48 protein-coding genes and 3 pseudogenes (1 of these 51 running past the window's edge) are annotated in these 57671 nt (G+C 63.5%); 23 read left to right on the top strand and 28 right to left on the bottom strand.

The features are described from left to right. Positions 1–245, bottom strand: partial view of a metal ABC transporter substrate-binding protein gene (locus G7044_RS10320; protein ID WP_166328616.1) — the start only. 670 nt of this gene lie to the left of the window's left edge; the window shows 245 of its 915 coding nt (coding positions 1–245); it begins with the start codon at positions 243–245; its stop codon lies beyond the left edge, outside the window. Between the two features lie 131 nt (positions 246–376). Between G7044_RS10320 and G7044_RS10315 the strand changes: the two genes are divergently transcribed. After that, positions 377–796 (top strand): Fur family transcriptional regulator, encoded by a 420-nt coding sequence (locus tag G7044_RS10315; RefSeq protein ID WP_166328614.1) that lies wholly within the window; start codon positions 377–379, stop codon positions 794–796. 57 nt (positions 797–853) lie between these two features. Here the strand turns inward: G7044_RS10315 and xylB are convergent, their stop codons facing one another. The 6 genes from xylB to G7044_RS10285 form a co-directional block, all read right to left on the bottom strand. After that, the gene (gene xylB, locus G7044_RS10310; protein ID WP_166328612.1) at positions 854–2284 is read right to left on the bottom strand and encodes a xylulokinase; all 1431 of its coding nucleotides are present in this window, start codon (positions 2282–2284) and stop codon (positions 854–856) included. A gap of 159 nt (positions 2285–2443) precedes the next feature. Beyond that, positions 2444–3901 (bottom strand): mannitol dehydrogenase family protein, encoded by a 1458-nt coding sequence (locus G7044_RS10305; RefSeq protein ID WP_166328610.1) that lies wholly within the window; start codon positions 3899–3901, stop codon positions 2444–2446. Between the two features lie 86 nt (positions 3902–3987). Then, entirely contained in the window at positions 3988–4986 is a 999-nt protein-coding gene (locus tag G7044_RS10300) for an ABC transporter ATP-binding protein (protein ID WP_166328608.1), read from the bottom strand. A gap of 13 nt (positions 4987–4999) precedes the next feature. Beyond that, positions 5000–5824 (bottom strand): carbohydrate ABC transporter permease, encoded by an 825-nt coding sequence (locus tag G7044_RS10295; protein ID WP_166328606.1) that lies wholly within the window; start codon positions 5822–5824, stop codon positions 5000–5002. 10 nt (positions 5825–5834) lie between these two features. After that, positions 5835–6704 (bottom strand): carbohydrate ABC transporter permease, encoded by an 870-nt coding sequence (locus G7044_RS10290; protein ID WP_166328604.1) that lies wholly within the window; start codon positions 6702–6704, stop codon positions 5835–5837. A 101-nt stretch (positions 6705–6805) separates the two neighbouring features. Next, positions 6806–8122 (bottom strand): ABC transporter substrate-binding protein, encoded by a 1317-nt coding sequence (locus G7044_RS10285; RefSeq protein WP_166328602.1) that lies wholly within the window; start codon positions 8120–8122, stop codon positions 6806–6808. Positions 8123–8250: 128 nt separating this feature from the next. Here G7044_RS10285 and G7044_RS10280 point away from each other — a divergent pair, with 128 nt between their 5' ends. The 7 genes from G7044_RS10280 to G7044_RS10250 all read left to right on the top strand — a co-directional run bounded on the left by G7044_RS10280 (position 8251) and on the right by G7044_RS10250 (position 14715). Next, positions 8251–9222, top strand: coding sequence for a sugar-binding transcriptional regulator (locus G7044_RS10280; protein WP_166328600.1), 972 nt, complete (start codon positions 8251–8253; stop codon positions 9220–9222). A gap of 111 nt (positions 9223–9333) precedes the next feature. Beyond that, a complete protein-coding gene (locus G7044_RS10275) occupies positions 9334–10482 on the top strand; it encodes an ABC transporter substrate-binding protein (protein ID WP_166328598.1) in 1149 nt (382 codons plus the stop codon). 4 nt (positions 10483–10486) lie between these two features. Further along, a complete protein-coding gene (locus G7044_RS10270) occupies positions 10487–11347 on the top strand; it encodes a branched-chain amino acid ABC transporter permease (protein WP_166328596.1) in 861 nt (286 codons plus the stop codon). Then, positions 11347–12276 carry a branched-chain amino acid ABC transporter permease gene (locus G7044_RS10265; RefSeq protein ID WP_166328594.1) on the top strand — a complete coding sequence of 310 codons (930 nt, stop codon included), beginning with the start codon at positions 11347–11349 and terminating at the stop codon, positions 12274–12276. The genes G7044_RS10270 and G7044_RS10265 overlap by 1 nt, the downstream gene beginning before the upstream one ends. Continuing rightward, complete coding sequence (locus G7044_RS10260; protein WP_166328592.1) at positions 12269–12937, top strand: ABC transporter ATP-binding protein; 669 nt, start codon at positions 12269–12271, stop codon at positions 12935–12937. The genes G7044_RS10265 and G7044_RS10260 overlap by 8 nt, the downstream gene beginning before the upstream one ends. Then, positions 12927–13622, top strand: coding sequence for an ABC transporter ATP-binding protein (locus G7044_RS10255; protein WP_166328590.1), 696 nt, complete (start codon positions 12927–12929; stop codon positions 13620–13622). The genes G7044_RS10260 and G7044_RS10255 overlap by 11 nt, the downstream gene beginning before the upstream one ends. A 70-nt stretch (positions 13623–13692) precedes the next feature. Continuing rightward, the gene (locus G7044_RS10250; protein WP_166328588.1) at positions 13693–14715 is read left to right on the top strand and encodes an aspartate-semialdehyde dehydrogenase; all 1023 of its coding nucleotides are present in this window, start codon (positions 13693–13695) and stop codon (positions 14713–14715) included. Positions 14716–14782: 67 nt separating this feature from the next. On the opposite strand, the gene G7044_RS10245 is transcribed toward G7044_RS10250, so the two are convergent. From G7044_RS10245 to G7044_RS10225, 5 genes are all read right to left on the bottom strand, one after another. After that, positions 14783–15496, bottom strand: a complete 714-nt coding sequence (locus tag G7044_RS10245; protein ID WP_166328586.1) for a DUF2268 domain-containing putative Zn-dependent protease — start codon at positions 15494–15496, stop codon at positions 14783–14785. A 105-nt stretch (positions 15497–15601) separates the two neighbouring features. Then, a complete protein-coding gene (locus tag G7044_RS10240; RefSeq protein WP_166328584.1) occupies positions 15602–15901 on the bottom strand; it encodes a hypothetical protein in 300 nt (99 codons plus the stop codon). Between the two features lie 7 nt (positions 15902–15908). Beyond that, positions 15909–18527 (bottom strand): DNA translocase FtsK, encoded by a 2619-nt coding sequence (locus G7044_RS10235; RefSeq protein ID WP_166328582.1) that lies wholly within the window; start codon positions 18525–18527, stop codon positions 15909–15911. A 12-nt stretch (positions 18528–18539) separates the two neighbouring features. Then, positions 18540–19712 (bottom strand): aminotransferase class I/II-fold pyridoxal phosphate-dependent enzyme, encoded by a 1173-nt coding sequence (locus G7044_RS10230; protein WP_166328580.1) that lies wholly within the window; start codon positions 19710–19712, stop codon positions 18540–18542. 73 nt (positions 19713–19785) lie between these two features. Further along, the gene (locus G7044_RS10225) at positions 19786–21126 is read right to left on the bottom strand and encodes an amidase (RefSeq protein ID WP_166328578.1); all 1341 of its coding nucleotides are present in this window, start codon (positions 21124–21126) and stop codon (positions 19786–19788) included. A 105-nt stretch (positions 21127–21231) separates the two neighbouring features. Between G7044_RS10225 and G7044_RS10220 the strand changes: the two genes are divergently transcribed. Next, positions 21232–22455: a UbiH/UbiF/VisC/COQ6 family ubiquinone biosynthesis hydroxylase gene (locus G7044_RS10220; RefSeq protein ID WP_166328576.1), complete on the top strand. Its 1224-nt coding sequence runs from the start codon at positions 21232–21234 to the stop codon at positions 22453–22455. A gap of 62 nt (positions 22456–22517) precedes the next feature. On the opposite strand, the gene G7044_RS10215 is transcribed toward G7044_RS10220, so the two are convergent. The 4 genes from G7044_RS10215 to G7044_RS10200 all read right to left on the bottom strand — a co-directional run bounded on the left by G7044_RS10215 (position 22518) and on the right by G7044_RS10200 (position 25113). Next, a complete protein-coding gene (locus G7044_RS10215) occupies positions 22518–22724 on the bottom strand; it encodes a Trm112 family protein (protein WP_166328574.1) in 207 nt (68 codons plus the stop codon). Beyond that, complete coding sequence (locus G7044_RS10210) at positions 22721–23359, bottom strand: LON peptidase substrate-binding domain-containing protein (protein ID WP_166328572.1); 639 nt, start codon at positions 23357–23359, stop codon at positions 22721–22723. Before G7044_RS10210 ends, G7044_RS10215 begins: the two co-directional genes overlap by 4 nt. Continuing rightward, complete coding sequence (gene trxA / locus G7044_RS10205; RefSeq protein WP_166328570.1) at positions 23356–24264, bottom strand: thioredoxin; 909 nt, start codon at positions 24262–24264, stop codon at positions 23356–23358. Before trxA ends, G7044_RS10210 begins: the two co-directional genes overlap by 4 nt. 63 nt (positions 24265–24327) lie before the next feature. After that, a complete protein-coding gene (locus G7044_RS10200) occupies positions 24328–25113 on the bottom strand; it encodes an exodeoxyribonuclease III (RefSeq protein ID WP_166328568.1) in 786 nt (261 codons plus the stop codon). Between G7044_RS10200 and G7044_RS10195 the strand changes: the two genes are divergently transcribed. Together G7044_RS10195 and G7044_RS10190 are read left to right on the top strand one after the other, a co-directional pair. Next, positions 25088–26554 carry an MFS transporter gene (locus G7044_RS10195; RefSeq protein WP_235931247.1) on the top strand — a complete coding sequence of 489 codons (1467 nt, stop codon included), beginning with the start codon at positions 25088–25090 and terminating at the stop codon, positions 26552–26554. The genes G7044_RS10200 and G7044_RS10195 overlap by 26 nt on opposite strands. A 190-nt stretch (positions 26555–26744) precedes the next feature. Then, the gene (locus tag G7044_RS10190) at positions 26745–27386 is read left to right on the top strand and encodes a LysE family translocator (RefSeq protein WP_166328566.1); all 642 of its coding nucleotides are present in this window, start codon (positions 26745–26747) and stop codon (positions 27384–27386) included. Positions 27387–27518: 132 nt separating this feature from the next. Here G7044_RS10190 and G7044_RS10185 read toward each other — a convergent pair whose 3' ends face one another. Beyond that, positions 27519–28205: a response regulator transcription factor gene (locus G7044_RS10185; RefSeq protein ID WP_166328564.1), complete on the bottom strand. Its 687-nt coding sequence runs from the start codon at positions 28203–28205 to the stop codon at positions 27519–27521. A 123-nt stretch (positions 28206–28328) separates the two neighbouring features. Between G7044_RS10185 and ribA the strand changes: the two genes are divergently transcribed. Both ribA and G7044_RS10175 read left to right on the top strand, forming a co-directional pair. Continuing rightward, positions 28329–29387, top strand: coding sequence for a GTP cyclohydrolase II (ribA, locus tag G7044_RS10180; RefSeq protein ID WP_166328562.1), 1059 nt, complete (start codon positions 28329–28331; stop codon positions 29385–29387). Continuing rightward, the gene (locus G7044_RS10175) at positions 29384–29926 is read left to right on the top strand and encodes a L,D-transpeptidase family protein (protein WP_328803836.1); all 543 of its coding nucleotides are present in this window, start codon (positions 29384–29386) and stop codon (positions 29924–29926) included. Before ribA ends, G7044_RS10175 begins: the two co-directional genes overlap by 4 nt. Positions 29927–29940: 14 nt before the next feature. Here the strand turns inward: G7044_RS10175 and G7044_RS10170 are convergent, their stop codons facing one another. The 4 genes from G7044_RS10170 to G7044_RS10155 form a co-directional block, all read right to left on the bottom strand. Then, positions 29941–30330, bottom strand: coding sequence for a hypothetical protein (locus G7044_RS10170; protein WP_166328560.1), 390 nt, complete (start codon positions 30328–30330; stop codon positions 29941–29943). Positions 30331–30395: 65 nt separating this feature from the next. Further along, a complete protein-coding gene (locus G7044_RS10165) occupies positions 30396–33734 on the bottom strand; it encodes a M10 family metallopeptidase C-terminal domain-containing protein (RefSeq protein WP_166328558.1) in 3339 nt (1112 codons plus the stop codon). 442 nt (positions 33735–34176) lie between these two features. Beyond that, the gene (locus G7044_RS10160; protein WP_166328556.1) at positions 34177–34461 is read right to left on the bottom strand and encodes a GNAT family N-acetyltransferase; all 285 of its coding nucleotides are present in this window, start codon (positions 34459–34461) and stop codon (positions 34177–34179) included. 9 nt (positions 34462–34470) lie between these two features. Next, entirely contained in the window at positions 34471–35568 is a 1098-nt protein-coding gene (locus G7044_RS10155; protein ID WP_207630266.1) for an NAD(P)-binding domain-containing protein, read from the bottom strand. Between the two features lie 428 nt (positions 35569–35996). On the opposite strand from G7044_RS10155, the gene G7044_RS10150 reads away from it, so the two are divergent. Genes G7044_RS10150 through G7044_RS10140 form a run of 3 tightly spaced genes read left to right on the top strand, consistent with a single transcriptional unit; the run spans position 35997 to position 38747 of the window. Next, positions 35997–36962 carry a SpvB/TcaC N-terminal domain-containing protein gene (locus tag G7044_RS10150; protein ID WP_166328552.1) on the top strand — a complete coding sequence of 322 codons (966 nt, stop codon included), beginning with the start codon at positions 35997–35999 and terminating at the stop codon, positions 36960–36962. Between the two features lie 40 nt (positions 36963–37002). Beyond that, positions 37003–37467 (top strand): FG-GAP repeat domain-containing protein, encoded by a 465-nt coding sequence (locus G7044_RS10145; protein WP_166328550.1) that lies wholly within the window; start codon positions 37003–37005, stop codon positions 37465–37467. After that, complete coding sequence (locus G7044_RS10140) at positions 37464–38747, top strand: toxin TcdB middle/C-terminal domain-containing protein (RefSeq protein WP_166328548.1); 1284 nt, start codon at positions 37464–37466, stop codon at positions 38745–38747. The genes G7044_RS10145 and G7044_RS10140 overlap by 4 nt, the downstream gene beginning before the upstream one ends. Positions 38748–38918: 171 nt before the next feature. Here the strand turns inward: G7044_RS10140 and nadC are convergent, their stop codons facing one another. The 4 genes from nadC to G7044_RS10120 form a co-directional block, all read right to left on the bottom strand. Then, a complete protein-coding gene (gene nadC, locus G7044_RS10135) occupies positions 38919–39821 on the bottom strand; it encodes a carboxylating nicotinate-nucleotide diphosphorylase (RefSeq protein WP_235931246.1) in 903 nt (300 codons plus the stop codon). Between the two features lies 1 nt (position 39822). Further along, positions 39823–41367 (bottom strand): L-aspartate oxidase, encoded by a 1545-nt coding sequence (locus G7044_RS10130; protein WP_166328546.1) that lies wholly within the window; start codon positions 41365–41367, stop codon positions 39823–39825. Next, positions 41364–42335, bottom strand: a complete 972-nt coding sequence (gene nadA / locus G7044_RS10125) for a quinolinate synthase NadA (RefSeq protein WP_166328543.1) — start codon at positions 42333–42335, stop codon at positions 41364–41366. Before nadA ends, G7044_RS10130 begins: the two co-directional genes overlap by 4 nt. A gap of 62 nt (positions 42336–42397) precedes the next feature. Next, positions 42398–43303 carry an NUDIX hydrolase gene (locus G7044_RS10120; protein ID WP_166328541.1) on the bottom strand — a complete coding sequence of 302 codons (906 nt, stop codon included), beginning with the start codon at positions 43301–43303 and terminating at the stop codon, positions 42398–42400. Between the two features lie 611 nt (positions 43304–43914). Here G7044_RS10120 and G7044_RS10115 point away from each other — a divergent pair. The 7 genes and pseudogenes from G7044_RS10115 to G7044_RS10070 all read left to right on the top strand — a co-directional run bounded on the left by G7044_RS10115 (position 43915) and on the right by G7044_RS10070 (position 52917). Beyond that, positions 43915–44769, top strand: coding sequence for a calcium-binding protein (locus G7044_RS10115; protein WP_166328539.1), 855 nt, complete (start codon positions 43915–43917; stop codon positions 44767–44769). A 12-nt stretch (positions 44770–44781) separates the two neighbouring features. Beyond that, a pseudogene (locus tag G7044_RS18235) lies at positions 44782–44946 on the top strand (calcium-binding protein); the annotation flags it as partial. 252 nt (positions 44947–45198) lie between these two features. Then, on the top strand, positions 45199–48042 hold the full coding sequence (locus G7044_RS17880) for a Hint domain-containing protein (protein ID WP_407947401.1): 2844 nt from the start codon (positions 45199–45201) through the stop codon (positions 48040–48042). A gap of 408 nt (positions 48043–48450) precedes the next feature. After that, positions 48451–49199 (top strand): annotated as a pseudogene (locus G7044_RS10085) (IS3 family transposase); the annotation flags it as partial. 82 nt (positions 49200–49281) lie between these two features. Then, positions 49282–50418 (top strand): annotated as a pseudogene (locus tag G7044_RS10080) (IS3 family transposase). Positions 50419–51283: 865 nt separating this feature from the next. Continuing rightward, positions 51284–51610, top strand: coding sequence for a hypothetical protein (locus G7044_RS10075; RefSeq protein WP_166328537.1), 327 nt, complete (start codon positions 51284–51286; stop codon positions 51608–51610). Positions 51611–51732: 122 nt separating this feature from the next. Next, positions 51733–52917, top strand: a complete 1185-nt coding sequence (locus tag G7044_RS10070; RefSeq protein ID WP_166328535.1) for a helix-turn-helix domain-containing protein — start codon at positions 51733–51735, stop codon at positions 52915–52917. 546 nt (positions 52918–53463) lie between these two features. Here the strand turns inward: G7044_RS10070 and G7044_RS10065 are convergent. The 3 genes from G7044_RS10065 to G7044_RS10055 all read right to left on the bottom strand — a co-directional run bounded on the left by G7044_RS10065 (position 53464) and on the right by G7044_RS10055 (position 57379). Beyond that, positions 53464–54696: an NAD(P)/FAD-dependent oxidoreductase gene (locus G7044_RS10065; protein ID WP_166328533.1), complete on the bottom strand. Its 1233-nt coding sequence runs from the start codon at positions 54694–54696 to the stop codon at positions 53464–53466. A 55-nt stretch (positions 54697–54751) separates the two neighbouring features. After that, positions 54752–56812, bottom strand: coding sequence for a catalase (locus G7044_RS10060; protein WP_166328531.1), 2061 nt, complete (start codon positions 56810–56812; stop codon positions 54752–54754). A gap of 159 nt (positions 56813–56971) precedes the next feature. Continuing rightward, positions 56972–57379: a pyridoxamine 5'-phosphate oxidase family protein gene (locus tag G7044_RS10055; RefSeq protein WP_166328529.1), complete on the bottom strand. Its 408-nt coding sequence runs from the start codon at positions 57377–57379 to the stop codon at positions 56972–56974. Between the last annotated feature and the right edge of the window lie 292 nt (positions 57380–57671).

The following is a 57671-nucleotide window of genomic DNA, read 5'->3' as shown; positions in this document are numbered from 1 at the left end:
CGCAGGATCAGGTCGGCGTCCTGCGCGCGGACAAAGTCGCGCGGCGTTGGTTCATAGCCGTGGATATCTGCCCCGGCCTTGGTGATCGAGACCACATCCGCCGCATCCCCCGCCACCTGCCGCGCCATGTCGGCCAGCACGGTGAAGGTCGTGACCACCTTCAGGCGTTCCGGGTCGGTGTCAGCAACGACCGGGCCGGCCGTCAAGGCCAGGATCAAAGCCGCAATTGCTCTTCGGATCAGCATGATGTGCCTCCTGTCGCTTCTGTAAATGCAATTCATTCGCAATAGTCAAGCCTAATTGCGAACCGCTCTCATTTACTTGCCTTCATGGGTGCAAGCGGCTAGACCGGACGGAAAGCAGCAAGGACCAGCGGATGAGCGCCGAGACCACCGACTTCGCCCGCGCCCTGCGAGAGGCCGGGCTGCGCGTCACCCAGCAGCGTTTGGCACTGCTGTCGATCCTGATGGACGCCGCCGATCACCCCAATGCCGACGAATTGCTGGCCCGGGCGCGGGGTCTGGACGATTCCATGTCGCTTGCGACGGTCTACCGGACGCTGTCGGCGCTGGAAGAAGCCGGGCTGATCCGCAAGCTGTCGCTGGAAGGCGAGCCGGCGCGCTATGAGATCGCGCCTGTGGCCGAACATGACCATCTGGTCGATGTGGAAACCGGCGAGGTGATCGAGCTTGAAAGCGACGAAATTAACCGGCTGCGGGCGGAACTGGCGGCGAAGCTGGGTTATGAGATCGTGAGCCAGCATACGCTGATCCGGGCGCGGAAGCTGCGGGGTTGAGGGCTGCCGAAAGAACTGTCGCCCGCGCAGATTGCATTGGCCGGATCGAGCACCTTTCTACCCCCGATACAGCCCCCTGAACCGCGCCAGAACGGCGTCAAACTCTGGCCGCAGCGCCTCATCCGGCAGGATCTCGGCGGCGATCTTTGGCGGTGTGCAGACCTGAACCGGATCGGCACCCGTCGCGGCCATCAGACCCAGACGGGCGGCGCCGAAGGCCGCGCCGAAATCGCCGCTTTCGGGGACCAGAACGGGCAGGTTCAGGGCCGTGGCGATAACCTTCAGCCAGTAATCGGAACGCGCGCCGCCACCCAAAGCCAGCAGCGCCTTTGGGTCGGAACCGGCATCACGCAGGGCGGCAAGGTTATCTGCGAAGGCAAAGGCCACGCCTTCCAGCACGGCCTGCGTCATCGCCGCGCGGTCGGTGCGGGCCGACAATCCGGTGAAGCTGGCGCGCGCGGCGGCGTCATTATGCGGCGTTCGCTCGCCCGACAGATAGGGCAGGAAAGTGACCTCGCCCGGTGCGCGCAGGTCGGGGCCGAGTTCCGCCGTCAACTCGGCGGGTTTGGCGCCGGTGATGGTCGCCAACCACTCCATCGCCGCTGACGCCGACAGGATCACCCCCATCTGGTGCCACATGCCGGGCAGCGCGTGGCAGAAGGCGTGAACGGCGCTTTCGGGGCGCGGCAGATAGCGGTCGGTCGCGGCGAAAATCACGCCAGAGGTACCGAGCGAGACAAAGCCCTGCCCTTCCGTCACCGTGCCCGCGCCGATGGCGGTGGCGGCATTGTCCCCTGCCCCGCCCGCGACCGGCGTGCCGGGCTGCATGCCGAATTCGGCGGCGATTTCGGGAAGCAGGCCGCCCGAGTTCTCGCTGCCCTCGATCAGCCGGGGCATCTGATCGCGGCGCATGCCGGATGCGGCCAGCAGCTTGTCGGACCATGCCCGCGCGCCGGTATCCAGCCAGCTTGTGCCGGCGGCGTCGGACATTTCGGCCACGCGTTCGCCGTTCAGCCACAGGCGCAGATAGTCCTTGGGCAGCAGCACACAATCGACGCGGGCGAAGGCCTCGGGTTCGTTTTCGGCCATCCAGACCAGCTTGGGCGCGGTGAAGCCGGGGAAGACGATATTGCCGGTAATGGCGCGGAAATCCGGGTCGGCATCCAGACGCGCGGCCTGTTCATGGCTGCGGGTGTCGTTCCACAGGATCGCCGGACGGATGACGTTATTTTCGCGGTCGAGCGTCACCGCCCCATGCATCTGCCCGGACAGGCCGATGCCCTGAACGCCGGACAGTTCATGCGCGCCGCGCAGTTCGTTCAGGGCCTTGCGGGTCGCCTGGATCCAGTCAGAGGGCGCTTGTTCCGACCAGCCTGCATGCGGGCGCTGCACCGTCAGTGCGCCTGTCGCGGACCCCAGCACCTTTTGGTCCGCGTCCATCAGCAACACCTTCACGCCCGAGGTGCCCAAGTCGATCCCTAGAAACATCGTCCCCCCTCGGCTTCAGACCGAAGCCCTTATCCTCGGGGAAGTTTCGAGCAAATCTTTGGGCTTCGCAATGTCCGCTGCGGGGAAATCGCGAAGCCTTTGACGTCTGCGTGCTGCGCCGGAATTGGCGGCGCAGCGCAAAGGCGGACGAAAAGCCCGTCAGCCGTCGATATAGCGGCGCAGCGTGGCCGCCGTGCCGTCCTGCCACAGCGCCGCCAGCCATTTCGCAAAGGCGGCGGCGAATTGCGGATTCTTGCCGGTGTCACCATAGATTTCGGACATGGCAAGCCACGCGTCCGGGTTGTCCTTGGCGTCCTGCGCCACCTTTGTCAGGTGATCCCAGTTCGGATCGTTCGGTTCGATCACCGCACCCGAATCGGTCTTTCCCGCGCAATAGCGGCACCACAGCGCGGATTCGAGCGCCAGCCCGTCCACTGCCTGCCCAGCCTTCAGCCGGTCGGCGATGGTCGGAATGATGAATTTTGGCTGCCGGTTCGACCCGTCAAGGCACAGACGGCGCACGGTGTCCCCGATCTTGGGGTTGGCGCAGCGTTCTTCGACCTTGGCGAAATAGGCTTGCAGGTCGGTGTTGGGGACGGGCGGGACGGCGGGAATGATCTCTTCATTCTCGATCTTGCGAAGGAAGCCGCGAACAAGGTCGTTTTCCATCGCCTCATGCACAAAATGGATGTCCATCAGCCCGGCCGGATAGGCGATGACGGCGTGGCCGCCGTTCAGGATGCGGATCTTCATAAGCTCCCACGGCGTCACGTCATCGACGAATTCGACGCCGACCTTTTCCAGCGCCGGGCGGCCTGCAGGAAAATTGTCTTCCAGCACCCATTGGATGAAATCCTCGCAGAAGACGGGGCTGTCGTCGTCGATGCCCATGTCGCGGATCATGGCGCGTTCGCGGTCGCTGGTGGCGGGGGTGATGCGGTCGACCATGCCGTTCGGGAAGGCCACGTTCGCGGCGATCCAGTCGGCAAGGGCGGGGTCGGACAGCCGCGCGGTTTCCACAACGGCTTCCTTGGTGATGACGCCGTTATGGGGGATGTTGTCACAGCACATGACAGTAAACGACTGCTCGCCCGCATCGCGGCGGGCCTTCAACCCCGCGACCAGCATCCCGAAGACGGTTTTCGGCGCTGCAGGGTTCGCGCCATCGGCAGCGATGGCGGGGTGGGTCTTGTCGAAATGCCCGGTTGCGGCGTCGATGAAATAGCCGCCTTCGGTGATGGTCAGGCTGGCGATTTTGGTCGCCGGATCGGCCAGCTTCGCGATCACCGCCGCCGGATCGCCCGGCGCGAGATAGTCGATCATCGCCCCCACGACGCGCGGGTCCGAGGCATCCGCCGACTGTTCGACAACGGTGTAAAGGAAATCCTGCCCGGCCAGCACGTCGCGCGCCTTGGCATCGGCGGGCATCACGCCTGCGCCGATAATGGCGAAATCATGGCCTTCGCCGGTGTTCATCAGCCGGTCCAGATAGACCGCCTGATGGGCGCGGTGGAAGTTGCCCAGACCGAAATGGACGATCCCGCCCGTCAGCCCGGATCGGTCATAGCCGGGCACCGCTGCGGGCAGGCTGGACAGATTGGCGTTATTGAGTTTCATGGCGTTTCATCCCGTTGCGTCGGACCAAAAAGACGGCGGCAGTCATTCAGCGCCGCCCGGCCACGCGGACCGGGCGGCGATACAGGTCAGATCGCCAGACCGTTTTCGGCAAACCTGTAAATGCGGCCATCCTGCGGTGTCAGGAAGATCTTGTCACCGTGGTGGATGTCACGCTCGCCCTCGGCCCGCGCGATGATGGGGGTGCCGTCATCCAGATGGATATGCAGGAAAGTGTCAGACCCCAGATGCTCGGCCACGCCGACGGTGCCGGAAAACTCGCCGCCCTCGGTCGAAAGCTGCCAGTGTTCGGGGCGCACGCCGATGGTATGGGCGGCGTGTTTGGCGGCACCTTCGCCCACGATGAAGTTCATGTTCGGGCTGCCGATGAAACCACCGACGAACTTGTTGGCAGGCTTCGAATACAGCTCCATGGGCGAGCCGACCTGTTCGACGTTGCCGGCACGCAGCACGACGATCTTGTCGGCCATGGTCATCGCCTCGACCTGATCGTGGGTGACATAGATCATCGTGGTTTTCAGGCTGTTATGCAGTTCGCTGATTTCAACCCGCATGTTCACCCGCAGTGCGGCATCAAGGTTCGACAGCGGTTCGTCGAACAGGAAGGCCGAGGGCTCTCGCACGATGGCGCGGCCGATGGCCACGCGCTGACGCTGACCGCCCGACAGCTGGCCCGGCTTGCGGTCCAGGTAATTGTCCAGGTTCAGGATGCGGGCGGCATGGGCCACGCGCTTTTCCTGCTCGGCTTCGGACATCTTGGCCATCTTCAGCGGGAAGGCGATGTTCTTGCGAACCGACATATGCGGATAAAGCGCATAGGACTGGAACACCATCGCCAGCCCGCGCTTGGCCGGGCCGGCATCGGTCACGTCCTGCCCGTCGATATTGATCTGGCCAGAGGTCACGTCCTCCAGCCCCGCGATCAGGCGCAGCAGCGTGGATTTGCCGCAACCCGAGGGGCCGACGAAGACGACGAACTCGCCGTCTTCGATGTTCAGGTCGACGCCGGGGATCACCTCGACATCGCCGAAGGCCTTGCGCACGTTTTTCAGCGTAATGGAACCCATATCAATGTCCCCCTTATTTCACCGCGCCGAAGGTCAGGCCGCGGACAAGTTGTTTCTGGCTGAACCAGCCCATGATCAGGATCGGCGCAATCGCCATGACGGACGCCGCCGACAGCTTCGCCCAGAACAGACCTTGCGGGCTGGAGAACGAGGCGATGAAGGCCGAAAGCGGGGCCGCGTTGGTGGTGGTCAACTGGATGGTCCAGAAGGCTTCGTTCCACGCAAGGATGACGTTCAGAAGCATGGTCGAGGCGATGCCCGGCACCGCCATCGGCGTCAGCACATGCACGATTTCCTGCGACAGCGTGGCGCCGTCCATCCGCGCGGCTTCCAGGATCTCGCCCGGAATCTCGCGGAAATAGGTGTAAAGCATCCACACAACGATCGGCAGGTTCATCAGCATCAGCACGATGACCAGCCCGGTGCGGGTGTCCATCAGCCCGGTGCGCAGGAAGATGAGGTAGATCGGCACCAGCACGGCGACCGCCGGCATCATCTTGGTGGACAGCATCCACATCAGGATGTCCTTGGTCCGCTTGGTGGGCGAGAACGCCATCGCCCAGGCGGCCGGCACCGCCACGATCAGCGCCAAGACGGTCGAGCCCACCGCGATGATGACCGAGTTCATGAACGGCCGAATATAGTTATATTGCGACTGCACCTCTCGGTAGCTGTCAAGCGTGAAGGAAGGGATCAGGTCGAAACCGGCAATCGCCTCATTCTCGGTCTTGAAGCTGGTGATGATCGCATAAAGGATCGGGAAGAAGATCAGCAGGGCCACGAACCATGCCGCGATGGTCCAGCCGATCTTGGTTTTTGTCGAAACTGCGCGTGCCATGTTTCGCTCCTCAATCCAGGTTCTTGCCGACGGCGCGCATCAGGAAGATGGCGACGATATTGGCCAGAACGACCGCGATGATGCCGCCTGCCGCCGCACCGCCCACGTCGAAATTCAGACGTGCCGCGCGATAGATCAGGAAGGTCAGGTTGGTGGACGCGTTGCCCGGACCGCCATTGGTGGTCACAAGGATTTCCGCATAAACGCCCAGCAGAAAGATCGTCTGGATCAGGATCACCACGGTGATCGCGCGGGCCATATGCGGCAGCGTCAGATAGATGAAGCGCTGAAGCGCGGGCGCGCCGTCCATTTCGGCGGCCTCCATCTGTTCGCCGTCCAGCGATTGCAGCGCCGTCAGCAGGATCAGCGTGGCGAAGGGCAGCCATTGCCAGGCGACGATCAGGATGATCGAAAACAGCGGATATTGCGCGAACCAGTCCACGGGTTGCATGCCGAAGAACTTGGCAATGTCCGCAAAGACGCCGTAACTCGGGTGCATGATCATGTTCTTCCAGATCAGCGCGGCCACCGGCGGCATGACGAAGAAGGGCGAGATCACCAGGATCCGCACGATCCCCTGCCCGAAGATCGGCTTGTCGATCAGCATTGCGATGGCGATGCCACCCACCACGGTAATCAGCAGCACACCCAGCACAAGGATCAGCGTGTTCCAGATGGATTCCCAGAAAGCGGGGTCGGTGTAGAAATACTGATAGTTGAACCAGCCGGCGAAACTGGTGCCGGTCGGGTTCAGCAAATTATAGTTCATGAATGAATAGTAGAGCGTCATCGCCAGCGGCACGACCATCCAGATCAGAAGCAGGATGATTGCCGGCGCGCGCATGAGCTTGGCGAGGCTCTGAGTCTGGCGTGTGGCCATTGCGGCTTCCTCCGACGGGTGGGGCGTTGGGCGCCGCCCCGGTTGCGCGGCGCTGCCCGGGCTAATGGCCGGACAGCGCAAGGGTCAAAGCCTGTGCGGGCTTACTTGGGATAGCCCGCGCGGGCCATTTCGCGGGTGGTGGTCGCCTGCGCGGCGGCAAGCGCATCCGCACCCGACATCTGCCCGGCAAGGGCTGCCGCGAATTGCTGGCCAACCGCTGTGCCGATACCCTGGAATTCAGGGATCGCGACGAACTGGCCGCCCGTATACGGAATGTCCTGAACCGAGGACTTCTGCGTATTCGCGCTTTCGATTGCGGTCAGCGTCATCGCCGCGAAAGGCGCAGCCCCCTGATATTCCGCGTTGTCATACAGCGATTTGCGCGTGCCCGGAGGCGCTGCGCGCCAGCCATTCGCGGCTGCAACTTCGTTGGTATAGTCCTTGCTGGTTGCCCAGGCGACGAATTTCTTGGCCGCATCCGGTGCATCCGAGGTGGCCGGAATGGCCAGCGACCACGCCCACAGCCAGTTCCCGTGATTGTCGACGCCTTCCTTGTTCGGGAACTGCGCAAAGCCAACCTTGTCGGCCACGGTCGAATTTTCCGGGTCGGTCACAAAGCTGGCGGCGACGGTGGCGTCGATCCAGATGCCGCATTTGCCCTGCTGGAACAGCGACAGGTTTTCGTTGAACCCGTTGGACGAGGCACCGGGCGGACCGTAATTGGTCATCAGCGCCAGATAGTCGGTCAGCGCCTCGTTCCATTCCGCACTGTCGAATTGCGGCTTCCATTCGGGATCGAACCAGCGCGCGCCATAGCTGTTGGCCATGGCCGTCAGGAAGGCCATGTTTTCGCCCCAGCCCGGCTTGCCGCGCAGGCAGATGCCGTAAACCTCGCCGTCCTTGTTGGTCATCTTTTCGGCGGCGGTCTTGATGTCGGTCCAGGTCGGGCTGTCAGGGATGGTCACGCCCGCCGCCTCGGCCAGATCCGTGCGATACATCACCATCGCCGATTCGGCATAGAAGGGCACCGCGTACAGCGTGCCATCGACCGACAGCGCGTCGCGCACCGGGGGCAGCAGGTCGTCGGCGTCATATTCCGCCGGCAGGTCGCCAAGCGGCAGCAGCCATTCCTGCGCCGCCCACAGCGGCACTTCGTAGGTGCCGATGGTCATGACGTCATATTGCCCGCCGCTGGTGGCGATATCGGTCGTCACCCGCTCGCGCAGGATGTTTTCTTCCAGCTGAACCCATTCCAGCTGAATATCGGGATTGGCGTCGGTAAACGGCTTGGTCAGCTTCTGCATCGTGATCATGTCACCGTTGTTCACGGTGGCGATGGTCAGCGTTTCGGCCATCGCAGGTGCCGCAAGGGCCGCAACGGCACAGGCACCCCAAAGGGCGTGCTTTGCACGGATCATAACTCTATTCCTCCCATGAGCGCGGCAATTGCCCTCGCTATGGGCAAATGCTCACATCATCTGCTACACTTGTCAAATCGAATCTCTGACGTAGGAATTGGCGGCCTTCGATTGGACGGGAGACGCGCATGAGCCGGGACGACAACAAGCTGGATCAGGCCGTCCGCGCCGCATGGATGTCCTGGGTCGGCAAACTGACACAGGACGAAATCGCCCGCGAGATGGGTGTGTCGCGCCAGACCGCGCAGCGGCTGGTCGCGCAGGCGATGGCGGCGGGGGTCGTGAAGGTGCGCATCGACCACCCGCTGGCCGATTGCCTGGATCTGGGCCAGCAGCTGAAGGACCGCTTTGACCTGCGGCTGGCGACGGTTGCCCCCGATGCGGGTGGGCGAGCCGGCGTGGCGATGCAGGCGGCCGAACTGATCGAAGCCCAGCTGGGCCGTACCGAACCGATCACGCTTGCCATCGGCACCGGCCGGATGCTGCGCGCGGCGGTGGCGCAGATGCACCGGCTGGATTGCCCCCAGCACCGCATCGTCTCGCTGACCGGCAATATCGCGCGCGACGGCTCTGCCGCGTATTACAATGTCCTGTTCACGCTGTCGGAACTGGTGACGGCCAGCAGCTATCCGCTGATGGTGCCCGTCATCGCCGCCGCGTCCGAGGAAAGGCAGGCGCTGCACCGTCAGCCCGGCATCAGTCGGGTGATGCAGATGGCCGAACAGGCAGACACCGCGATCATCGGTTTGGGTGACCTGGGTCCCGACGCCCCCCTGCGCGTCGACCGCTTTCTGTCGCAGGAAGAAGTTAACGCCCTGACCGCGCGCGGTGGCGTGGGCGAGATCCTGGGCCGCCCCTTCGATATTTACGGCCGGTTGCTGCCGCTGGATGGCCGGGTGGCCTCGGCACGGCTGCCCGCCATGGACCGGGCGCTGGTGGTCGCGGTCTGCCATGGCCCCGCCAAACATGCCCCGGTCCTCGGCGCGCTGCGCGGCAGGTTAATCAATGGGTTGCTGTGCGACGAGACGACCGCCCGCTGGCTTTTGGCCCAGCCGCCCAGCCTGAATGCGCCCGCCCGTGCGACCGTCCCGGCGACCTGATCGCGCAGACGAAACCCGTGGGATGTTTCTGCCCGTAACGGCGCGGAAAACAGTGGCAAAATTGCCCGACCCCGCGTATAGGCCGGGGCGTCATTGATAGGGGAGCGCTCGATGAAATCCACCCTTGCCGCATGCCTTCTGGCCACACTGGCGCTGCCCGCCGCAGCCGACACCACCGTCGGCCTGTTGCTGCCCGGATCGGGCAATTACGCAGCACTTGGTCAGGATATCGAAGATGGTTTTCGCATGGCCCTGGCCGAGGCGGGCCGCGACGACATCACCGTGATCGAGGCGGATACCGAGGCGAAGCCCCAGACCGGGCTGACCCGCGCGCGCAAGCTGATCATGCAGGATCAGGCCGATGTGCTGGTGGGGGTCGTGTCGTCGGCAGTGCTGGCGGCGGTGCGCGACGTGGTCGACGGCGCGGGGGTTCCGCTGATCGTGGCCAATGCCGGCAATGACGCAGCGACCGGTGCCGATTGTTCGCCCTTTATCACCCGCGTCAGCTTTTCCAACAGCCAACTGAACCGACCGATGGGCGAATGGATGGCGGCGCAGGGAATCACCTCTGTCTATACACTCGCCCCTGATTACGCGGCTGGCCAGCAGATGATCGGCGCCTTCACCGCCGGGTTCGAGGCCGGCGGCGGCAAGGTGGTCGGCGGCGAGTTGACCCCATTCGGCAAGACCGAGGATTTCGGCCCCTATCTCGCCAAGGCCAAGGCATCGGGCGCCGAGGCGCTGTATGTCTTTTATGGCGGAGCCGATGCGATCAGCTTTGTCCAGCAATATGACGGATTCGGGCTGCGCGACGACATGCCGCTTTATTCCGTGGGCTTCCTGACCGCGCCGCTGTATCTGCGCTCGCAAGGCGCGGCGGCCGAGGGCGTGATCGGTGCGCTGCATTACCTGCCGATGCTGGACACCCCGGAAAACATGGCTTTCGTCACCGCCTATCAGGCCGCGCATGGGGGAGATCTGCCCTCGGAATATGTCGTTGCGGGCTATGATGCGGGGCGGCTGTTGCTGGGCGCGCTGGAAACCGGCGCCGAGGGTCGGGCCGCGATTGCCGAGGCCCTGCCCAAGGTCGCCTATGATGGCCCGCGCGGGCCGTTGCAGATCGACCCGGCAACCAACAATATCGTCCAGAACGTCTATATCTTCGAAACCATCAAGGACGATGCCGGGATGAGCTATCGCCTGCTGGATACCCGCGAACAGGTGCGCGACGCCCCGAACGGCTGCGTGATGCCCGGGTGACCGGATGACCGGATTCTGGACACTTCAGGCGTTGAACATGCTGCAGCATGCGGCGCTGTTGCTGCTGATCTCTTCCGGGCTGTCGGTCAGCTTCGGGCTGATGGGATTCGTCAATCTCGCCCATGGCGCGCTGTACATGCTGGGCGCCTATATCGGCATCGCCGTGGCCGCCAAGGCCGGTTTCTGGGCGGCGTTGCTGATCGCGCCGCTGGTTGTGGGGGCATTGGGTGCCGCGCTGTATCTGGGCCTGTTGTGCCGGCTGCGGGGGCCGATGCCGCAAGTGCTGGCCAGCTTCGGGCTGGTCTTCATCACCGTCGAGCTGGTCCGCATCCTCTGGGGCGACGTGGCGCTGACGCTGGAACGTCCGGCGATACTGGCGGGCTCCAGGCATGTGCTGGGGGTCGACTATCCGGCCTATCGCTTGTTCATCATCCTGCTGGGATTGGCGGTCGCCGTCGGGCTGTGGCGGACGGTCCATCGCAGCAGCCTGGGCGCGATGCTGCGCGCCGCGGTTGAAAACCCGGCCATGGCCCGCGCCATCGGCATCCGGACCGGGTCGCTGTTTCTGGCCACATTCGCCCTTGGCGCGGCGCTGGCGGGGCTGGGCGGCGTGGTCGCGGCACCGATCTTGTCGGCCAATACCGGCATGGCGATCAGCGCGCTGATCCCGGCGCTGATCGTGACCGTGATCGGGGGCATGGGCAGCGTCTCTGGTACGATCCTCGGGGCGCTGATCGTCGCCGCGATCGAGGTTTTCGGCGCTGCGTTGTGGCCCGACGCCAGCGCGGTGCTGATCTATGCCGCGCTTGCCGCCGCCCTGATCTGGCGCCCGCAGGGTTTGCTGGCCGTAAAGGGTCACGGCTGATGTTCCGGCTGACAACCATTCGCGCCGCCACTGCGGCGCTGGTGCTGATCGCACTGGCGGCCTGGTCCGTTCATGGTGATTACCTCGCCCGCGAAATCACGGCCGAGATCGCCATCCTCGCCATCCTCGTTCTGGCGCTGGATCTGGTGGCGGGGTTCGGCGGCATGGTCTCGCTGGCGCATGGCGCGATCATGGGCGTCGGGGCTTATGGCTATGCGCTTGCCAATCTGGCCGGGCTGCCGCCATGGCCCGCAGCGCTGGTGGGGATCGTCGCCTCAACCGCGACCGGCGGGGTGATCGGGGCGATCTCGGCGCGGTTGACGGGGGTGTTCTTCCTGATGGTGACGCTGGCTTTCGGGCAGATGATCTGGGCGCTGACCTTCCGCGCCGACGCGCTTGGCGGCGACAACGGATTGGGCGGCATCGCCCGGCCGGCACTGCCCTTCGTCGACAGCAACGATCCCCTGGTCTTCGCGCTGTATGCGCTGCTGATGCTTCTGGCCTGCCTGCTGCTGTGCGTGGCGGTACTGCGCAGCCCCTTCGGCCACAGGTTTCAGGCCGTCCACGACAACCCCGCCCGCGCCGCCGCGTTGGGATTCGCGCCGGAACGAATCCGTGCGCAGGGCTTTGCGATCTCTTCCATGCTGGCCGGGGTGGCGGGCGTGCTGGCGGCACAGCACATGCAATTCGTTTCGCCCGAGCTGATGGTCTGGACCGCCTCGGGCGAAGTGCTGGTGGTGCTGATATTGGGCGGCATCGGATCGGTCACCGGCGCCATGGTCGGGGCGGCAGGGTACCTGCTGCTGAAACATTGGGCGGCGGGCTGGACCGATCACTGGCACCTGGCGGTCGGCCTTTTGCTGATCGCCGTCGTGCTGGCCGGCGGCCGCGGCCTGTCCGGCCTGCTGGAAAGGCGCCGCGATGCTTGAACTGTCCGGACTGTTCCTTGGTTTTGGGGGCATCAACGTCATCTGCGACCTGTCCCTGCGGGTTGCGACCGGTGAAAGGTTGGTCATCCTTGGGCCAAACGGCGCCGGCAAGACCTCGCTTCTGCGACTGATCGCGGGCGAGGTGCAGCCCGAGCAGGGCAATATCTGGCTGAACTACCGCGAGATCACCGGCGACACCGTCGCCACCCGCGCCCGTGCCGGCATCGGCCGTGGTTTTCAGCAGACCAGCCTGTTTACCGGCATGACCCTGCGCGAAAACCTCGGCCTTGCCTGCGCTGCAGGGGGGCGCAGGATCGAAGATCTGGCCGCCCAAGCCGGGCTGGTTGATCTGGACCGGCCGGTGGCCGAGGTGGATTACGGCACCGCGCGGCGGCTGGATCTGGCGCTGGCGCTGGCGGGCAATCCGCGCCTGCTGCTGCTGGATGAACCGGCATCGGGCATCGGTCCCGGCGGGGCTGCGGAAATCCACGCCCTGATCGCCGCCCTGCCCCGCGACCTGACGCTGGTGGTGATCGAACACGACCTTGATCTGGCATTTGCCATTGCCGACCGCATTGCCATCATGGATCGCGGACGCATCACCTTCGATGGCCCGCCCGAGGCCGCCCGCCCGGCCCTGAAGGCAATCTATGACACTTGAGATCCACGACCTGACCGCCTTTCACGGCAAGGTGCAGGCCCTGCACGGTCTGTCCCTGCGGGTCGAATCCGCGCAGATCCACGCGCTGCTGGGCCGCAACGGCGCTGGAAAATCGGCACTTCTGTCGCGGATCATCGGGTGTTTGCCCGACGCGCAGGGCCGCATCATCTGGGACGGGCAGGATATCACCCATTGGCCGACGCCGCGCATCGCCCGCGCCGGCATCGCCCTTGTCCCCGAGGCGCGCGAGGTCTTCGCCAGCCTGACCGTGCATGAAAATCTGGCGCTTGCCGGCCGCATCGGGCGCGGCGACTGGACCGTCAGCCGGGTTGGCGCGCTGTTTCCGAACCTGTTAACGCGGCTGGAGGCACCGGCCGGGATGTTGTCAGGGGGCGAACAGCAGATGCTGGCGATCGGGCGGGCACTGATGACCTCGCCGCGCCTTTTGCTGCTGGATGAACCGACCGAGGGGCTGGCCGCCCCGATGGTCACCGCGCTGCAGTCCGCGCTGGCATCGTTGAAGGCGGATGGGCTGGCGATCCTGCTGGTCGAACAGAATGTCCGCTTTGCTGCGGCGCTGGCGGACCGGATCACGCTGGTCTCGCGCGGGGCGGCGATCTGGGCGGGCGGGCCGAAGGAATTCGCCCACGCCGATGAGGCACGGCAGCGCTATCTGGGGGCGTGATCGCGCGCATTCGCACTTTCGGAACCCATCCGGCGGACCTATATCGGCCATTCAGCAACGGAGTCTCCTGATGGGCTATAGAATCGCCGTCGCCGGGGCCACAAGCAATGTGGGCCGCGAAATCCTGAATATCCTCGCCGAGCGCGAGTTCCCCGTCGACGAGGTGGTCGCACTTGCCGGGCGCAAATCGCTGGGGACCGAGGTGAGCTTTGGCGAGCGCACCTTGAAGACCCGTGATATCGAGAATTTTGATTTCTCGGGTTTCGACATGGCGCTGTTCGCCACCGACGCCGAGACCTCGCGCAAACACGCGCCTGCCGCGGCCCATCAGGGCTGCGTGGTCATCGACGCGTCGGAAGCGTTCCGGCTGGACCCTTCGGTGCCGCTGATCGTGCCCGAGGTGAACGCCGAAGCGATCGCGCATTACCGCGAGAGAATGATCATCGCCAGCCCGGACGGCGCCACCGCCGAACTGGTCGTGGTGCTGAAGCCGCTGCATGACCGGGCGCGGATCCGGCGCGTGGTGGTATCGACCTATCAGGCGGTCTCGGGCGAGAGCAACGCCCAGATGGACGAGTTGTGGAACCAGACCAAGGGCATGTACGTGCCCGGTCAGGAGGTCGAACCCAAGCACTTCCCCCGCCAGATTGCCTTCAACGTCATCCCCCAGATCGGCGCGTTCATGGAGGACGGGACGTCAAGCGCGGAATGGCAACTGGTGACCGAGGTGAAGAAGATCCTCGACCCGGCGATCCGCATTTCTGCGACCTGCGTACAGGTGCCCGTCTTCGTCGGCGATGCCGAGGCGGTCAATGTCGAGTTCGAGGATTTCCTGGACGAGGACGAGGCCCGCGACATCCTGCGCGAATCGCCAGGTTTGCTGGTGATCGACAAGCGCGAGGATGGCGGCTATGTCACGCCGGTCGAAAGCGTCGGCGATTTTGCGACCTTCGTATCGCGTATCAGGCAGGATGCGACGGTCGAAAACGGGCTGAACCTGTGGGTCGTGTCTGACAACCTGCGCAAGGGCGCGGCGCTGAATGCCGTGCAGATCGCCGAAATTCTGGGCCGCGACGAATTGCGCAAGGGCTAAGGCCCGCCGGGGGCCAGCCCCCGGACCCCCGGGATATTTGGACCAGAATGAAAGAGGGCTGACGTGGTCAGTCCTCTTTTTTCATATCCTCGGGTTCGTTGGCGTCGGCCGGTGTTGCGGGGTCTTCCGGGGTTTCCTCGGGGGTGCCGTCGCTGTTGGTCAGTTTGCGCATCGCGGCGCGGAAGCGGTCGACCGGGGCAAGTGCAAGGGTCGCGGCGTCTTCCTGCGGGTGTTGCGACAGATATTCGGCGATCAGCCGGTGTCCAAGTCCGTAACCCGACCAGCGGCGGACCTGGCCCTTGCCGAAGAACCATTCTGCATGGTCATAGCCCAGCCGCGACCATTCGTTCATGGCTCGCCGCGCGAGACCGTCCGAGGGCGCGACAGCGTCCCAGGGGTCCGGCTTGCCGCCCAGCACCTGCAGAACGAAATGGCCGGCCAGACCTTCGCTGACCAGTGCCTCGCCCAAGGTCTTGCCATAGCCGGGACCGTCCCAGCGCAGCAGGTGGTGAAGTTCGTGGACAAGGGTGCGGATGAACAGGTCGGGCGCGAAGCGGGTGGGGTCCAGCGTGATCTGGATCTGGCCCGGCGCGGGGGCATAGCCGCCGACGCCCCAGCCGGTCATCACCTCGTCGCCGGCACGGATGATCAGATCGAAGGGCGGCAGGTCGATATGTTCCGACGCGGCGGCGACCGCCTCGCGTGCGGCGGCGCGGGATTCGGGCATCACGCCGGTCAGGGCATTGCGTGCGTTCAGGAAGTGCAGATTATAGATCGACATGGTGCCTGTTGCGGAATGGGTCAGGCGGAGACGCTAAGCCAAACAGCCGGGTGATTCCAGAACTGGCGCACCGCCACAGCGGGCAAGTGCCGATTTCATCGCCAGTCAGGCCGGCGGCAGTTCGCATTCGTTCTGGAACAGGATCAGGATATTATCGCGACCGATCCCGTCCCTGAAACGGCGCAACGCCGCGATGGCCTGTGATCGGCGCGCCTTGTCCAGCCGCAACCAGGCCATCGCGGCGTAATCGCCTGAAAACCCCTCCTCGAACAGGATTTCCCGCGCCAGCGCGGTGGTCGGTCCGACAGAGACATGGGTGAAGCAATCGGTCGGCAGCATCCGGTCAATCGCGGCGCGCAGGTCTTGGGGCGTGCCGCGATAGTAGAGGCTATATTCGATGGCCATGCCCGGATCAGATCTCGGGCACCAGCACCTCGCGCTTGCCGACATGGTTGGCGCTGCTGACCACGCCCTGTTCTTCCATCATCTCGACGATGCGGGCCGCCTTGTTATAGCCGATGGCCAGTTTGCGCTGGATATAGCTGGTCGAGCATTTGCGGTCCTTGGCGACGATCATCACTGCCTGATCGTACAGCGCATCATCGCCATCCGCCGCATTGCCCAGACCCAGCACCGCGTTGATGTCCGATGCCACGTCATCTTCCGGCCCATCGACCACACCAGACTTATAGCTTGGCGGGCCAAAGGATTTCAGGTGATTGACGACTTCCTCGACCTCTTCGTCGCTGACGAAAGGCCCGTGAACGCGGGTGATGCGCGAGCCGCCGGCCATATACAGCATGTCGCCCTGACCCAGCAATTGTTCGGCCCCCTGTTCGCCAAGGATGGTGCGGCTGTCGATCTTCGAGGTGACCTGGAAGCTGATCCGGGTCGGGAAGTTGGCCTTGATCGTGCCGGTGATGACATCGACCGAAGGCCGCTGCGTCGCCATGATCAGGTGGATGCCGGATGCCCGTGCCATCTGGGCCAGGCGCTGGATGCAGGCTTCGATTTCCTTGCCCGCGACCATCATCAGGTCGGCCATCTCGTCGACGATGACGACGATATAGGGGAAGGTCTCGGGCTGGAATTCCTCGGTCTCGAAAACGGGTTCGCCGGTGTCTTCGTCAAAGCCGGTCTGAACGGTGCGCTTGAACATCTCGTCGCGGGCAAGCGCTTCGCGAACCCGGCCGTTATAGCCCTCGATGTTGCGGACGCCCATCTTGGACATCTTGCGGTAGCGTTCCTCCATCTCGGCGACGACCCATTTCAGGGCCACGACGGCCTTCTTGGGGTCGGTCACAACCGGGGACAGCAGATGCGGGATGCCGTCATAGACCGACAGTTCCAGCATCTTCGGGTCGATCATGATCAGCCGGCATTCATCAGGCGTCAGCTTGTACAGCAGCGACAGGATCATGGTGTTGATGGCGACCGACTTACCCGAGCCGGTGGTCCCCGCGATCAGCAGGTGGGGCATCTTCGCCAGATTCGACACGATCGGGGCGCCGCCAATGTCTTTCCCCAGCGCCAAGGGCAGCGGATAGGACGCATCGCCGTAAGATTTCGCCGACAGGATTTCCCGCAGCAGCACCTTTTCGCGGCGCGCATTCGGCAGTTCGATCCCGATCACGGTGCGGCCGGGCACCGTCGACACACGCGCCGACAGGGCCGACATCGACCGCGCGATGTCGTCCGACAGGCCGATCACGCGGCTGGCCTTCAGCCCGGGCGCGGGTTCCAGTTCATACAGCGTGACCACCGGGCCGGGATGGACGGCAACGATCTGACCCTTGACGCCGTAATCGTCCAGCACGGCTTCCAGCATGCGGGCATTTTCCGCCAAAGCTTCATCCGAAAGCGTGTGGCGTTCGATGGTTGACGCGGCGGTCAGCAGCGACAGCGGCGGGCATTCGTAGCTGCTGGCGTTCTCGTCGAAGCGCAGCGAGGGCTGCGCCTCGGCCTGCGCCTGACGCGACGGTGCCACGGGCTTTTTCAGGGGCGTCACCACGCGGGCGGTGTCGGCACCGAAGGGATGCGGGTCGGCGGGCTCGATCAGGTCATCCTCGTCATCCGAGGAAAGCTCAAACTCCTGATGATTGGCGTTCAGCCGCTGCGTGACCGAGCTGAGAAGGCTGCTGCCCCGCTTGCTGATCGCGTCGGTGATGCGGGCCGAAACCTCATCGGGCGACGGGGCGGTGGCGTCATGGGCCTCGGGTTCGAACAGTTCGGGATCCTCGTCCCACTCCTCGGTCTGGCGGCGGCGGAACAGGCGACGCGGGGCCGAGGGCTCCTCGCCGCGCGGATCGGTGGCCTCGTCGCGATTGGCCCGGCGCTCGGCGGCGCGGGCCTTCAGACCCTGCGCGGCACCCACCGCACCCACCGCACTGCGGCCCAGCACACGCAGCAACAGATCATATGCAGTGACAAGCCCGGTGGTCAGCCAGCGGCCCAGACGGCGCGCCTCGGACCAGTCAAAGCCCAGCACGAAACCATAGAGGGCAATCGCCCCCGCCGCCATCAGCAACGCCCCGATCTTCAGCGAGGCAGCCGGCCCGAAAGGCAGCAGCGTCATCAGCCCGCCCATCATCATGTCGCCGAAATGCCCGCCAAGGCCAAAGCTTTCCTGCCAGCCCGGCGGCGGCACCATTGAGGCGCAATAGACCGATCCCAGCGCCACCGCGATGGGCAAGAAGACCGCCCGCATGACCCGGTCCTCGCCCTTGTGCAGCATCAGACGCAAGCCCCACACGAACGCGCCAAGCGCCAGGCCCCATGCGCCGTAACCGGCGATCATCATCAGCGGCGCAGCAAGATAGGCGCCGAACCGGCCCAACAGGTTCACCGGCGGCTGATCGGTGGCGGCAAGGAAGCTGGGATCCTCGGGCGACCAGCTGTAAAGGATCAGCGCCAGCACAACCGCCAGCAATACAAGGCCGGCGCCGATCAGTTCCTTGCCGCGCCGTTCCAGCGCCGCCTGGGTATTCTGGTCAAACAGCGGATCGCGTTGTTTTGCCTGCCAGCTGGCCATGCGCCTGCCCCCCTAGTAGATCGTCTGCCGCAGGCGGTTCAGCGCCTGCTCGGTTTCGTCTTCGCCAGCGACAAGCGCCACGCGGATATAGCCCCGGCCCGGATTGGTCCCATCGACCTCGCGCGACAGATAGGCGCCGGGCAGGACCTGAATGCCTGCCTCGCGCCACAGCGCCTTCGCGGCGTCTTCGCCATCCTCGACCGGCAGCCACAGGAAGAACCCGCCCGCAGGCCCGTGATAGCCCGGCACATTGCCCAGCACCCGGTCGGCAATGGCGTATTTGCGGTGATACAGCGCGCGGTTTTCGGTGACGTGGTCCTCTTCGGCCCAGACGGCCGCACTGACCGCCTGCGCAGGCAGCGACATCGGCGCGCCGGAATAGCTGCGCAGCCGGCGCAATTGCGCGATGGCATCCTTGCTGCCTGCGGCAAAGCCTGACCGCAGACCGGGCAGGTTTGACCGCTTCGAAAGCGAGTTGAACATCACCACCCGGTCGGCCAGTCCCATGCGCGCCGCCACCGCCAGCGCGCCAGGCGGGGGGGCATCGCGGTAGATCTCGGAATAGCACTCGTCCGAGAAGATCAGGAAATCATGCCGATCCGCCAGCGCGATCAGGCTTTCCAGATAATCCTCGTCCGCGATCGAGCCCTGCGGGTTCGCGGGCGAGCAGATATAGGCAATCGCCGTGCGGTCCAGCACCGCGGCATCAAGCCCGGCATAGTCCGGCAGGTGCCCGGTTTCGGCCGTCGCCGGAACAAAGACCGGTTCGGCACCGACGGCGGCGGCGGCCACGGCATAGACCTGATAGAACGGGTTCGGGATCAGGATCGCCGGGCGCTGCCCGTTCTTCTGTTCCGGGCATAGGGCAAGGGCGGCGTTGAACAGCCCCTCTCGCGTGCCGTTCAGACTGGTGATGCGGTCGGGCGCGACGTCAAGGCCGTGACGGCGGCCGATCCAGCCGGAAATGGCACCGAGCAGAGCTGGCGTGCCCTCGTTCGAGGGGTATTTGCCGAAATCCGCGATACTGGCCGCCATGATCGGGGCGACGAAATCCGGGATCGCGTGGCGCGGCTCGCCAATGGTCATCACCATGGGATCGCCGCCGGGTTCGATACCCGACAGCAGCGCGCGCAGGCGCGGGAATGCGTATTCCGGCAGGTTCGAAAACCGCTCGGGTATTGCCATGACTGCCTCTCAGTCGGGGTCGTGTCGCCCCGTTACTGAGAGAAGGTTACAGAATGCAGGCCGTTGCGTCCAGTCAGCTTGAGGCGGAAAACACCGCTTCCATGGCACGGGCGACACGCAGAAGGCGCAGATCACCCCCCGCCGCCCCCATGACCGAGATCCCGCAGGCCGGCCGGCCAGTGGGCAGCGTCACCGCCGGCAAGCCCAGAACATTGCCGATCCGGGTGTTGCGCAAGGCCATCAGGTTCTCGGCGGCGAAGAAATCAGCGTCGGACAGCAACCTTTCGCGGTCCGGCGGCAGGATCGGCGCGGTGGGCAGGATCACCGCGTCAAAGCCCGCGACGCTGTCGGCCCAGACCCGGCGCAGACGGTCAAGCGTGATCCAGGCGGCAACGTAATCGGCGGCGGAAACGCTGCCACCGGCGCGGAACCGGGCGAGGATGGGCGGATACATCGCCTCGGGGTCGGCCTCGATATGGTCCTTCCAGGTGCCGTAAGCCTCGGGCGCGAAAAGGGTTGGCGACAGCGCCATGGCTTCGGCCACGCAAGGCGGGGCGGCCCGGGCGATGCGGGCGCCAGCACGGCCCAGCCTGTCCACGGCTTCCTCAAAGGCGGCAATGGGGGCCTCGCGCGCCTCGTCAAAGGGGACGCCGTCCAGCACCAACAGGCGCAGCCCGCCCGGCACGGTCTCGGCATCGGTCAGATCGGGGGCGCGGGTGGCGGTGATGGCGGCGAACAGCTCGGCGCAGTCTTCCACGCTGCGACCCAGCGGGCCGGTCACGTCAAAACGCGCGCAAAGCGGCACCACCCCGCGCGCAGGCACAGCGCCGGGCGTGGGTTTGAAACCAACCAGCCCGTTCCACGCCGCCGGCAAGCGGATGGAGCCGCCGGTGTCCGACCCGACCGTCGCCGCCGCCAGCCCCAACGCCACCGACACCGCAGAACCAGAGCTGGAGCCGCCGGGCGCCAGCGCCGGATCCAGCGCGTTGGGCGGCGTGGCGGTCACCGGGTTCACGCCCAGCCCGCTGAAGGCGAGTTCCGTCATGTGGGTTTTGCCAAGGCAGGCCAGCCCGGCCAGGGTGGCGTTTTCCAGCAGCGCCGCATCGCGGCTTGGCGTACGCCCGGCCAGCAGGGCCGATCCGGCCTCGGTCGCGGTACCAGCGCTGTCAATATTGTCCTTCCAGCTGATCGCCACCCCGTCCAGCAGCCCCCGACGCCGCCCCGCACGGGCGCGGTCATGGGCGGCAATCGCCTCGGCCCGGGCGCGGGCGGGGGTCAGGCGGGCATAGATCAGCTCTCGGTCAGGATGACGCAGCGCGGCCTCCAGATAGGCTTCGGTCAGGTCCACGGGCGAGACCAGCCCCGCCATGATCCCCCGCCCCTGTTCACATGCCGTACCAGTCAGCCAATCCATCCACGCACCCCAATTCATGCCGCACCGACGCTAATCCCGACCGCCCCCGCCGTCCATCCGTTTTGACGCATGGACCTTGGATTGGGGCAGGAATAAGCTGGCGCAATGGAACATGATTTCGATGTGGTGATCGCGGGCGGCGGGCTGAACGGGCCGGCCCTGGGGCTGGCGCTGGCGGATGCCGGGATGCAGGTGGCGGTGGTCGATGCCGCACCGGCGCGGGCGCGGGCGGCCGACGCCTTTGACGGCCGCGCCTATGCGCTGGCGCTGGCATCCATGCGGCTGCTGCGCGGTATCGGCATCTGGCAGGTGCTGGCGGAGAAGGCCCAGCCGATCCGCAAGGTGACCGCGACCCAGGCCCGCAGCAGCGGCGAGGCCGGCCATTTCGGCCTGTTCTTCGACAGCGCCGAGATCGAGGAAGGCGTGCTGGGCCAGATGCTGGAAGACCGCTTTCTGTATCGCGCCCTGTTAGAGGCGATGCAGACGCGCCTGACCCATATTCCCGAAACCCAGGTGACCGGGCAGGCCGCCGATGCAAGCGGGATCGCGGTGTCGCTGTCCGATGGCCGCACCCTGCGCGCGCGCCTGCTGGTCGGTGCCGACGGGCGCAAATCGGGCGTGGCCGAACGCGCGGGCATTACCCGGACCGGCTGGGATTACGGCCAGACCGCACTTGTCGCCGCGCTGGATCAGCAGATCCCGCATGAGGGAACCGCCCATCAGGTCTTTCTGCCCACCGGCCCGCTGGCAGTGCTGCCGCTGACCGGCGATCGTTCGTCTATCGTCTGGTCGCTGACCCGCCGTCAGGCGCAGGCCATCGCGGCGCTGGAAGACGCCGATTTCCTTGACGTTCTGGCCCCGCATATCCGCGATATCACCGGCCAGATCGCCCTTGCCGGACCGCGCTTTTCCTATCCGCTGAACCTGACGCTGGCGAACGAATATACCGCTGATCGGGTGGCGCTGATCGGCGATGCGGCCCATGGCGTCCACCCGATTGCGGGACAGGGGCTGAACCTTGGGCTGCGCGACGTGGCAGCACTGGCGGAATGTGTGGTCGAAGCCGCACGGCTGGGCGAGGATATCGGTTTCGCCACCACGCTTGACCGCTATCAGGGTTGGCGTCGGTTCGATTCCACCGCGCTGGCGCTGGGGATGGACAGCGTCAACCGGCTGTTTTCCAACGATAACCCGCTGCTGCGCGCGGCGCGGGGCCTTGGCATGGGGGCGGTCAATGCAGTGCCGACACTGCGGCGGCGCTTTATGCGGCAGGCGGCCGGGCTGACCATCGACCCGATGCCGCGCCTGCTGGCAGGTCGGCCGTTGTAAGCCAGCAAAACCCGCCGAGACCGACCGGCGGGTTTCTTCGGTCAGATCAGCGAATTGCCGGGTCAGTCCGCCTTGATCTGGCGGGCCTCGTCGATCAGCATGATCGGGATGCCGGCGCGGATCGGAAAGGCAAGCCCCGCCGCCTTTGACACCAGCTCCTGCCGCGACGCGTCGTAATGCAGCACGCTGTGGGTCACCGGACAAACCAGTGCTTCCAGCATGTGGCGGTCAAATTCCGGCGCCGGCCGGTCGGGGATTTCGGATGTCATTGCATCACCTCGTCATGTTCGCCGCCGCGAAGTTCGTATTCCAGCAGCCCTTCCAGCAATTCGCGCCGTTCGGGCAGGGTCGAGGCCTCCAGCAGGGCCTGCTTGTCCTGAACCTCCAGCGGCAGAGCCATCGCCAGCGAATTGATCAGCAACTCGGCCTCGGCCCCGTCCGCTGCATCCCAGTCGGTCGACAGCGAATGCACCTCCATATAGCGGCGGATCAGGTCCAGAAAGCCGGCGCGATTCCAGCCCGGGTCCTGTTCGGCACCGTCCTGATCCGGCGCGAAATCGGACCAGTCGGCAAAGCCCTGCGGATAAGGCGCAAAGCCCTGCTCGGCCCCGGTCAACCGGAACCGTGACACCTGCCCGAGCGAGATCAGATAGCGCCCGTCATCCTGTTCGGAAAAGCCCACGATCCGCCCGGCAGAGCCGACATGCGCCAACGTGTTGCCGGATTCGTCCAGCGGCTGGATCATGCCGATCAGCCGGTGCGGCGTGCGCAGTACATCATCGACCATCTGCAGATAGCGCGGCTCGAAGATGTTCAGCGGCAGGCGCGAGCGCGGCATCAGCACCGCGCCCGGCAGCACGAACAGCGGCAGCGTTTCCGGCAGATCGAAGCCGCGCCGCGTCATGCGTAGATCAGGCTGGACAGCTTGCGCCGGCCCTTCTGCGCGATCGGGTCGGTCGGCTTCAACGCGTCGAAAATGGTGAACAGCTGCGCCTTGGCGGCGCCGTCATTCCATTCGCGGTCGCGGCGGAAGGCCTCCAGCAACTGGTCCACGGCCTCCTCGACCTGACCGGCGGCGTGCAGCGCGGTGGCATAGTCGAAACGGGCCTGACTGTCGGCGGGATCGGCATCGACCTTCGCGCGCAGTTCTTCGAGCGGACCGGCACTTGCCGCCTGACGCGCCAGCGCCAGTTGGGCGCGTGCGGCCTCGACCGGGGCGGCCCCGGCGATGGCTGCGGGGACACGGGCCAAGGTTTCGGCCGCGTCATCGGCCTTGCCTGCCGCCTGCTGGGCGCGGATCAGCCCGCCCCATGCTTCGGCGTTCTCGGCCTCTTCGCCGATGATCGCCTCGAAAGTCTCGGCGGCATCATCGAATGCACCCTCGGCCAGCATGGTTTCGGCGGCTTCCAGCGCCTCGCCCAAGCCCCCGTCATCGCCCGACAGCGCCGTCAGCTTGTCGACGAACTGCTTGATCTGGCTTTGCGGCAGCGCGCCCTGAAAGGCGTCGACCGGCTGTCCCTTGTAGAAGGCATAGACGGTTGGGATCGACTGCACCTGCAACTGGCCGGCGATCATCTGGTTCTGGTCGACATCGACCTTGGCCATGACGACGCGGCCCTTGGCCTTTGCCACCTCGGCTTCCAGCATGGGGCCAAGCGTCTTGCAAGGCCCGCACCACGGCGCCCAGAAGTCGACGATGACCGGCACTTCCATCGAGCGCTCGACCACCTCGGCCATAAAGGTCGCCTCGGTCACGTCCTTGATATACTGGCCGGCCTGCGGGCTTTCGGTATTTTCTCCGATCAGCATGAACTTCTCCGAAATTGATTTGCGGCCAATATGGGGCGTCAGACGCCCCGGCGAAAGGGGCGCCTACAGATCGAAGCTGGCCAGCACCGGAACATGGTCCGAAGGCTGGTCCCAGCCGCGCACCGGGCGCAGGATGCGGCTGCCATGGCCGGCATTGGCGATATCGGGCGTGGCCCAGATGTGATCCAGACGGCGGCCCTTGTCAGCGGCGTCCCAATCCTTGGCGCGATAGGACCACCACGAATACAGCAGACCCGAGGGGATATCCTTGCGGGTGATGTCCACCCATTTGCCGGCATCCTGCGCCGCGCCCAGATGTTCGACCTCGATGGGCGTGTGGCTGACGATCTTCAGCAATTGCTTGTGCGACCACACGTCATCCTCGCGCGGGGCGATGTTCAGGTCACCGACCATGATCGAGCGCTGCGGATTGTCGGCATGAAAGGCGTCGCGCATCTCGGTCAGGAAATCCAGCTTCTGGCCGAATTTCAGATTGACCTCGCGGTCGGGAATGTCGCCGCCTGCCGGCACATAGAAGTTATGAATGGTAACGCCGTTTTCCAGCCGCGCGGCCACATGCCGGGCATGGCCAAGCCCCGCATAGTCGCGATCGCCCGCGTCTTCCAGCGGCAGCCGCGACAGGATCGCCACCCCGTTATAGCCCTTCTGCCCGCGCGCGACCATGTAGCGATAGCCGAGCGCCGCAAACCCATCCAGCGGCACCTTGTCCACGGGGGACTTGATCTCCTGCAGGCACAGGATGTCGGGCGCTTCCTCGCGCAGCAGGCGTTCGACCAGCCCCGCGCGAAGACGGACCGAATTGATGTTCCAGGTGGCAATGGTGAACATGGGCAGCCTTTCTGTCAGGGCCGAAAACGTAACGACACATTCCCTGACTGTCGAGTGCGGCAAGATTACCCTTTGTCTGCTGCAACTTGGCCGTTACAAGACTGCATCCGACGAAAAGGGCAGGATGCGCATGACCATCGACGAGGCATTGGCGCAAGGCGGCGCCGGCAGATTTCAGAAACGCCTGCTGGGCATATTCGGGCTGGTCTGGGCCGCCGATGCCATGCAGGTCATCGCGGTGGGCTTTGCCGCGCCCTCGGTCGCGGCGACCTTTGGGCTGGAACGGGCCGCAGCGCTGCAGATCGGCACCCTGTTCTTTCTGGGCATGTTCGTTGGCGCCTTTGTCTTCGGCAGGGTGGCCGACCGCTGGGGCCGGCGCAATGTCCTGCTGCTGACGGTGGCGGCGGATGCGGTCTTTGGCCTCGCCTCGGTCTTTGCGCCCAGCTTCGAGATGCTGCTGGTCCTGCGCTTCCTGACCGGGGTAGCGGTGGGCGGCACCCTTCCCGTCGATTACGCGCTGATGGCAGAGTTCCTGCCACCGAAGAACCGCGGCCGCTGGCTGGTGATACTGGAAGGTTTCTGGGCCGTGGGTACCATCGTTGTGGCGCTGACGGCATGGATTGCGGCAAGCTATGGCGCCGCGGCACCGTGGCGCTGGATCTTCCTGATCGCGGCACTGCCTGCGCTGATCGGGGTGTTCCTGCGCCTGTGGGTGCCGGAATCGCCGATGTTCCTGCTGAAATCCGGCCGCGGGGACGAGGCGCTGCGCGTCGTCAACCGCGTCTTGTCCGCCAATGGCAGCCCAACCCTGCCCCCCGACACCCCGCTGACCCTTGTCACCCCGCCCGAAGGCGCGCCGCAGTCGATGTTTGCGCCGGGGCTTTTCAAGCGCACGGTCGGCATCCTGGCGGTGTGGTTTCTGGTCTCGCTGTCCTATTACGGGGTCTTTGTCTGGGTGCCGGGCTGGCTGGCCAATGAGGGCATGGGCTGGGTGCGCGGTTACGGCTTCCTGGTCATCCTGGCGCTGGCGCAGGTGCCGGGCTATGCACTGGCGGCATATGGCGTGGAACGCTGGGGCCGCCGGCCGACGCTGATGGGCTTCCTGCTGCTTTCGGCGCTTGCCTGCTTCCTGTTCACGCTGTCGATGAACCCGACACTGGTCGCGGCCTCGCTGCTGATCATGAGCTTTGCGCTGCTGGGATGCTGGGGGGCGCTTTATGCCTATACGCCCGAACTGTATCCCACGAACCTGCGCGGCACGGGCATGGGCACGGCCTCGGCGGTGGCGCGGCTGGGCGGAATCTTCGCGCCGACGCTGCTGACCTTCGCCTTCGCCAAGGGCTTCGGCTTCGCCATCGGCGTCTTCGCGGCGCTGCTCGTGCTGGCGGCGGTGGCACTGCTGCTGGTCAGGACGGAGACGAAGGATCGGGCGATCGGCTAAGCCCACCCGGAAAAGAAATGCCCCGGCGCAACGCCGGGGCAAAGAGAGACAAGGTAGGTTGCGTGATCGTATCCGCCGATCACTGGGCTTCACCGCATTAACTCGCAACTGCCAGTGCAGTTCCAAAGCGCCTTGCCGGCCCGCAACTCTCGGATAATATGCGCCCATTCACCGATCTCAGGGTCGCCACATGGACAGTTTCACCCCTCTTTTTTCCTATGCGGCCGCACTTGCCGTGGCGGCGGCCATTCCCGGCCCCGGCGTGGCGGCACTGGTCGGTCAGGCGCTTGGCAACGGGCTGCGACCGGCCATGTTCTTCCTGGCCGGAATCGCGCTTGGCGATGTCGCATGGCTGACCGTCGCAGTCGCCGGACTGGCCGCGCTGGCGCAGGTCTTTGCCGGCGCGCTTCTGGTCATCAAGCTGATGGGCGGGGCCTATCTGGTTTGGCTGGCATGGAAGTTCTGGACCACCGATGCCAGCATTGTCCGCGCCCAGGGCGCCCGGTCGCAGGACGGGCTGCGGTCGATGCTGGCGGGTTTTACGCTGACCCTCGGCAATCCCAAGACGATCATCTTCTATATGGCGCTGCTGCCAGCGGTGCTGGACCTGCGACAGGTGCATCCGACGGAATGGAGCCTGCTGGCATTGCTGACGGTGCTGGTCCTGTTCGCGGTGCTTTCGCCCTATGCTGTGCTGTCGGCGAAGGCGCGCGGAATGATGAAAAGCAGCACGGCACTGGCGCGGATCAACCGCACCGCCGCCGGGATCATCGGCGCAGCGGGAATGCTGATCCTTGGACAGGCGGCGCAAACGTTGACGCGCCGGGCCTGAGCCGAGAAAAAAGAAACCCCGGCATTCCGCCGGGGCCAGTCGAGACAGGGAGGGTGTGGCCGCATCCCCGGCCACTGGGCTTCGTGGGGATAACCCCGCCCGGCGAAACCGGTTCCCTGCGATTCGTCGCTATCATGCGATCAGCCGATATCCGCCGCTTTCGGTCACCAGCAGCCGCGCGTTCGAGGGATCGGGCTCGATCTTCTGGCGCAGGCGATAGATATGCGTCTCCAGCGTGTGGGTGGTGACACCGGCATTATAGCCCCAGACCTCGTGCAGCAGCACATCGCGGGCGACCACGCCATCCTGCGCGCGATACAGGTATTTCAGGATGTTGGTTTCCTTTTCGGTCAGTCGGATCTTGCGATCCTTTTCGTCGACCAACATCTTCATCGCCGGCTTGAACGTATAGGGGCCAAGCTGGAAGATCGCGTCCTCGGACTGTTCATGCGTGCGCAGCTGCGCCCGCAGCCGGGCGAGCAGGACCGGGAACTTGAACGGCTTGGTGATGTAATCATTGGCACCGCTGTCCAGACCCAGGATCGTGTCCGCGTCGGTATCGTGCCCGGTCAGCATGACGATGGGGCATTTGACGCCCTGCTTGCGCAGACGCTTGCACAGCTCGCGCCCGTCGGTGTCGGGCAGACCGACATCCAGCACCACAAGATCGAAGATCGCGGCCTTGCTGCGCTCGACCGCCTCGGCGCCGGTGCCGGCCTCGAACACGTCGAAATCCTCGGTTGCGACCAGTTGCTCGGCCAGGGCTTCGCGCAGGTCTTCTTCATCGTCCACCAGCAGAATCTTTTTCAGTCCGGCCATGCTCTTGCCTCCTTTGGCGTTGTGGCGCAAAGCTGAGGCCCCACGCCCGCGGCGTCCAGCGATGTTGCGAAATCCTCACGCGCTGTTGTCGAAGGGCGGCCAAATGTTTCAGTTTGTTTCAAGATGAGCCTGCTTCCGACCCTTGAAGAACAGATCTTCCGCGCCCGCGCCGACCTGCGCATGGGGCTTGCGGTGGCCATTGACGGCTGGATCGCGGCCTCGGTCGAAACCCTGCGTCCCGACCGGCTGGCGGCTATCTGCGCGCTTGGCACGCCCGTTCTGGCGGTGACTGCCCGCCGGGCCGAGACGCTGAAGGCCCACGCCTATGACGGCGATCTGGCCCGGATCGAGATCCCGAAAGATGCCGGTCTGACCTGGCTGCGCGATGTGGCCGATCCATCGGCCGACATGATGTCGCCGCTGAAAGGCCCCTTCCGCACCCTGCGCGGCGGCGATACCGCGCCACATCTGGCGGCCATCGCGCTGGCGAAATCGGCGCAACTTCTGCCGGCGATGCTGATGGTCGAAGTCCCCGCGCCCGAAGGCATGCCCCGCCTGCCCGCCGCAACGGTACTGGACACACTCGCCGCCGAATCCATCCTGCATCCGGTCGCGGCGGCGCGCCTGCCGCTGGAATCCTCGGTCCGGTCGCGGCTGCATATCTTCCGCCCCGAAGACGGCGGCATCGAACATTACGCGGTCGAAATCGGAGAGCCGGACCGCGACGCCACCCCGCTGGTGCGCCTGCATTCGGCCTGCTTCACCGGCGACGTGCTGGGCAGCCTGAAATGCGATTGCGGGCCGCAACTGCATACCGCGCTGGCGACCATGGGCGAACTGGGCGAGGGCGTGCTGCTATACCTCAATCAGGAAGGCCGCGGCATCGGGCTGGCCAACAAGATGCGCGCCTATGCGCTGCAAAATCAGGGATTTGACACCGTCGAGGCCAACCACCGCCTGGGCTTCGAGGATGACGAGCGCGACTTTCGCATCGGCGCCGAGATCCTGCGCGAAATGGGCATCAAGCGGGTCCGGCTGATGACCAACAACCCGCGCAAGGTGGCGATGCTGCAATCCCACGGGATCGAGGTCGTCGAGCGTGTCCCGCTGATCCTGCCCACGAACCGCTTCAATCAGGGCTATCTGGCGACCAAGGCGGAAAAATCCGGGCATCTGCTGTGAGCGCGATTACCCTGACCCCGCAGGGGCTGCGCTTCCTGAACCGAAGGATCCCCTGCAGCATCGGCCGGGGCGGCGTCACCACAACCAAGCGCGAGGGCGACGGCGCCACCCCGGCAGGCACCCTGCACATCGCCGAGCTGTGGTTCCGCCCCGACCGCCTGCCACCCCCGGCCCCTTGGGCGCGACCCATCGGACCCGGCGATCTGTGGTGCGACGACAGCGCCCATCCGGCCTATAACCTCCACGCCCGCGCGCCTTTGGCCGCAAGCCATGAACGGCTGCGCCGCGCTGATCCGCTTTATGACATCATCTTGACGACCGACTGGAATTGGCCGCTGGCGCTGCCCGGCCACGGCTCTGCCATCTTCCTGCATCAGTGGCGCAGGCCCGGCTTTTCGACCGCAGGCTGCATCGCGATGTCGCGCGCGAACCTGATCTGGCTGGCTGCGCATGCCGCGCCGGGGACGCCGCTGGTCATCCCGTCTTCATTGCCAAAATACCTCGGGGCGCGGCGCGGCGCCGCCGAAACGCGCGTCTGAAGGGCGCGCGGGCGTCAGTACATCACCGCATACATGGTGATCGCCACCGGCTCGCCCGGGGTGAAGGGGGCGCTGCCGCGCGCCAACAGCCAGCCATCCGCGCGTTCCAGCGTGGCCACGATCTCGGTGGGGGCCGCGCTTGCGCGCGCTGGCAACGACATCGAGAACTCGACCGCGCCGGCCTTTCCGTCGCTGTCCATCTGGGTCGCACTGCCGGCGGCCTTGGCGACGGCGGCACCCTCGATTGCAAGATTGATCCGGCCCTTCGGGATCGGCGCGCCGCCCTCATAGGTGACGGTGCCGCGAATATCGGGCGATTGCGCGACGACGCCGCTTGCAACGGCGGCGGCGGCCGTGGTGCCGGCGGCCAGAAGGATGGTGCGGCGGTCGGTCATGCGCTTCATCGAAACTCCCTTATGTGGTTGCCAGCCCGGCGGTTAGGCGGGGGGCCTGCGCCCCCCCGACCCGCTCAGACGACCCAGAAATCGTCACTCGACAGCGACAGGTTTCTGGCCAGCCGGGCGAACTGGACCGCGGCCTCTGCCCCCGAGCCATCCGCATCATAGGACAAGGCGCCGCTGTCGGTATCATAGAGGATACGGTCACCCGCGTCCTGCGCCGTCCCGGCCGAGCTTCCGTGGAAGCTGCCAAAGCTCAGCGCGCCCTCATCACCCAGTTCGGTGAAGATGCGCAGATCCAGCAGGATCAGGTCCTCGTCCACGTCGAAATCGGTGATCCGGTCGATATTGCCGGCCCCCAGTTCGGTCGAGAAGCGGAAGGAATCCTCATCCGCGCCGCCGATCAGGGTATCGGCCATCAGCCCGCCATCCAGCAGGTCGGCACCGCGACCACCCACCAGCCGGTCATTGCCCGACACACCCGGCGCGGCAGGCGCGACCGGGAAATCAACCGACACGTTCAGCGTATAGGTTGATCCGTCGGGGACCGATTCCGACCAGCCGCTGGGGTCGGGCGAATCCGGATCCCAGCGGCCTTCGAGGATATAGTAGGTGCCGGTTTCCGGCACGACAAAGACCGTGCTGGAATCGCGGGTGGAGGTCGAACCGGGATCACCGCCGCCATCGTCGTTTTGCGCAACGATATTGCCGTCGCTGTCCAGCAGCCGCAGCCAGCTGTCATGCACATTGGGATCCGCGATGCCGTCAATGTCGATGGACAGGACCGTGCCCGCCGCTAGGTCGATCTTGTAATATCCGCCCTGACCGTTGCCGGTGGCATTGACCGTGGTGTGCAGAACGGTGGTCGAATCGAAGATATTCGGGTCCGCCGTCAACGAGAAGTTGTCCGAAATATCGAAGGCCGTCGCCATCGAGTTATTGGTCGCATCCGGCCCCAGCGTGGCATAGCCCGTGCCCATTCCGGGCGTCGGCAGCGGTTCGCCCTGATAGGCAAAGTCGCCCTGCAGCACGTCGTCGCCATTGCCACCGCGAAGGACGTCATTGCCGCCCTGCCCGGTCAGCGTGTTGGCGGCGCCGTCGCCCCTCAGCCGGTCATTGTGGCCCGAACCGGCCAGGTTCTCGATCGAGGAATAGGTGTCGCCCTCGGACCTGCCGCGCGCAAGGTTCAGGTTCACGCCGCGCGTTGCATCGGCGTAATCGGCGGTATCGCTGCCCGCGCCGCCGCGCAGGATATCGGCGCCTGCGCCGCCCGCCAGCCGGTCATCGCCCGCGCCGCCCGACAGTTCGTTGCGGTTGCCATCACCGATCAGATAGTCGTCGAAGGACGAGCCCTGCACGTTCTCGATCCCTGCCAGAATATCGTGGCGGATGGTGGTGCCACGCCCGACGATCTGGACCGGGCCATCGGCGTCGCCACCGCTGGCAGTACCGTTGACCAGATCGACCGTGACCCCGGCCACGCTGCCGGCATAAACGGCGGTGTCGATGCCCGCCCCGCCGTCAAGATAGTCCTGCCCGGCGCCGCCGATCAGCGTGTCATTACCGTCCTCGCCATACAGGATGTCGCCGTCATTGCCGCCATCCAGGATGTCATCGCCAGCGCGGCCATTGAAGACGTCGCCACCGCCCCGGCCCCAGAAATGGTTGTCGGCGTCTGTGCCGATAAAGCGGTCGATGCGGTCATCCGAGCCGATCAGGTTTTCGATGCTAAAGAAGGTATCGCCCGTGGCGGTGCCGCCATTGGCCACGTTCGTTTCAAGGTTCACCAGCAGCTGAAAGGGGCTTTCCATGCTGAAATCGACAGTATCGGTGCCCGCACCGCCGCGGAAGATATCAACCCCATCCTGACCGCGCAGCACGTCATCGCCGGCTCCGCCGTCCAGCAGGTCATCGCCGGCCCCGCCCATGATGGTGTCATTGCCGCGCCCGCCATACAGGGCGTCATTGCCATCGTCGCTTTCGGTCTGGTCTTCCAGATCGGCAATGTCGATGGTGTTGTTGATGTCGCGGCTGGCAAGCGAGTCGCGCCCGCCGATAATCAGGTCATCGCCATCCAGCCCAAGGATGGTATTGCCACCAGCGCCACCGTCCAACGTGTCGCCCTGATTGGTGCCAACCAGAACGCTGCCCAGCGTGCCGCCCGGATTGGTGGGCGTCGGCGTGGGTGTCGTGGCGGGCGGTGTAGCGGTGCCGTTGACATAGATGATGTTCTCGACATTGGCGACGCGGCCCAGCCGGACGCCACTGTTCAGCACGATGATGGTGTCGTTGCCGCCATTGGCCTCCTCGCGGACGATGTCATCGGCGGAATCGACGAAATAAGTGTCATCGCCGCCATAGCCGGCCATGCTGTCAGCGCCGCCCCGGCCGTCGATCGTATTGTTGCCATCATTGCCGATGATCACATCGGCGAAATCGCTGCCGATGCCGTTTTCAACGTAATATTCGGTCTGATCGGCATTATGGCCGGCGAAGATCGAGACATTGTTGCTGTGCCCGTTCACGCTGGAAAACTGGCCCGCGCGCAGATCCAGGATCGTGCCCGCGGTCGAGCCGGAAAAGTCCACCGTATCGGTACCGCCGGTATCGTGGATGACGAATCCGATATCATGCTGCAGCCCTGACGAGGTCAGCTGATAGCCATATTGGCTGCTGTTGAAGCCATAAGTGTTATCGCCGGTGTTCAGGTCGATGGTCTGATAGGTGCGCACCCCGTCCGCATCCACGGTCGAGAAGAAGCGCCGGATCGTGGCCTCGATATCGGCCATCAGCGGGGTTGATGCCGACCAGCGGGTATCCTCGCCCACGTCGATGCCATCGAAATATGACATGACGCTGTATTGCTGGCGGTCATAAATCCAGGTGGCGTTGTTCAGATAGTTGATCTGGACGCCGCCCGGGCCGCTGTAATTGTACAGGCCCGGATGGTTCAGGCCAAATTCATGGCCGAATTCATGGATGAAGGTGTCGAAAATATAGCCGCCAATATCTGTCTCGGCCTCGGTATCGTGGAAACGCTGGCCGACACTGACAAAGCGGTTGCTGGAATAGGCGCTTCCGTCGCTGGACTCGCCGATTTCGGGGCTGACGACCTGCATCCAGTCCGTCGTCGGATCCCAAGGCGCATCATCGACGATCTCGAATTGCAGCGGCGTGACCGAAGACCACATCGTCAGCGCGCCAATGGCCGCAGCCTTGTAATCGGGGTGGTCGTTCAGCTCGGTGACGTTGATGCGCAGCGGGTTGGCTGCGATGGCCGGTGTCAGGCTGCGATTGAGGGCGCCGAGATAATCGAGGAAGGCGTCATAATCGTCGCTTTTGCCGAACGGATTGTCCGGCGTCTGGTCGTTAATCCACCATTGCGTGCTGGTCTGAGTTGAAGACGGCATCTTCCATGCTCCCTGCTTAAAACAACCCTGAATAGTCAAGAATGCAAAAGTCCGGCATCGCCGACGAGTGGTCGGCGCTGTGAATCTTGTTCGATACGTTTATTGTTTGGGTTGATAATGCTCACCGAATTTCGGTGTGTCCACAACTTTCATTGCTGTGCACATCAAGAATAATTTAATATATACAGTGAGTTATAAATGGTTAACGCGTCATCGGCGAAAGTCAGCTTATTGGCCTGCGATTTTTGCCAACCGTGCCTGCCGCAACGGCACCGCGATTCCGGGACGTAATCCGATTGGGCGCCGACTCCGCCAAAGCATGGCGCTGTCTCAACCCAGGGGTGAATTTCATTGCCATCAAGAAGCCGGCATCGTGGCCCATTTCGGCGGGGAATCGCCCCACCCGGCACCGGCCCGTTGCGATGCGCTGAACGGCTAGGCCTCAGCCGACGACGATATCGTCATGGTTGCGATGGGTGGCATAGAAGCGCTGCATGAAGCTGCAGCGCAACACCGCCTTGCGCCCCGAGGCCCGGATCAGGTCGAAGGTGCCGGTCGCCAGCTTGGTGCCGATCCCTCGCCCGCCGTATTCAGACGGGACCTCGGTATGGGTCAGCACCAGATTGCCGTTCTCGTCGATCTGGTAATAGGCGGCGGCGATATCCTCGCCCTCCAGCGGCAGTTCAAAGCGGTGTTCCGCGACGTTTTCGATCACAGTATCCGACATGATTGTCCCCTATTGCGGTTCAGCAGGCGCAAGGCCCAGATGGTCGACCAGTTCCTGCGCCGCCGCAGCCCCGGCTCGGTTCGCCCCAATGGTCGAGGCGGAAGGTCCGTAGCCGACCAGATGCACGCGCGGATCGCGCTGAACCTGCGTCGCCAACCGGCCGGTCATGACAATGCCGCCGTTCTCCTCGCGCAGTTGCAGGGGTGCGAGATGATCCAGCGCGCTGCGAAAACCCGTGGCCCAGATGATGACATCCACCGCTTCTTCGCGCCCGTCTGGCCAGCGGATGCCGATGGGGGTGATTTCGGAAAACATCGGCTGGCGGTTCAGCACGCCGCGCGCATCCATCGCGTTGATGGCCGGGCTGCGCGGGATGCCGGTCACCGAGACGACAGAGCCGGGGATCAGCCCCTGCCGTACCCGTTCCTCGACCCGCGCGACGGCGGCGCGGCCGTCTTCGGGGGTAAAGTCGGTATCGCGAAATTCGGGCGGCCGCCGCGTCACCCAAATTGTATCAGCGACTTGCGACACCTCGTCCAGGATCTGCAGGGCCGAAATCCCCGCCCCTACGATCACCACCCGCTGACCGGCAAATTCGCCCGGCACGTGATAGTCATGCGTATGGATCTGGCGACCCTGAAACAGTTCGCGACCCGGATAATAGGGGATCTGCGGCGCATCCCAGGTGCCGGTGCCATTGATGATGCCGCGCGCCGAGAAGGTCTCGTGATCGGTTTCCACCCGCAGCCGGTCGCCACGCCCGCAGACCATCTGCACCGTGACCGGGCGATAAACCGGCAGGTGAAAGCGTTTCTCATAAGCCCTGAAATAGGCAGGCACGGCCTCTGCCGCGCGAACCTCGGTCTGGCCGGGATCCAGCACCTCGGCAAAACCCATGCCGGGCAGGTCATGCACACGATTGACCGTCTTCATGGTCAGCGATGGCCAGCGGAACTGCCACGCCCCGCCCGGTTGCGGCGATTTGTCGAGAACCAGGTAGCCGCGGCCACCCACAAGCCCCAGCCGCCGCAGATGATAACCCGCCGAAAGCCCGGCCTGACCGCCACCGATCACCAGGATGTCGATCTTGTAGGCAAGATTGCTCATCATCTTCCTGCGCGATTACCTTGACTCTCCCGCCCAGAATGACGGCGCAACCGGCCGCAGGCAAGGCAGCACGCGGCGGGCAGAAAGCCCATCGCCTTCGGTCAAAACATCCCGCGCCGGAACGGTCAGACATGCCTTGGACCGTGGCGCCAACCCTGCCCGAAATCGAGTTATCCCTTCTTTAGAATCAGCTGATGCGTTAAAATCAGCAGGTGCTTAACCAGGTGCCCCCACATTTTCGAAACAACCTGACGTTTTCGAATAGGCGAATTCGCCGTGTCCATTTCGTTCAGCAAATCTCCCCCCAATGGGGGGACGGCTGCTGGTAACCAGACGGCCCAGACAGACCGACCTGCACCGGAAAATGGAAGCCAGAAACCGCTATTGCCGTCGATCGCCCCGCCCAAGGGAGGGGCGCGTTCCGAGGTGTGGCCGCGAAGTTCTCGACCAATCCGGCGACAGGCAGCGGATCGGTGCAGATCACCTTGCCAGTCAGTCCGGGTCGGGCGGGCTTTGCGCCGTCGCTGGCGCTCAGCTACGATTCCGCCAGCGGCAACGGCCTGTTCGGATTTGGCTGGTCGCTGTCCCTGCCCCGGATCGCGCGCCGCACCGCCAAGGGTGTGCCGCTTTACGACGATAGCGATGTCTTCGTTCTCAGCGGGGCCGAAGATCTGGTGCCGGTCCTTGACCCCGATGATTGCCCGGTTGAGCCAGACCTGCACCCCGATTTCATCATCCAACGCTATATGCCGCGGGTCCGCTATGGCAATGTGACCTCTGCCCTGATCGATCCCGACCTGTCCCGTGCCGAGTGGTTGTTCGAAGTCGTCCTCGACTATGACGACCACCTGAGCGGCGCGCACAGCCATGAAGGGCGTGGCAGCGCCTGCGCCAGCGCGGTTCCGGCGCGGGACTGGCCGGTCCGGCCTGACCCCTTTTCGGATTGCCGCGCGGGGTACGAATTGCGGACCCAACGGCGCTGCAAGCGGGTACTGATGTTTCACAGCTTTCAGGAACTCGGCCCCGGCCCCTATCTGGTCGCCAGCACCGATTTCGACTATCGCGATGGCGAAGAACACGGAAGCGGTCCCGCCGGATCCTTCCTGATGGCCGTGTCGCAATCGGGCTATATCCGCCAGCCCGACGGCAGCTATCACAGCGAAAGCCTGCCCCCGACCGAATTCGGCTATAGCCGCGCGCATCTGTCAGACGAGGCAGGGACGCTGGATTCCGCCAGTCTGGAAAACCTGCCTGCGGGTTTGGGCGCGAATATTCATTGGGTCGATCTGGACGGCGACGGGCTGCCCGGAATGCTGCTGCGCACGACCGGCGCGTGGCTTTACAAGCCGAATCTGGGCGGGGGGGGCGTTCGGACCGGCGCGAATCCTGCTTAAACAACCCTAGACCGCTGCGGCGACGGGATCTGAACGGTTCATGGACCTGTCAGGGGACGGCGACCTTGATCTGGTGACGCTGGAAGCGCCGCTACCCGGATTTTACGAACGTGGGGGCCGCGACTGGCGCGGCTTTCGCACCATTCCCGCCCTGCCACGCATTGATTGGGCCGATCCCGCGCTGCGTTTCGTCGACCTGACGGGGGACGGTCTTGCCGACCTGCTGGTCACGCGGGACGACGGCTTCGACATCTGGCCGTCGCGCGGCGAAGAGGGCTTTGCCCCCGCGCGCGTCGTCCGGCACAGCGGCAAGGACCGGCCAGAGGTCGCCTTTACCAAAGACGCGAACGAGTTGTACCTGGCCGACATGACCGGCGACGGCCTGACGGATCTGGTCCGCATCCGGAACGGCGAGGTCAGCTATTGGCCAAGCCTCGGTCATGGGCGTTTCGGCCCGCGCGTCACCTGCGCTCGGTTCCGCCGGTCAGCCAGCTTGACCATGTGACGACCGCCGACCTGTTCGGCAATGGCACGGCCTGCATGGTCTGGTCGACGCCGCTGCCGGGCGGCGCTTTTGGCCCCCTGCGCTATATCGACCTGATGGGCGGGGAAAAGCCGCATCTGCTGACATTCTCGACCAACAATCTTGGCGTCGAAACCAGGGTTCACTATGCCCCCTCGACCCGCTTTTACAGCGCCGACCGCGCTGCCGGGCAGCCATGGCTGGGCCATTTGCCCTTCCCCGTCCATGTGGTCGAGCGGATCGAGACCCGCGACCACGTCTCTCAGAACCGTTTCGTCACGCGATACAGCTATCGTCACGGCTGTTTCGACGGCATCGAGCGCGAGTTTCGGGGCTTTGCCCGCGTCGATCAGATCGACACGCAGGAATTTGCCGCGCTGTCCGGCGGCGATCCGGCGCTGAACTGCGAAAGCTATTCGCATGTCCCCGAAGTGCTGACGCGCATCTTCTACCACACCGGCCTTTCGCTGCGGGGCGACCTGTCGCAGGAGTTCTTTCACGAGGACGGGCCATGCGCCGCGCATCTGCCGGGCGCCGATCTTCCCGCGCGCCTGTCGCCAGACGAATTGCGGCAAGCCCATCGTGCCCTGAAAGGCGCGCTTTTGCGGCAAGAGGTCTATGCGCTTGACGGCGGCGCGCGTTCGGAAATCCCCTATGCGGTAACGGAACGCTGCCACGCGGTACGGCTGCTGCAACGGCAGGGACCGAACCCCTATGCGGCCTTTCTGACGCTGCCGTCAGAGGAGTTGCAGATCCATTATGACCGCGCGACGGTCTGGGCGAAAGGCGGGGTCATCGCGCCGGACGATCCCGACAGTTGCGAAAGGCTGGACCCCCGCATCGCCCACAGCATCGCGCTGGAAACCGACCGCTTCGGCAATCGGTTAAAGGCGGTCAGCATCGGATATGGTCGCCGCCACACCGACCCCGGATCAGGCCTACTTCAACCAGTCGATGCCAGAAACGGCAGCGGCATAACCGAGGCGGAAAGCCACTTAGAAAACGCCCGATACCTGTTCAGATCCCCCGAACCACCTCTCATCACGCTGACACGGGACATCCACGAAAGCGACCTTGACGCGCATGCGCGCAGCCCCGTCCGAGCACGCATCACGACCTGCTTTTCTATCCCGGTCAGGGGCTGCGTGATTTCGACCCGGCCAGCTGCGCGGAAGGGGTCAAAACCGTCACCTGCATCGGCGACGCCGCATGGCCGGGATACTATCACGGAGCCATTACGCTGGATGAGCCCCGCCCCCTGACGGGCGAAGACCTTCACCAGATCGGTGTGCTGGCGTTCCAGCCGAACGTGGGACAGATCGGAAATGCCTGGATCGTCTACGGCTATGCGGCACCGGCAGCGACGTCGATGTGAGTGCGGGGAGACCGGCGCTGCGCGCGGACCGGTCCCTTCGTCCCGGCCGGTCCGAAACCTAGGCGACCGAAACGAAATCCAGTCCGATATCCAGCACCGGCGCGCTGTGGGTAATCCAGCCGACTGAAATCAGATCAACGCCGCTGGCCGCGATCCGGGCGGCGGTTTCGGGGGTGATATTGCCCGAGGCCTCGGTCACGGCGCGGCCAGCGACGATCGTCACCGCTTCGTGCAGTGTCTCGGGGGACATGTTGTCCAGCAGCACGACGTCGACGCCGGTCGCCATCGCCTCGCGCAGCTGGTCGAGGTTATCGACCTCGACCTCGATCTTGACCATGTGGCCGACGCCGGCGCGGGCGCGCGTGATCGCCTCGCGGATGCTGCCCGTGATGGCGACGTGGTTGTCCTTGATCAGCACCGCATCCGCCAGCGAGAAGCGGTGATTGACGCCGCCGCCCGCCCGGACAGCGTATTTTTCCAGCGCGCGCAGCCCCGGCGTGGTCTTGCGTGTACAGGCGACGCGGGCGCGGGTGCCGCTGATCGCGTCGGCGATGCGCGCGGTGACGCTGGCGATGCCCGACAGGTGGCACAGGATGTTCAGCGCGGTCCGTTCCGCCGTCAGCAGGCTGCGCGACGGGCCTTCGATGGTGGCGATCCGGTCGCCCGGCGCAACACGGTCGCCGTCCCGCACATGGGGGGTAAAGACGCAGGCGGGATCGACAAGCGCAAAAGCCAGTTCTGCCGCGTCCAGCCCGGCAATCACCCCATGTTGGCGTGTCTGCGCCGTGACGATGGAGCGGTGATCGGCGGGAACGACGGTCATTGACGTCAGATCGCCCGCCAGCCCCAGATCTTCAGCCAGCGCGGCGCGGATGACCGGTCCGATCATCAGGCGCGGCAGGGGTGCCATGCGGGCCTGCTGGACTGGATCGTGCTGGGTTGAATGCAGGGCAAGGGTCATCTCAGGCGCTCCGGGCGATGGGTTGGGTCACGGCGCTGTCACGCGCGGCGACAAGGATCTGCGGCAGGGTCATGTGGCGACGCGTTGCTTGCGGCCACGCCTCGGGGAAGTCGGTGCGGGCATGTGCGCCACGGGATTCGTCGCGCAGGCGGGCGAAGACGGCAATGGCAAGCGCGACAAGCGCGGGATCGGCCAGCCTGTCATCCGACTGGGCCAGCGGCAGCAGTTGCGCAATGGCCGCATCCAGCCCCGCCGCATCGCGCAACACCCCGAGATGCTGCGAGGTGATCGCGCGAATTACTTCGGCATCTGCCTCGGACCGACCCGGCGGCACATCCATCGTGTCCGCGTCGGGCAAGGCCATACGCAACGGAGGCGCGGCTTGGTCCGCGATATCGCGCGCGGCCTCCAGACCCATCGCCGCGGCCTCCAGCAGGGAATTGCTGGCCAGCCGGTTTGCCCCGTGCAGCCCGGTCGAGGCGCATTCCCCCACCGCCCAAAGCCCGGCCAGACTGCTGCGGCCGCGCGCATCGGTGGCGATGCCGCCCATGTGGTAATGCACAGCCGGGCGGACCGGGATCAGATCGCGCGACGGGTCGATGCCATCTGCAGCACAAAGCCGAAAGATGCCGGGGAAACGGGCGGCGAAGCGGTCGCCAAGTGCGGCGCGCGCATCCAGAAAGACCCGCCGACCCTCGGCGATCTGGGCATGAATGGCGCGCGCGACCAGATCGCGCGGGGCCAGCTCCGCCCCCGGCACGTCCAACATGAAGCGTTGCCCCAGATCGTTCAGCAGCAGCGCGCCTTCACCGCGCACCGCCTCGCTGATCAGCGATAGCGGGCGTCGGGCCGTTGCAAGCGCAGTGGGATGGAACTGCACGAATTCCATATCGGCCAGCTCGGCACCCGCGCACGCCGCCATGGCAATGCCCGCGCCGCAATTCCCCGTCGGGTTGGTGGAGGCGTCATAAAGCCCACCAATGCCGCCCGTCGCCAGCACCACGGACGAGGCCGCCAGATGCTGGATGCGCCCCTGCCGGCGGATGACCACACCGCCGACCCGGTTGCCTGCGGTCAGCAGACGCAGCGCTTCGGCATGTTCAAGAACGGTGATAGCGGCGCAGTTGCGCACCGCGCCCGACAGCGCATCGGTGATGGCCGCGCCAGTCCCGTCGCCACGTGTATGCAGGATACGCTTGCGCGAATGCGCGGCTTCCAGCCCAAAGGACGGCGCGCCGGTTTCGTCAACATCAAAGCGCAACCCGTGCCGGGCCAGCATCGCGATCACATCCGGTGCGCTTTCAAGGATCCTCTCTGCCATGCCGGCATCGCACAGCCCCGCACCGGCGGCCAGCGTATCGGCCAGATGCAGACCCGTATCGTCATCCGGGCCAAGCGCGGCGGCGATTCCGCCCTGAGCCCGCGCGGTCGCGCTTTCCTGCCCAAGCCCGGCGCGCGTCAGCAGCAGCACCGGGCGGGGCGCCAGTGCAAGCGCCGTGACCAGCCCGGCGATGCCGCTGCCGATGATGACGACGGGATCGGTCATACCGCCAGCATCCTTTCGACCGCACGGCGTGCGGGTTCGATGATGGCCGGATCGACCGTGACCTCGTGGCGGTTCTGTTCCAGCGCCTCGCGGATATTCGACAGGCTGATCCGCTTCATATGCGGGCACAGGTTGCAGGGGCGGATGAATTCGACATCCGGGTGATCGACCGCCACATTGTCGCTCATCGAGCATTCGGTCAGCAGGACCACCCGGCCCGGCTTCTGCTGCCCGACATAATCCGACATCACGGCGGTCGAGCCGGAAAAGTCAGCCTCGGCCACCACGTCGGGCGGGCATTCGGGATGGGCCAGAATCTGAACGCCGGGCCAGCTTGCCCGCAGCTCGCGCACGTCTTCGGCGGTGAACAGCTCATGCACCTCGCAATGGCCATGCCATGCGATCAGTTCGACATCGGTTTCCTTGGCGACATTCTTGGCCAGATATTCGTCGGGCAGCATCAGCACCCGCGGCACGCCCAGCGATTCCACCACCGCCCGCGCGTTGCCCGAGGTGCAGCAGATATCCGAGGCCGCCTTGACCGCCGCCGAGGTGTTCACATAGGTCACCACCGGCACGCCGGGATGGGCCTGACGCAGCAAGGCGATATCTTCGGGCGTGATCGAATCCGCCAGTGAACAGCCCGCCCCCATATCCGGGATCAGCACGGTTTTTTCGGGGTTCAGCAGCTTCGCCGTCTCGGCCATGAAATGCACGCCGGCAAGCACGATCACATCGGCTTCAACCTCGACCGCCTTGCGGGCCAGCGCCAGGCTGTCGCCGACGATATCGGCCACGCCATGAAAGATCTCGGGCGTCTGATAGTTATGGGCGAGGATCACCGCGTTGCGTTCACGCTTCAGCCGCAGGATCGCGTCGATATCGTCTTCGTAAAGCATCCAGTCCGGCGCCGGAATGACCTTGCGGACGGGTTCGTAAAGCTGCGGGAAACGTAGCTGCGTGTTCATGTGACCTCCTTTATACTCGATTCGAGTATATGAAGGCTATTTATTCTCTGATTGAGATTATGTCAATCGCGCGCTATCGGCAGCCGCGACCCGGCAAGGGCCCGCGCCTCCAGGATGCTGCGCCGATAACGGAACAGCTTGGCGGGTCGGCCGCGGGTTTCGCTTGTGATCTCACCGGTTTCCTCGATCAGTTCCTGCTGATCGACCTGACGGCGGAAGTTCGGCTTGTGCAGGCGAAGACCCGCCAATGCCTCGACCGTCTGCTGAAGGCCAAGCAGGGTAAAGCTGTTCGGCATCAATTCGAACACCACCGGGTGATACTTGATCTTGGCCCGCAGCCGGGCGATTCCCGTGGCCAGAATGCGCCGGTGATCGCCCGCCATGGCACGCCCAAAGCCGGGACCACGCAGCCGCCCGCATTCGGCGACAAGGCAGGCTTCATACATCAGCTCATAGCGTTGCAGGGCCAGATCCTCGTTCCAACCGGGACCGACCCGCCCGAAGGCATGATCAATCCGGTGGCGTCTTGAGGCGTGCTGTTCGCTGTCGCTGCTGGCCCATTCATCCAGACCTTCAATGATCGCGTCCAACACGGGGGGACGCCGGTCCCGGTGATCCTCCCAAGGAAAGTATTCGTACCAGCCCAGCCACTGCGGCCGGTCCGAACCCAAAGCTGACTGCTCGCGCACCAGCCCAAGGTAACTGATGGATATGCGCCGCGTATTCGGGTCCGACGACGGTTCGCGATCGCGGTCTGCGAAGGTATAGAGCTGTTCCAGATAGCCTGCCGGGTGCCCGGTCTTGTTTTCGATCCAGGCACGCAGCCCGGCCTGAAGGCTGTGATGGTCGGATTCGAATGATCCCGACGGCAACGCATCACCCAGCCGCACCGTCATCACGCGCGGCTCCTCATCCGTGACGGCAACCAGAACGGCAATCAGTTCGGCATGCGCAAGTGTCGATACCAATTCACTACCCCAGTTGGTCCGGTCAATCTGACTGTTATCCCAAGGTGTGAGGTAGTTCCACAGATCGCCGACCCAAGCATGCCCGGTGCGGTCACGGCCCGCTGGAAATCTTCGACAGCCCGGATGACGCCCAGATCAAGTTGGCTGTCTGGCAACCGGACTACGCTCGGCCAGACCGGATTCAGCGCGCACATCCCAAGCGCGCATCATGTCTGAGCAGCTTCTGGGCGCCACGCCTGACACGTTTCCGCCACAGTACGAATTCGAAATGTTACGCGTTAACATTTATCAGCAGCACACCGAACCATCCAGTATGTTATGGCGTTCTTGTAGACGTCGTAGAATCGATCCGGTGCGGTCTGAATCCTAGCTACGCGTCGTGTTGTGATGCCCTTGGCAAACGACACGACTGCAGGTGCTCAGAACCCTATCTGCGTTCGGTGTCCCCGACCTATTTGACAACGTGAACCGGGGCAGAAGCGAGTCGTCAAGTTCTGTAGAATATCGGCCGGTATGCGCCTGCGTCGCATCCATACCTGGTCGAGGCACGCGGCAACGCCTGCACACAGAATCCTGATCTTGCGGCCAGTGGAATGAGTGAAGGATGGACTATGGCAACATTTACCGGCGGCACCGGCAATGACACGTATCCCGGCACCGCGACCGCAGATACGGTCTCGGGCGGTTTCGGCAACGACACTCTCGCTGGAGGCGGTGGTGCCGATGTCATCTATGGCGAGGCCTCACTCAATGCCAGGGCGAATGCGGGAACGGAAAGCGGCACCGCTGCGACGTTGACGGTTACCAACAACACGACCGACACGATCTATATTTACCGCGTCCTGACTGGCTCCGGCGGGATCACCGTCACCAAGCTGGCCCCAATCCTGCCAGGTCAGACCTACAGCGCCAGCACCCCGTTGAACGCGAGCCGCATTATCGGCAACGCCGATGGGACCGAGTTTTACCAGATTGTCAAAACGCCCGGCACTGCGGCCTCGGCCCAGACGATCAATACGGCCAATGATTCTATCACCGGCGGTGCTGGAAACGACTCTCTCTATGGTCAGGTTGGCGCAGACTATATCGATGCCGGGGCCGACAATGATTATGTCGAAGGTGGTACCGGCAAAGACACGATCCTTGGGCAGGCGGGCGCCGATCAGATCAATGCGGGTGACGGAGACGATTCTGTCCGGGGTGGCAATGATGCGGATGTCATCGGTGGCGGTGCGGGCGCCGATACCCTGCGGGGCGAACAAGGCGCCGACATCATCCGGGGCGGGTCTGGCAACGACGTTGTCTCGGGCGGAACTGAAAATGACGAGATCTATGGCGACGGCGGTGACGACAGCCTGACCGGCGATGCCGGGGCCGATACGCTTTTCGGCAGTCTCGGCACGGATACGATTGACGGCGGCGCCGATGCCGACGTCATTTCGGGCGATGCGGGCAATGACAGCTAGCGGGGTGGGGCTGGCGCGGACGTCATCTCTGGTGGCGGCAACGATGATATCATCGACGGCGGCACCGAAAACGACAGCCTGATGGGCAACAGCGGCGACGATTCCATCTTGGGCGGTGATGGCCTGGACACGCTTGAAGGCGGCATCGGTGACGACACGCTGAACGGTGGCAGCGGCGCAGACACGATCTATGGCAACAATTTAAGCGGTGTCACCGACGCAGACACGGTGATTACGCCCGGTACGGTCACAACATCCAGCGGCGTCACTGTTACCCCGCCTGGTGGAGGTACCCCGCAAGCGCCGCAGCAGTGGCAAACGGTGACCGTTGACGGGAATCCCTATGTCATCACGACCACCTCCGCAACAAACGGGTATGTTGGCGTCTTCCGGCTGAACGATGACGGGACGTTGACAAAGACCGATCAGATGACCCGGGTCGTCAACGATGTGGTGGTGCAGTCTTCGGGAAGCAATCCCATCACGGTTCCGGCCGGCACCATTAATGCCTTCGGAAGCGCGCAGAGCGCCGTTGAAGTCGTCGATATCAACGGCACCACGACGTTTTTTGTCACGTCGCAGAACGGAACGGGCGTCACTGCCTGGGAACTCAGCGCTGACGGCACAATGAGCCTGAAGGGCGCAATCGACTATGGCCAGAGCGGTGGCATCAATGGCGGGCTTACCGTCGCTCATGAGATCTATCCGGCCCCAGATGGCAGTGGCAACTATTACCTTTATGCGAGCCGCGGAGAGACCGACCAGATCACGCGACTTGTCTATGATCCGGCCACCGGGAACATAACGGAAGACACGTCATTCGCAGCGGTTCCGACGGGAGACTATCCCTCTGGAATGGAGGCCGTCAGCGTTGACGGCACGGACTATCTGACTGTCGCGGTCAATAATGGCGTCGAAATCTATGAAATCGATTCAACGACGGGTGCTCTGACGCTCGTCAACAGCGTGACCGGCACACAACAGTCTGGCTTATTCTACGGCGACGCAGATGTTTATACCAAGCCGGACGGCACGGTATATCTTACGGTTTCGAACCTTAGCGCCGAGGAGGTCCTTCTTTATGAACTGGGGCCGGGCGGCACGCTGACGCCGACGGATTCTCTTGTTGGGCAGGGTGACTTCCATGCCAATCACAGCGAGGTCAGCTATATCAATGGCGAGCCCGTCATTGTCGTCCCGGACATCGCGAATGGCGTTACACGCCTTTACACGATCAGTGACGAAGGAAACTTTGTCCTTGAGGCAGAAGTTTCCGGCATCGCCGAACTCAGCAAGCCTGCGATTATTGTTCAGTCCGAAGACGGAACCTATTTCCTTGTCGACCCCAGCACGGGCACGACCGTCAAACTGGATCTCGTCACCGGCCCCGGCGCCGACAATGATGTGATCGACGGCGGCGACGGCGCAGACGTCATCTATGCTCAGCAGGGCAACGATACGGTCGACGGCAACCTGGGCGACGACACAATCGAAGGCGGCGAAGGCAACGACGTGCTCGATGGTGGCGTTGGCGATGACGTCATCGATGCCGGCGCGGGCGACGACACGATACAGGGCGGTGTCCGCAGCATCGTCAACCCTGATACTTCTGACGACACGATCATTGGCGGTGATGGCGATGACGTCATCGACGCCAATATCGGCGACGATTCGGTAAGCGGTGATGACGGTGCAGATCTCATCATGGCTGGCGCCGGTGTGGACACGGTTGACGGCGGCGAAGGCAACGACACGATCTGGGGCATGGGTGGCGACTATTCCGACAGCCTCTCGGGCGATTCACTGTCGGGGGACGCCGGAAACGATATTATCGTGGGCGACTATGCCGAGATCGTTTTCCCTGACGGCACGGCAATTGGCGAAAATGTCGATGTCGGCTTGCCCGTAGCCCTGGCTTCGACAGTCGATTCTGCGAGCAACATTGCCGCGAACAGTCTTGGCTGGGTGCTGGACAACTATTCCAGTTATACCGTTGATTTCTACTACGTAGAGCCCGACGGAACGCTAACGAAAATTGCGGGATTAGAGCCGGACGATTCTACATATTTCAACTCGACCTATGCCGAGTCCGCTTCGATTGTTGCCGTTAACGCCGAAACAGGCGCGTTGATCGAGCAATTCAATATCCCGGACAACTTCACGACCGCCTTCTCCTACACGCCGAACGGCGGAGGAAATGATACGCTTGATGGTGGGGCCGGCGATGACACGCTGGATGGCGGAGAGGGTCGCGACTATCTGTCAGGCGGCGATGGTGCAGATGTTGACACCGGCGGCGAAGGCTTCGACACCTTCGTGGCTGGCGACGGCGACACCATCACGGATTTCAACACCGCAACCGGCCAGAACTTCGACAACGGCGATATCGCTGCGGGCACGGGTCAGGACGATAACGACTTCGTTGACCTCAGCGGTTATTACAACGAATCCAACCTGGCTGTTTATAACGCCTGGGCGAAAGACAACAATCAGGACACCTATGGCAACCCGCTGGGCTGGATGCGCGCCGATCAGGACGGCGACGGCATTCTGAACCACATGGACAGCCTGACTGGCCTTCCCAGCTTCACCATGACAATCCAGAACGGTGGTACTGCGGTCGCCGGGGATCACCTGACCTGGGACAATACCAACGTCCTGTGCTTCGGCGCGGATGCGCTGATCGGAACCGCATCTGGTGAGGTGCCGGCCGGCGATCTGGAAGTGGGCGACATGGTGCAGACCCGAGACGCGGGAATTCAGGCGATCCGCTGGATTGGCAAACGGACCCTCGACAGCGCGACACTGGAGGCAAACCCGAATCTGCGCCCGATCCGGATTCGTCAGGGTGCGCTGGGTTCAGGACTGCCGCGGGCCGATCTGATCGTTTCGCCGCAGCACCGGATGCTGGTGCGTTCGAAGATCGCGCTGAAGATGTTCGGCGCGACCGAGGTCCTGGTCGCCGCCAAGCAGCTTCTCCAGATCGAGGGGATCGACATCGCCGGTGATCTGGATCGCGTGACTTATGTCCACTTCCTCATGGACGCGCATCAGATCGTTCTTGCGAATGGCGCCGAGGCAGAGTCGCTTTTCACCGGCACAGAGGCATTGAAATCGGTCGGGCGCGCCGCTCAGGCCGAGATCTTTGCAATCTTCCCCGAACTGGCTGCGCCAGATCACAATCCGGTCGCAGCGCGCGAATTGACCTCTGGCCGCCTGGGTCGCAAATTGGCGATGCGCCACGCGCAAAACGGGAAGCCGCTGGTCAGCTAAGGTCTCCGCTCGGGACTTTATCGCTGCGTTCAGGACCCGCCAGCGGCACGAGGCGGGCGCAAAACTGAACCGCTCCGGGACGACCGGAGCGGTTCGAAAAGCCTCTAACCGCTGGGGAAGGTGGTAACCGGGCCGGTAGGCGCTGATCCAAAGCGCCTTATGTCCATTTGGCAGCCGCCTTCACGCGTCTCACCGGGCGCATGCCCTCAGACCAGTGAGTCCGCGGTGATCGAGTCCCAAAGCCTGACCAGGAAGTTGTGTTCTTCCATGACGGAGTTCCAGATCACGATCTGGCTTTGCCGTGTTTCATAGCTGCCGCCTTCGCGCCGCTCTCCGCGTCGATAGACGACATTGATCCTCCCCCTTTGAAGTGGTCCGCCGTTATGGTTAGGAAACGGAGGATCAAGAATGGCAAACAAGCGACCAAAACCGGAAGAAATTGTGTCGAAACTTCGGCAGGTTGAGGTTCTGATGGGGCAAGGGATGTCCCGTCTGGACGCGATCAGGAAGATCGGGTTTGTTGAACAGACCTATTACCGCTGGCGCAAGCAGTATGGTGGCATGGGTGTGGATCAGCTTAAGGATCTGAAGCGACTGCAGCAGGAGAATGATCGGCTTCGACCTGCGGTGTCTGACCTGACGCTGGACAAGCTTATCCTGACGGAGGCCGCGCGGGGAAACTTCTGAGCCCCGCTCGCCGCCGGGCCTGCATCGCTCATGTCCGCGGTGAGCTGGGCGTTTCCGAACGCCGCGCCTGTCAGGTGCTGGGCCAACATCGATCGACCCAACGCAAGCGATTGCAGGGCCGGGCTGACGAAGACCGTCTGGTTGCGGATATGATCGAGCTGGCTCGGCAATATGGGCGCTATGGCTATCGCCGGATCGCGGCTTTGCTGCGCAATGCAGGCTGGCTGTTGAATGACAAGCGCGTCGAGCGGCTATGGCGACGGGAGGGGCTGAAAGTGCCGGTCAAGCAACCAAAGAGGGGGCGGCTGTGGCTGAACGACGGGTCCTGTGTCCGGCTGCGACCGGAATACCGCGACCATGTCTGGTCCTACGACTTCGTCCATTGCCGGACCGATGATGGCAAGGCGTTCAGGACGCTGAACATCCTTGATGAACGCAGCCGTGAATGCCTGACGATCAGGGTCCGGAGAGGTGGTTCGGGGGATCTGAACAGGCCGGATAGGTGGATTTTCTGCGCAACGGCGGGATGATGCCGCGAGCGAGGAGAAGACCATGGCAATACGACCGCGCCGGAATCACAGCCCGGCTTTCAAGGCAAAGGTCGCGGTAGCCGCGATCAAGGGCGAGAAGACCCTGATCGAGCTGTCGCAGGATTTCGACGTGCATCCGAACCAGATCAAGCAATGGCGCGATCAGCTTCTGGAAGGCGCGACCGGAGTTTTCGGCGAGACCGCGAAAGCGGATCCCGAACCTGCCATCGACGTGAAGACCTTGCATGCGAAGATCGACGAGTTGACGTTGGAGAACGATTTTTTATCGGTCGCGCTCGGCAAGGCCGGTCTGTTGCCGAGCGCAAAAAGATGATCGATCCTGCTGCGAAACTCAGTGTCGGCCGCCAGGCCAATGTGCTGGGGATCAGCCGAAGCGCGGTCTATTACAAGCCGCGCCCGGTGCCGGACAGTGACCTGAAGCTGATGCACCGGATCGACCGGCTGCATATGGAATTCCCCTTCGCGGGCAGCCGCATGCTGCGCGGCCTGCTGGTTTAGGAGGGCTTCACGGTCGGGCGGCTGCATGTCGCCACGCTGATGAAGCGGATGGGCATCGAGGCGCTTTACCGCAAGCCCAACACCTCGAAACCGGCGCCGGGGCACAAGATCTATCCTTATCTGCTGCGCAACCTGCCCATCACCCGGCCAAATCAGGCCTGGGCGATGGACATCACCTACATCCCCATGGCCCGGGGCTTCATTTACCTCGCGGCCGTGGTCGACTGGTTCAGCCGGCGTGTTTTGGCATGGCGGGTGTCGATCACGCTGGAGGCGGATTTCTGCATCGAGGCCGTCGAGGAAGCCTTGGCCCGATACGGCACGCCCGAGATCTTCAACACCGACCAGGGCAGCCAGTTCACCTCGACCGGGTTCATCAAGGTGCTGGCCGCCCACGGCATCAGGATCAGCAAGGGCGCATGGCGCATGGCGCGACAATGTCTTCGTCGAGCGCCTCTGGCGGACGATCAAATACGAGGAGGTCTATCTGCACGGCTATGTCAGCGTCCCCGAGGCCCGCGCCGGGATCGGTCGATATCTGACCTTCTACAACGGTCGGCGCCCGCATTCATCGCTTGACGGGATGACCCCGGATCAAGCCTACTTCAACCAGTCGATGCCGGAAACGGCAGCGGCATAACCGAGGCGGAAAGCCACTTAGAAAACGCCCGATACCTGTTCAGATCCCCCGAACCACCTCTATTTCTTCCGGTTTTGGTCGCTTGTTTGCCATTCTTGATCCTCCGTTTCCTAACCATAACGGCGGACCACTTCAAAGGGGAGGATCAGTCTCTTCAAACGTTGATGTGGCGTTGATGTAAAGTGCGGATGGGAATGCGCGACTGCTTTGTCACCATCCAAGCGTTTGATATCTTTATAGATTTTGGTTGCGGGGGCTCGATTTGGACACTGTTTCGCAAAGATGACGTCTTTACGAGCAATAAGTTTCCGACGCTAATTATTATTTTATATTTTATTTCAATAGCTTGTTAGGCTCGCGCCCACTGCAGTGGGTAGATGCTTATTATCTCGACAATCGAACTTTACCGGTAGGTTCAAGACCCTAGCCTAAAGCCCTACCGGTCGCTCGCAGGTGCCGCAACGCTGCAGCGCGGCTTATCTGAGCCGCCCTTCCGCTTTATCTACGAAGAGGCGGGTCGAACGACTTCAGGCGATGCGGACACAGCCACATTTCGCCGGTTCCGCGCCAAAGGAAGCACCCTACGTTTCTAGACGGTGGCGACAAGCAGCTTGGGCGGGAAGCGGTCGTTCACTGCGCTTCGCACGAATGACTGCTAAGAGCAGAAGTTGGCAACTCTTTGTGGCGGCTTGAACGCAACCGTCGCGCTTTTCGAACGAGGTATCTATTCATAGCCAGTAGCGGCACCACTTTGTGCCCAGTCAAACCGGCGATTAGGTGTGCCCGAGGTTTGGCCGAGTTGAAACCTTCATCCGTTCCGTTCATTAGGATGATATGGGCTACTGTAGCAGTGAGCGCTTTACCCATGGAAGAACCGGATTTCATAGTCGATTACGACGTCAAAGCACCGCCGCCTTTGGACCCGCATATTGCCAATGTCTGGCTTCGTGCGACGTCCAACCGTTTTGTGGATGGATACGAATTGGAGGTTTCAGCCTCTTTCGGAGAGGAAATGATTCCACTCGAAGGTGACGATTTTTCCCTGTCGGTTTCATTTGCCATCAAGAAGGCTTCCATTGGTCTGCAATTCATCAACTGCCAGCCTGACTCTATTTTCGAAAGATCGAGCGACACGTATGCCAGAGAGAAATCGACCGAAAACGGCGAGGTTTTGGCATCTGTGCGGAAGTAGAGGCGGGCGCATCGACAAGTGTGCCTGTTCCAGACGTCCAAGGCACGGGCAAGATTGACGCCAGCTATGGCGGCGAGTCTTCTACTACCGAAACCCGAAGGCGGACGCGTCGATGGAAGCAGATGGGACCGCAGACCATTGTGGTGGAGGATGCTGGTCGCATTCTAGAAGGACAGCTAGTCGATAGAGAGAAAGGGTGGTTCGTTAAGCCGAACCCGTCCTGTGATGCTTCAGCGGTGGTTGCGACACTCACGACGCGTGCCGAATGGATCCAATTCGGTCGGGTTGACGATGTCGAACCAAGCGGCGGAATCGGAAAGCGAGCCGCCCGGTTCCTGAAAGGTAAGAAGTCACGCGACAAGGACCTGTTCGGGCTTTTACTCCGGACCCTCGCGACACGGGGGCTGCAGAACGCTTTGAGCCGGGATGCGGCGCTGGCGGTCTATCTCCACGTATTACGCAAGCCTGTTGCCCTCGATGGGCCAAGTGATACACGCCCTATGGCGGTTCCCGCGGGGTCTCCACTTCGCTCAATCGGCGTAGATTCAACAGTAATCGACAATTTCCTTAATACAGACAGCCAAGGGCGCGTCGCGGTGTTGAAGCAGGTGGGCGCGCCCTCAGAAGAGTTACAGAGGATCCTTAGCGATAACGGTGGTCAAAGTCCGCGCTCCGAACGCCTCTTCATCGCTGGCACCGCCCCGCCATCAGCTCTTGCATCGCTCGAATTTACAATGTCCCATGACGCTGTTCCCGCATCGCATTGGGACGCTGCGAACAAAAATCGAAGTCGCACCGACTTGGTGGCGCTGGGGTTGATCGAGGTCCGCGACGGTAAAGTTCACTCGCTTGTACCTGACAATGCATCTGCCGAAGACACGCTCCGGCACGCAGCCATGAAAGCTCCTACGCTACAATCCACAAGGGAAATCCTACTCGAAGACCCGCACCAGACCGGTGTCGAAATCGGCGACGAAATCGGCGCGCGTTTCAGCCGGAAATATAATAGCGAAGCTTCGAAGCTGCGGGTGGGGAACGCCTTGCGTAGGTGGGCAATATGGCTTGAGCCTCACCTTGTCGATCCGACAAACGCCAAAGGCGCGGCCCGGTTGCGTATTTCCGCGAAGTCCGAACGCCCGGGTATCGGCGCGCCAAGCTTCGCGACGCCTGAGAATATCCGGAAAGCACAGGCGGCACTGGATCAAGGGATGCGTGCCAAAGACGTCGCAAAGCTGATCGGCGTGTCACGCGCAACGATCTACGGATGGTCCAAGCAAGGGCTCGTCTCAATCCCCAAAGCCAGATGAAGGCTGAACTACCGCGCAAAATAATGCGCCCAGCTTATGCGAGATAGTCGCGTCTTGGTGTAGCAATCAGACCCCGGTTGGGTGCAGTCAGTTAAAGCGTCTGGACTTACGGCCAAATTCACTGGTCAGCCACTGCACTTAGCACCAGCGGAGCTATGGGGCAGGACCGGTCATCCGCTACGCTCGGCCCAAAGGTCGGCTCAGGGCCGTGGTCGCGGTCTCCATTTCAGTTCGATCGATACCTCAGTGCATCGACGATCAGCCTGAACACGGGAAAGTTCTGGCGGCGGGTCGGGTATTACAGGAGATAGCCGTCGAAGAAGGACGACCAGTCGCCCAGCACCAGTTGAAGCGCACCCGAGACCACATGAGTGTCTGCAAGGCTGGGGCAAAGAACCTGTGGGCCGTCGAAGATGCCGGTCGATATAAGCGTGGAAGATTAAGTAGCCTCGGAACCGCCCGGTTTCGCTGGTGGTAAGGCCGAAATATGCGGCTGATCCATATGCGCTTTGTCTGGCCTGGCTGCACTGCCCAGCGGCGCGGCCCCTACCTTAGCCGGAAAAGCCCAGCGTCCGGATCCTTTTCGCCAGCAATGCCAGCCGTCACAATCTGCGCCGCGATCATTGAGAAGGTGATCCCGTTTCCGCCGAAACCCATCGCCGCCCAGACCCGGTCATGAGCCTTGACCCGATCGATGATCGGCAGCCCGTCATCGGTCACGCTGAAGGGCGCGGACCAGGCAAATTCCGCCGGGCCGACGCCGAGCCCTGTCAGCTTTTCCAGCTTTGCGATGATGGTCTTGGATTTGCGGGCCAGCAGCTTCGTATCGCTGTTTCGCTCTAATGCCTCCTCATCCTCGCCGCCCGCGATGATCCGCCCCGAGGGATCGCTGCGGAAATAGAGGTATGGATCGGACGCTTCCCATACAATCGTATCCTTCAGCCAGACTGGCATATTCTTTATCTTGCCTGTCGCAAGCGCCCAGGTCGATGTGACGTGATGCGATTTCGTCTGCATCTGGGGCAGGAATTCGTAGCCTGTGCAGAAAACCGCGTGATCCGCTGTCAGCACACGGCCGTCACTGGTGGCGAGCGCTACGCCGCCCGGAAGTTCCGCCATATCAGTGACCTCGACCGGCGCGGCAATCAGCGCGCCGCGCTTGCGGCAGGCGCGCAGCAATCCCGCCGTCAACTGCGCAGGGTTCGCGCTTGCGGAATCCGGCGACAGGATCGCGGCTGCGCGCGACATACCATAGTCGGCCTTGAGGGTCGCGCGGTCGATAAGTTCGGCCCTGATCCCGATCTTGCGTCTGGCCGCGGCCTCGTCTGCAAGATCGTCAGCGTCCATCTGATTGCCCGCGAGATATAAGGCGGGCTTGCGCTGCATCTGGCAGTTGATCGTCAGCCTTTCGGCCAACTCGACCAGATCGTTGACGGCGGCAACGGACCGACGCCATGCGGCATTCGCCGCACGCGCGCCGCGCTGCGCCTGAAGTTTTGTCAGCGGCACGTCGATTTCATGCTGGATCATGGCGGTCGAGGCCGGGGTTGATCCGCTGACCGGCGCGCGACGATCAAGGATAAGCACCTTACGGCCCTGTCGCGTCAACGCCTCGGCCATCAGCGCGCCGCTAATACCGGCGCCAACGACGATCACCTCAAAACGATCACGGCCCGGATCGGCGCGGTGAGGCACGGAAATGCCGGAAGAGGTCAGCCAGTAGGGCTTGCCGGTGCGCAGATCATCCTTGCGCGTTTCGGCGTCCTTGCCGTTTGTCATATTCGTTCATCCAGAGAAAAGAAAATGGGCCGCCTGATCCGGCGGCCCATATGACTCAGGCCAGATCGCGGACCTTCGGCTCTCGGTCCCAATAGCGTTTGCTTGCAGCGGCCACGAAATCCTCGTTCTTGACGACGCCCTCATCGGCTTCGATGTGGCAGTGATCCAGCAAAGCCTTGGACCCCGGACAATGGCCGATGGCTTTCAGATGGGCATAAGCGTCGCTGACCCAGGCCATTGCGGCGGCGTCTTTTTTCAGCTTTTCAACCTGTTCAGGCATCAACACCATCGCAACCGCGTCAAAGATGACCGAGGGGCTGCCGGCAAGCTGACCATCAGCGGCAAGCTTGCCGCCCTTGACCTTCATTTCACCCACCTTCGGCGCGACCAGCATGACGCTGCCGCCCTGCGCCTCGACATCGGATTTCAGCTTGTCGATGGTCGCCTTGTCCGAGCCTTCGGCGAACAGAATGCCGATCTTGCGACCTTCCAGCGTGTCTTTCCAGTTCTTCTGGATCGACAGCGCGTCCGAGGGCGCAAGCTCGACCGGTTCGCGGAAGGGCTTCGCCGCCTTGGGCAGGTCGATCCCCAGCCCGTCGGCCACACGCTGGCCAAGGTCGGCGTGGATATTCTGGATTACCGACAGCACGCGGTCTCGCACATGCGGCAGGCTGACCTTGGACAGTTCGAACGTGATCGCGCTGGCGATATGGGCGCGTTCATTATCGGTCTGGCTTAGCCAGAACTGGCGCGGCTGGCTGTAATGGTCGCCAAACGTCTCGTCCCGCTTGCGCAGCTTTTCCGAAGGCTCATTGCCCAGTTCGGTATTGTCTTCATAAGTGTGAAACACCGTGCCGGTTTCGCGCGGCCCGGGATCCTCGCCTGCCTCATCAAGGCTGTTGGGTTCGTAATTCGCCCGGCCCTTGGGGATCATCGTCTGCATCATGCCGTCGCGCTGCATGTTCGCAAAGGGGCATTTCGGCGCGTTAACCGGGATCTGGTGGAAGTTGGTGGTGCCCAGCCGGGATTTCTGGGTGTCGAGATAGCTGAACAGCCGCCCCTGCAGCAGCGGGTCGTTGGTGAAGTCGATCCCCGGCACCACGTTGGACGGCAGGAAGGCGGATTGTTCCGTCTCGGCAAAGAAGTTGTCCGGCCAGCGGTCCAGCACCATGCGGCCGATGACGCGCAGGGGGGCGTCTTCCTCGGGGACGATCTTGGTCGCGTCCAGAACCGAATAGGGCAGGCTTTCGGCCAGTTCGTCGCTGATGACCTGAATGGCGAGCTCCCATTCCGGGTAATCGCCTGCCTCGATTGCCTCGAACAGGTCGCGGCGGTGGAAGTCGTTGTCCGCGCCCTGCAGCTTGGCGCTTTCGTCCCAGACCAGCGACTGAACGCCCAGCTTTGGCGTCCAGTGGAACTTGACGAATGTCGATTTGCCATCGGCGTTGACCAGCCGGAACGTGTGCACGCCAAAGCCCTGCATCATCCGCAGACTGCGCGGGATCGCGCGATCCGACATGGCCCAGATCATGGTGTTCATCGTTTCGGGCATCAGCGAGATGAAGTCCCAGAAGGTGTCATGCGCAGACGCCGCCTGCGGATAGCCGCGATCGGCCTCCATCTTCACGGAATGGATCAGGTCAGGGAACTTGATCGCATCCTGAATGAAAAACACCGGGATGTTGTTGCCAACCAGATCCCAGTTGCCTTCGTCAGTGTAAAACTTGACCGCAAAGCCCCGCACATCGCGCGGCGTGTCAACACTGCCAGCCCCGCCCGCGACGGTCGAGAAGCGGGTGAATACCGGCGTGCGCTTGCCCTTTTCGGCAAACAGGCTGGCAATGGACAGATCCGGGATCGGGTCGGTGCATTCGAAATAGCCATGCGCCGCGCTGCCACGCGCGTGGACGATGCGTTCCGGGATCCGTTCGTGGTCGAAATGAAAGATCTTCTCGCGCAGAACGAAGTCTTCCAGCAATGTCGGGCCGTTCGCCCCCGCCTTCAGGCTGTTCTGATTGTCCGACACTGGAACGCCGTGATTGGTGGTCAGCCGCTGGTCGTCGCCCGCGCGCTGATGCATTTCGCCTGCATTTCCTGTCTGGGTTTTCTTGTCCATGGTCGGTCTCCGTTAGCTGGAATGTCTGATCGCGGCTTCTGCCGCACGTTCTGGCTAGAGTTCTGTCACTCGACACAAGAGAGGCCGACGCATCTGCCGCCCAGATGGACAGACAGGCGCGTCGGCTGTTTTACCACTGGTCGTCCTAAGGCCACCGCCTCACAATTCAACGACACCATCACCCGGCTTGCCCCAGCACTCCGCGCGGCTGGCGGCCACTTCGATCAAAGTCAGGCCGGGCGTGTCGATCCCCTGTTCGAACCACTGATCGAGTTCATCGGTCCAATGCTTCTTGAACAGTTCCTTGTCATCCTGATGAAGTTTCGACTTCCCGGACAGCACTATCCAGGTATCCTTGCCCTGAAACGTCAGCTCGGTCGCCGGGTTTTCCCCGATTTCGTCAACCTTGCGCGTGTCGCCTTTGCTGAAAAACCAGTTGCTGCCATCCCATTCAACCTGAGAATTATTCGACATCGGACGCGACGACACGCCCCCGCCCTTGGCAACGGTGGACATGAAGCACAGGTCCATGTCGCGCATCGCCTCAACAACCGTTTTCTTGTCCATGAATATCTCCTCCCATGATTTAGACAGTCCGATATCTTAAGACGTTCTCGCGTTGCCCGGCGCGCAACCAAGATCAATCCTTATTAAGACCCTGCCTTTCATCGGATATAAACGAAACCGAGCATTGCGGGTTCCGCCAGAACAGCCTTTGACTTGGTTGTTCAGTTATGCCCTCCCGGCACCCCCCGCCCGAGGGCCGGGCACGTCCACACAAGGCGAAACTCAACAACTGGGCAAGAAAATTGCAAGGTTCAAAACCAACTCCGTTCCGTGCCAACCGCGTCGGTGAGGT

It is taken from the genome of Paracoccus xiamenensis, assembly GCF_011308835.1.
GTDB lineage: Bacteria > Pseudomonadota > Alphaproteobacteria > Rhodobacterales > Rhodobacteraceae > Paracoccus > Paracoccus xiamenensis.
The sequence above is the reverse complement of the archived record's forward strand: the minus strand, read 5'-3'. Positions and strand labels throughout refer to the sequence as shown.

Coding starts and splice junctions, on each gene's coding strand:
- G7044_RS10315 (WP_166328614.1), top strand. CDS start 377: ATGAGCGCCGAGACCACCGACTTCGCCCGCGCCCTGCGAGAGGCCGGG.
- xylB (WP_166328612.1), bottom strand. CDS start 2,284: ATGTTTCTAGGGATCGACTTGGGCACCTCGGGCGTGAAGGTGTTGCTG.
- G7044_RS10305 (WP_166328610.1), bottom strand. CDS start 3,901: ATGAAACTCAATAACGCCAATCTGTCCAGCCTGCCCGCAGCGGTGCCC.
- G7044_RS10300 (WP_166328608.1), bottom strand. CDS start 4,986: ATGGGTTCCATTACGCTGAAAAACGTGCGCAAGGCCTTCGGCGATGTC.
- G7044_RS10295 (WP_166328606.1), bottom strand. CDS start 5,824: ATGGCACGCGCAGTTTCGACAAAAACCAAGATCGGCTGGACCATCGCG.
- G7044_RS10290 (WP_166328604.1), bottom strand. CDS start 6,704: ATGGCCACACGCCAGACTCAGAGCCTCGCCAAGCTCATGCGCGCGCCG.
- G7044_RS10285 (WP_166328602.1), bottom strand. CDS start 8,122: ATGATCCGTGCAAAGCACGCCCTTTGGGGTGCCTGTGCCGTTGCGGCC.
- G7044_RS10280 (WP_166328600.1), top strand. CDS start 8,251: ATGAGCCGGGACGACAACAAGCTGGATCAGGCCGTCCGCGCCGCATGG.
- G7044_RS10275 (WP_166328598.1), top strand. CDS start 9,334: ATGAAATCCACCCTTGCCGCATGCCTTCTGGCCACACTGGCGCTGCCC.
- G7044_RS10270 (WP_166328596.1), top strand. CDS start 10,487: ATGACCGGATTCTGGACACTTCAGGCGTTGAACATGCTGCAGCATGCG.
- G7044_RS10265 (WP_166328594.1), top strand. CDS start 11,347: ATGTTCCGGCTGACAACCATTCGCGCCGCCACTGCGGCGCTGGTGCTG.
- G7044_RS10260 (WP_166328592.1), top strand. CDS start 12,269: ATGCTTGAACTGTCCGGACTGTTCCTTGGTTTTGGGGGCATCAACGTC.
- G7044_RS10255 (WP_166328590.1), top strand. CDS start 12,927: ATGACACTTGAGATCCACGACCTGACCGCCTTTCACGGCAAGGTGCAG.
- G7044_RS10250 (WP_166328588.1), top strand. CDS start 13,693: ATGGGCTATAGAATCGCCGTCGCCGGGGCCACAAGCAATGTGGGCCGC.
- G7044_RS10245 (WP_166328586.1), bottom strand. CDS start 15,496: ATGTCGATCTATAATCTGCACTTCCTGAACGCACGCAATGCCCTGACC.
- G7044_RS10240 (WP_166328584.1), bottom strand. CDS start 15,901: ATGGCCATCGAATATAGCCTCTACTATCGCGGCACGCCCCAAGACCTG.
- G7044_RS10235 (WP_166328582.1), bottom strand. CDS start 18,527: ATGGCCAGCTGGCAGGCAAAACAACGCGATCCGCTGTTTGACCAGAAT.
- G7044_RS10230 (WP_166328580.1), bottom strand. CDS start 19,712: ATGGCAATACCCGAGCGGTTTTCGAACCTGCCGGAATACGCATTCCCG.
- G7044_RS10225 (WP_166328578.1), bottom strand. CDS start 21,126: ATGGATTGGCTGACTGGTACGGCATGTGAACAGGGGCGGGGGATCATG.
- G7044_RS10220 (WP_166328576.1), top strand. CDS start 21,232: ATGGAACATGATTTCGATGTGGTGATCGCGGGCGGCGGGCTGAACGGG.
- G7044_RS10215 (WP_166328574.1), bottom strand. CDS start 22,724: ATGACATCCGAAATCCCCGACCGGCCGGCGCCGGAATTTGACCGCCAC.
- G7044_RS10210 (WP_166328572.1), bottom strand. CDS start 23,359: ATGACGCGGCGCGGCTTCGATCTGCCGGAAACGCTGCCGCTGTTCGTG.
- trxA (WP_166328570.1), bottom strand. CDS start 24,264: ATGCTGATCGGAGAAAATACCGAAAGCCCGCAGGCCGGCCAGTATATC.
- G7044_RS10195 (WP_235931247.1), top strand. CDS start 25,088: ATGTTCCAGGTGGCAATGGTGAACATGGGCAGCCTTTCTGTCAGGGCC.
- G7044_RS10200 (WP_166328568.1), bottom strand. CDS start 25,113: ATGTTCACCATTGCCACCTGGAACATCAATTCGGTCCGTCTTCGCGCG.
- G7044_RS10190 (WP_166328566.1), top strand. CDS start 26,745: ATGGACAGTTTCACCCCTCTTTTTTCCTATGCGGCCGCACTTGCCGTG.
- G7044_RS10185 (WP_166328564.1), bottom strand. CDS start 28,205: ATGGCCGGACTGAAAAAGATTCTGCTGGTGGACGATGAAGAAGACCTG.
- ribA (WP_166328562.1), top strand. CDS start 28,329: ATGAGCCTGCTTCCGACCCTTGAAGAACAGATCTTCCGCGCCCGCGCC.
- G7044_RS10170 (WP_166328560.1), bottom strand. CDS start 30,330: ATGAAGCGCATGACCGACCGCCGCACCATCCTTCTGGCCGCCGGCACC.
- G7044_RS10165 (WP_166328558.1), bottom strand. CDS start 33,734: ATGCCGTCTTCAACTCAGACCAGCACGCAATGGTGGATTAACGACCAG.
- G7044_RS10160 (WP_166328556.1), bottom strand. CDS start 34,461: ATGTCGGATACTGTGATCGAAAACGTCGCGGAACACCGCTTTGAACTG.
- G7044_RS10155 (WP_207630266.1), bottom strand. CDS start 35,568: ATGAGCAATCTTGCCTACAAGATCGACATCCTGGTGATCGGTGGCGGT.
- G7044_RS10145 (WP_166328550.1), top strand. CDS start 37,003: ATGGACCTGTCAGGGGACGGCGACCTTGATCTGGTGACGCTGGAAGCG.
- nadC (WP_235931246.1), bottom strand. CDS start 39,821: ATGACCCTTGCCCTGCATTCAACCCAGCACGATCCAGTCCAGCAGGCC.
- G7044_RS10130 (WP_166328546.1), bottom strand. CDS start 41,367: ATGACCGATCCCGTCGTCATCATCGGCAGCGGCATCGCCGGGCTGGTC.
- nadA (WP_166328543.1), bottom strand. CDS start 42,335: ATGAACACGCAGCTACGTTTCCCGCAGCTTTACGAACCCGTCCGCAAG.
- G7044_RS10115 (WP_166328539.1), top strand. CDS start 43,915: ATGGCAACATTTACCGGCGGCACCGGCAATGACACGTATCCCGGCACC.
- G7044_RS17880 (WP_407947401.1), top strand. CDS start 45,199: ATGACCCGGGTCGTCAACGATGTGGTGGTGCAGTCTTCGGGAAGCAAT.
- G7044_RS10075 (WP_166328537.1), top strand. CDS start 51,284: ATGGAAGAACCGGATTTCATAGTCGATTACGACGTCAAAGCACCGCCG.
- G7044_RS10070 (WP_166328535.1), top strand. CDS start 51,733: ATGGGACCGCAGACCATTGTGGTGGAGGATGCTGGTCGCATTCTAGAA.
- G7044_RS10065 (WP_166328533.1), bottom strand. CDS start 54,696: ATGACAAACGGCAAGGACGCCGAAACGCGCAAGGATGATCTGCGCACC.
- G7044_RS10060 (WP_166328531.1), bottom strand. CDS start 56,812: ATGGACAAGAAAACCCAGACAGGAAATGCAGGCGAAATGCATCAGCGC.
- G7044_RS10055 (WP_166328529.1), bottom strand. CDS start 57,379: ATGGACAAGAAAACGGTTGTTGAGGCGATGCGCGACATGGACCTGTGC.